This window comes from Roseburia sp. AF22-2LB (assembly GCF_003461125.1).
Lineage (GTDB): Bacteria > Bacillota > Clostridia > Lachnospirales > Lachnospiraceae > Roseburia_C > Roseburia_C amylophila.
On sequence record NZ_QTWM01000002.1, the window covers coordinates 457645 to 515315 of the forward strand.

Below are 57671 nucleotides of genomic sequence, written 5' to 3' on the forward strand. Positions count from 1 at the left end.
CATCTATGAGCCATTCTCCGTCCTGCAAATATAAAACAACTTGCACCTGGTTTTAATACTCTCAACCAATCTTCTGCCCATGATGAGCACCATTGATAATATTCAATTGGGATATTCTTATCTGATTGAGCCCATCCATTTAATGGTTTGCCTCTAGTCTTAAAAATTGTTCCGCTTTTTTCTTGAGCTGGGCTTTTTCCCAATAGCGAACTATTGGTATTATTATGTATAACATCCCATTTATCATAATTTATTCCATATGGAATATCAGACAATATCAAATGCACAGATTCTGTATCTACACTCTTTATTAATTGTATTGAATCTCCCAATTCAACTCTGCCCATCAATATTCACCTACCTGTTTAATTTATCTATATACTGCGAAATAACATTTATTTTTTCCTGTAACTTCTTTGCCTTAATCAATTCTTCTATTGCTTTTTCTTTGGTATATTTCCTTATTTCCTCTATGCAACCAGTCCAATATGCTATTTCTGTTTTTCCCCTATACTTAATTAATCTTTTGTAATCATTTAGCATACTTCTATACTGTGCTTCTGGCAAACCTATTTTCTTTGCAACATAAACATCCATTTTGGGCAAAAAACAACATTTAGCGTTAGCGAAACTTAATGATTTATCTCTTGCTATCATTTGGGAGGCATTCCATAACGATTCCAAAGATAATGATTCTGTTTCTTTCACATTTTCTTCAAGTAAAATAGATATATGCTCCCAAGCCAACAAACATACATTATTATCGAGAGCTTTTGAATATATTTGACTAGTAGATTGTGGATATTGAAAATATGGTGCCACCAAAACAGCATACTCATTCTCCGAGCCACGCCAATCACTCAAGTTACTAACTTTAAAGTCTTTCTGATTCTTTGCCGTTCTACTCAATCTAAAACATTTTGCATCCGCAACTAAACTATATTTATATCCCGAAATACTTTCTGCCAATATATCTGCACTATCTGCTCTTTCATCCAAAGCTCTCGATGCCAATCCTAACAATCTAAAACATCTTGCTAAAACTATATCCGAAGCCTTTGAATATAATTTTTCTTCTGTAGAATCATGTTCAATGTTTTCAGGAATAGTTCCTATCTGCTTTACGATTTCTTTGAAATCTTTCTCTGATATTTCATCAATATATTTTCTTATTTTCTCAGTTGCTTCCTTAAAATCTACTGTAGAAAGTTCTTTAATTTCTTTTATAAGCTTTTCAAACATTTCATATCTCCCTTTTCTATTTCTTAGATTTTCTACATTATCTGATACTGTTTGATTCCATCAAATGTAAATACTACATCTATTCTGTTTTCCAAACACAAGATTTGTATCATTCTTTGCCAAATATCCATTTTTCACAGCTTAAATTGCTATCTTATATGCCTCTTAATTTAACTTTTATATTATATTTGATATATCGAATAATCGCAACGGAACTTGTGTTTGACTCCCTATATTATACCACCGGCAGTGTTCGAACGCAAGTTCTATCATACTCCACCCACAACCTCTTCTGCTCCGCTACAATTCTTTATAAGCAATTTGCGAAGCACTCAACTCAATATCCACACCATGCACCTGTTCCTGTATCTTCTCCAAATGTCCTGTCTCCTAAGCCACCTTAGATTCCACAACTGTCAGAGCACGATTGCATCTTTTTGACTTTCCCTTTATCTGTTCTCCAGCCCAATCATTGACCACTTTATTAGCAACCTTCCTTAGCTCATCCTGCGGCACGCGTAACAGAACTTTTTTAGTAAATACATCTCTCTTTGACACCTGTTTACGAAGTCCCTTTTTGTAACCATCTGCCACAGGAACTCCCCCATTATATATGCGGGCTATCCTCATCAAGATGAACCACTACATTTACAACTACAAATTGCGGAAGTCTCTTTATAAGTTCTCCCAATATTATCTCGTATGATAAGCTTTATATATGGCTTCATATCATCATATTATTTCCAAAACTCCCTATTGCCTATCTGAATGATTATCTCTAACTGCCATACCCTGTTTCTAGCCAACTACATGTTCAAAATAATCATCTATCCGACGTTCTAATCGTATCTGCTTTTTATTATATTCTTCTAATGCCTCATCTACTTCTTTGTGATATCCTGTCTTTACATTATCCATCAGATTTGATATTCCGTAAATAATAAATATATTATCTTTGCTGTAATCTGATGGCCTATATTTTCTCAGAGTATGCTTTGTAACTGTAGCCAGCTTAATTTTCGATGTAATATCACTTTTCTTATTACTGACATGAACTGTATATGAAATATCTTCCATTTGTATCTCCTTATCTGTACTATATTTCTATCGAAGCAGTTCATTTGTCATCTTGGCTCTGCCATAGATGATAACCCCTAGCTATTTTAAACTATTAGTTGAACAATTAAAAATTAACCGCACTCCACACTGCTGCTGACACATCCTCATATCTATGTTAACAGTAGCTGATGTGAATCAGATGATTATCAAAAAAATCGTGAAACATTCCTGTGCTGTGACACTCACCGAGGAAGCCTATATTCTCTTTGATATTAAGAAGTTTGTAGATGCGATTAATAAAGAGTTAACAAAGAAAGAACATTCTTCAGTATCACTACTGAAAAATGTCCTATACATATCAATATATTTGTTGCATTTGATGTAAATTCCAGCACACCTGACAACTTTCCAAAACTTCTTGTATTAATATTTTTCCTTGAAAGCTTAACAAAAATGGGCTTTTTTGATATGTGCGTTCTTGAAATATTATCTTTATTGCTATGATATGCTTTCGATTATACGTTAATCTCGGCTGTCATACCAAGAATCTCTTTGTTGTCATCCAAAATCGGCTGTACCACATTCTTTAAGAAGGCATCTACCTGAATTGGTGCTCTTCCTACATATTTTGCAGGGTCCATATTCTGCTTCAGCTCTTCTAAGGTTGTATGGAATGCAGGTTCTGCTGCAATCAGCTCAAGAAGGTTGTTCTCTTTACCCTCCTGTTTTACATTTTTGCCTGCTTCCATGGAAAGTACACGAATCTTCTCATGTAATTCCTGACGGTCACCACCAGCTTTTACAGCATCCATCATAATATTTTCGGTTGCCATAAATGGAAGCTCGCTCATCATATGTTTGTAAATAACTTTTTCATATACAACAAGTCCGTCTACTACATTTAAGCAAAGGTCTAAGATTCCGTCGATCGCAAGGAAGCCTTCCGGAATGGAAAGACGCTTGTTTGCAGAGTCATCAAGAGTTCTCTCAAACCACTGGGTTGCGGATGTAATTGCCGGGTTTAATGCATCAATCATGACATAGCGGGAAAGGGATGCAATACGTTCACTACGCATTGGATTTCTCTTATATGCCATTGCAGAGGAACCAATCTGGCTCTTCTCAAACGGTTCTTCCACTTCTTTCAGGTGCTGCAGAAGACGGATGTCATTGGACATCTTATGTGCACTTGCTGCGATGCCTGCTAAAATGTTGGCAACTCTGGTATCTACTTTTCTGGAATAAGTCTGTCCGGATACTGCATAGCACTCCTTGAAGCCCATTTTCTGTGCAATCATCGGATCAATCTTATCGATGGTTTCCTGATCTCCGTCAAAAAGCTCCTGAAAGCTTGCCTGTGTTCCTGTGGTTCCCTTGGAACCTAAAAGTTTCAGGCTGCCTAATACATAATCTAAGTCTTCCAAATCCATAATAAATTCCTGGCACCACAGTGTTGCACGTTTTCCAACGGTAGTTGGCTGTGCCGGCTGGAAATGGGTAAATGCCAGTGTCGGCTGATTCTTATATTTATCTGCAAATTTTGCCAGTTCTGCAATGACATTTACTAATTTCTTACGAACCAGTTTTAATGCCTCTGACATAATAATGATATCGGTATTATCTCCAACGTAGCAGGAGGTTGCTCCTAAATGGATGATTCCTTTTGCTTTCGGACACTGTACACCATAAGCATATACATGGGACATAACATCATGACGGACTTCTTTTTCTCTTGCCTTTGCCACATCATAGTTGATGTCATCCTTGTGTGCCTTTAATTCATCAATCTGTTCCTGTGTAATATCAAGTCCAAGTTCTTTCTCGGTTTCTGCCAGTGCAATCCAAAGTCTTCTCCAGGTACGGAATTTCATATCCGGGGAAAAGATGTACTGCATTTCTTTGCTGGCATAACGCTCTGATAATGGGCTGTTATATCTATCGGTACTCATATGTGTGCTCCTTTTTATTTTTTATATTCATAATTTCAGACTCAGCTCCACTCAAAAGTTTCGCTCCACTCGGAAGCTTCGCTTCCTCGTTGTCCGTTGCACCTTCGTGCACCGTACAATCCTTACAACCATACCGGCTGGTTCATGCAAGCATGACAGCCGGTACGGTTATAAGGATTAGCCGCTGTGTCAGTCTGCTTATCGCTCATATTCGCCACGGATATCCTCTTTTGGCGGCTCCATCGGATATTTTCCGGTAAAGCATCCTTTACAGATTGGAAGTCCTCCTACCAGCTGCTCCAGACGCTCTATCTTTAAGTATCCCAAAGAATCTGCACCGATTATTTTCCGGATATCTTCGATGGTTCTGTTATAGGCAATCAACTGTTCCCGCTCCGGAATATCGGTTCCAAAGTAACATGGCCATAAGAATGGCGGGGAACTGATTCTTACATGCACTTCTGTGGCACCGGCTTCTTTTAACATATTTACAATACGGTCAGATGTGGTTCCACGCACGATGGAATCGTCAATCATAATGACACGCTTGCCACGGACTGATTCTGCCAGTACATTTAATTTTACTCTTACGCTGGATTCTCTGCTGCTCTGCTTTGGTTTGATGAAGGTTCGTCCCACATAACCATTTTTTACAAAAGCAGTTCCATATGGAATTCCGGACTGCAGGGCATAACCCTGAGCTGCTGCATTTCCGGACTCCGGTACTCCTACTACCAGGTCTGCATCTACCGGTGAATCCATTGCAAGGAAACGTCCTGCTTGGATACGGGATGCATAAACGCTGACCCCGTCAATATGGCTGTCCGGTCTTGCAAAATATATGTATTCGAAAATACAACGTGCTTCCTGCTCTTTTGGAAGACACATGGTCATATCAGACTGAATACCGCCTTCCGGTGAAATTGTTACCACTTCTCCCGGCAATACATCTCTGACATATTCTGCATCAATAGTCTCCAAGGCACAGGTCTCAGAAGTAATGATATAAGCATTGTCACGTTTTCCTATTACAAGCGGTTTAAAACCATATGGATCTCTTGCACCAATCAGTTTACGAGGGCTGGCTACAACCAGTGCATAAGCTCCCTTTAACTTCTGGCAGGCTCTGCGTACTGCTTCCTCGGCAGTCTTGGAATTCAGACGCTCTCTTGCAATGTGGTAAGCAATTACCTCAGAGTCAATGGTGGTCTGGAAAATTGCTCCGGTGTATTCCAAATCTTTACGAAGCTCCTTCGCATTGATGAGGTTTCCGTTGTGTGCCAATGCCAGCGTACCTTTTACATAATTCAATACCAGCGGCTGTGCATTCTCACGGGTGGAGGAACCTGCGGTGGAATAGCGGACATGACCGACTCCGATATCACCTTTCATTGCTTCTAACTGTTTTCCGGTAAATACTTCGTTTACCAGTCCCATATCTTTATAGGAAGTAACTTTTCCCTTCGGTCCGTTTGTCTCACTTACTGCAATACCACAGCTCTCCTGTCCTCTGTGCTGTAATGCAAACAGACCATAATAAATACTGGAAGCCACATCATTTCCGTCAAAATCATACATGCCGAAGACGCCACATTCTTCATGCAGTCCGTCCCATGGGCTTTCCTTTAATTCATTGTTATTCATAGGGTTCTCCTGACTATATTTTTAAGCAAATTTCTTACCGGTCAGTAATTCAAATGCTTCTTCGTATTTCTCAATTGTCTTCTCGATTACTTCATCCGGAAGGAGATAATCACTGTCTGGATTTGCTTTTAACCAGTCTCTTACAAACTGTTTGTCATAAGAAGGCTGTCCCTGTCCCGGTTTATATCCTTCTAATGGCCAGAAACGGGAGCTGTCCGGTGTCAGCATCTCATCACCTAAAACTACATTTCCATTCTCATCGAGACCAAATTCAAACTTGGTATCTGCAATGATGATTCCTTTGCTTAATGCGTATTCTGCACATTTCTTGTAAAGTGCGATGGTATATTCTTTAATCTTTTCTGCGTACTCAACACCCTTGCCCGGGAATGCTTTCTCTAATACGTCAATACTCTGTTCAAAAGAAATATTCTCGTCATGGTCACCAATCTCAGCTTTGGTACTTGGTGTGTAAATCGGCTCAGGTAATTTATCGGATTCTACAAGTCCTTCCGGTAATTTGATTCCGCAGACGGTCCCGTTCTCTTTGTAGCTTGCCCAGCCACTTCCGGTAATATATCCACGAACAATACATTCGATTGGAATCATTTCCAGTTTCTTGCACATCATGCTGTTGCCATCATATTTCTCATTCTGGAAAAATTCCGGCATATCTTTTACATCAACGGAAAGCATATGGTTTGGCACGATATCCTTTGTAAAATCGAACCAGAATCTGGACATCTGTGTCAGAATTGCGCCCTTATTGGTAACCTTGTTCTTTAAAATATGGTCAAACGCTGAAATTCTGTCTGTTGCAACAATGATAAGGCTTTCTCCATTATCATATACTTCTCTTACTTTTCCTTCTTTAAATGGTTTAAATTCCTGCATACTGCTTTTGTCCTCCATTTTATGCTTTCGCAAATTTTTGTTGTGATAAAAAACACTACTGGAAAATTATAATACAGTGCCTTTTAGAAAGTCAATGAATTTGGGCGAAGTGCGCCTTTTGCCCCATATAGAAAAATGAGCGAAATTTATTAGTTTTTTTGTCTAATATTTTCTATTTATAAGTATTATTAATATATGTGCCGGAAAATACTTATCTATAGCAAAAGATTCTGTACCTTACACTTGAGATACAGAATCTTTTTATTTACGCGAGCAGCGAGATAAATTACATGCTTGCATGCAGATTTGCCAAGCACTGCGATAACTTGAGAAACTCGCAAAGCGTGTTTCTCGTAGTTAGTATTTCGCCCTTACGGTCTTATTTTTTGATTAACAAAGATTTCCCTGTCATTTCTTTTGGCTGTTCCATTCCCATCAGCTCGATTAATGTAGGAGCGATATCTGCAAGACATCCACCCTCTCTTAAACCGTATGCAGGGTCTGCATTTACCAGAATGAATGGTACCGGATTGGTAGTATGTGCTGTAAATGGTTCGCCTGTTTCATAATCGATTAACTGCTCTGCATTTCCGTGGTCTGCGCAGATGAACATCTGTCCGTCAACCTCTTTTAATGCTGCAACAGCTTTGCCTACGCACTCATCAACTGCTTCTACTGCCTTGATTGCTGCAGCCTGAACTCCGGTATGTCCAACCATATCCGGGTTAGCAAAATTGATTATGATTACATCATATTTTTCAGATTTGATGGCATCTACTAATTTATCACATACTTCGTATGCACTCATTTCCGGTTTCAAATCATAGGTTGCTACCTTTGGAGATTTTACCAGAATTCTTTCTTCACCTTTGTTTGGCTCCTCTACACCGCCGTTGAAGAAGAAGGTTACATGAGCATATTTCTCAGTCTCAGCGATTCTTGCCTGAGTCTTGCCATTGTCTGCAAGGAACTGTCCAAATGTATTGGTAAGTTCTACCTTGTGGAATGCAACGGTTTTGTTTGGAATGGTTCCATCGTATTCTGTGAAACATACATAAGCTACGTTCTTTCTTGCGCCTCTGTCAAATCCGTCGAACTCATCTGCACAGAATGCTCTGGTAATCTCTCTTGCACGGTCAGGGCGGAAGTTAAAGAAGATAATGGTATCGTTATCCTGTACGGTTGCAGTTGGAGCACCATTTTTCATAATTACAGTCGGAACTACGAACTCGTCTGTTACATCTTTTGCATAAGATGCATCAATTGCTGCAACAGCGCTGTCTGCTGTCTCGCCAACACCTTCTGTAATTGCTTTATATGCTTTTTCTACACGATCCCAACGGTTGTCACGGTCCATTGCATAGTAACGTCCGTTGATGGTTGCGATTTCACCAACACCGATTTCTTTCATTTTTGCTTCCAGCTCTTCGATAAATCCTTTTCCGGAAGTAGGTGCGGTATCACGGCCGTCTAAGAAGCAGTGTACATATACTTTGTCTAAGCCTTCTTTTTTTGCCATTTCCAGAAGTCCAAACAAATGTGTAATGTGGCTGTGAACTCCACCATCGGATAATAATCCATATAAATGAAGTGCAGAACCGTTGTCTTTTACATTTTTCATGCCGGCAAGCAATACTTCGTTTTTAAAGAAATCTCCATCTTCGATTTCTTTGGTAATTCTGGTTAATTCCTGGTATACAATTCTTCCTGCACCCATGTTCATATGTCCTACTTCGGAGTTACCCATCTGTCCATCCGGAAGTCCTACGGCAAGTCCGCTGGCATTTCCCTTTACCCATGGATAATCTTTCATCAGTGCATCAATGTTTGGCTTGTTTGCCTGGGCTACTGCATTACCCTCAGTTTTGTCATTCAGACCAAAACCATCTAAAATCATCAATACGGTTGGTTTTTTACTCATGTTTTTTCCTCTTTTCTTTAAAATCTTCTATTGAAACGGATTACTCCGTTGCTGTCACATAACCATCATCATCTATGGTAATTCCCACGGAAAGGGATTCCATAAAATCAAAAATACGTCTTTTCTCACTTTCATCTGTCACCAGTGAGGTCTTGTAATTCTTCTGTATACACGGCAGAAACCGAAAATCAATAGTTCCTTCATCCCGGATGATTACCTGGGATAAGCCGGTATCTAATGTTGACGCCGAAAACCAGAAATTGCCAAGACTGTAGATAATCGGCACGCCATCCATATATTCCATGCCCTGCAGGCAATGGGTATGTCCGCCGATAATGACATCCACACCGGCTTCCACAAACTGTTTTGCAAGAGCCACCTGGTCGGAACCAAAATAGTTATTTCCTTCTGTTCCCCAGTGTACAAAAGCAATCACATAATCGCTGTTGTCTCTTGCTTCTTCTATTACTTTCAGAAACTTGTCCGGATTTAAGGTCTTTAACACGCCCGGTGTCGTCTCAGTTGCTTCCTTCGTATAATTTAAAGAGCGTTCAATCTGTGTAGCTGATACAATTGCTATTTTCTTTCCATTTGCCACAAAATATACCGGACGCATGGCATCCTTTAAATCTTTTCCTGCTCCTACATACGGAATTCCTGCCTCTTCCAGTGTATCTATGGTATCAATCAATGCAGCTTCGCCATAGTCATAGACATGATTATTGGCAAGACTGACAATATCTGTTCCAAATGTTTCTAACAAGTAGACACGCTTTGGATCTGCCCGGAAAGTATAATCCTTGCCAGCTAAAGGTTCCCCTCTTGTACTGTAGGTGAACTCATTGTTTATCATCATAATGTCTGCATTATTCATTTCCTGCAATAAATCTTTGGAAAAGCAGTCATTGATTCCATTTGGCTGTCCATCCATGTGTTCCGTTGTGCCCCAGCCTTCTGCAAAATTAATATCGCCGGTAAAATCCAGCACAATCTCATCCTCAGAGCTGCATGTCTTCCAGTAAACCTGCTGCAAATCCTCTTCATTCATGCCGGTGTCCTGACAATAAAGAAGCCACAGCACATGTATGGAATTTCCGGTCTCTTCGTACCAGACATTTACATTCTGGTCTTCCTGAGACTCCTGTGCAATATTTAATACTGCTTCTTTTCCGTAATTGGCATAAACCCAGTTTAAGAAACTTTCGTCAATCCGATAATCCCCGATAAATTCTTTGCTGCAGGAATCCAGCAGTGCTTCGTATGCATCATCCAAATCTTCTATCACCAGCTTCTTCGTCTCTGTAGAGACTTCTTCCGTTTCCGTCACTGCATATTCTATTTTCTCGCTGCTTTCCGGTTCTGCATTTACCTGCGCTTTCCTGTCACATCCACTGCAAACCATTCCAAACAACAATATTCCTATCCCTGCCATCTGCAAAGCTTTTCTTCTCAAATCGGTATCCTCGCTCAACTCCTCTTTCATCTCTTGTGTCCTGCTTTATTGCCGATAACATTATACACTATCTTTCTTTTTCTAACAATCCTTATTTTGCAAGCGTATTCTTTTATATCAAACCTCATCATTTAACATTTCTTCTAAGGTATGCCAGCCTAATACGGCGCACTTTACTCTTGCCGGCATATGGGAAATATCCTTTAATGCCGAAGCTTCTTCCAGCTCGTCAATCTCTTCATCCGAAGCTTCTCCTTTTATCATTTTTAAGAATAATTCTCCTAAATGCAGCGCTTCCTCTTTCTTCTTTCCGACAATCATGCCCAGCATAATATCGGCAGATGCCTGGGAAATAGCACAGCCATCTCCTACAAATGCACCGTCTACGATTTCATCACCATCTAATTTTAATTTTAAAAAGATATCATCTCCGCAGTTTGGATTCACGCCTTCCAACACCAGATCGGCATCCGGAAGGTCATGCTTGAACTCCGGGTGAATATTGTGTTCGGTAAGGATTTCATTATAAAAACTTCTACTCTCCATATCCCATTCTCCTTCTGACTCCTGCCACGCTTTTTACCAGTGCATCGACTTCTTCTTCTGTATTGTAAAACATCAGGCTTGCTCTTGTAGCGGAGCGGACGCCCAGATACTCTAACAGCGGCTGTGCACAATGATGACCTGCACGGACAGCCACACCGTCGGATTCCAATACCGCACTGACATCATGCGGATGCACGTCTTCAATAGTAAATGTCAGGATTCCGGTATGCTCTTCTGCCAGTTCAGAGCCCAGCACATGAACCTTTGGAATTGCTTTCAGTCCTTCCAAGGCTCTTTTCGTAAGTGTAAGTTCCCGCTCCTGCATGGTTTCAAAACCGATTTTGTTAATATAATCAATGGCGGCAGCCAGTCCCACTGCGCCTGCTGCATTGACGGTTCCTGCCTCAAACTTATGCGGAAGCTCTGCATATTTTGCACCGTCTCTTGTTACAGAATCTATCATTTCTCCGCCGGTAAGGAATGGTGGCATTGCCTTTAAAAGTTTTTTCTTTCCATATAAGACACCGATTCCCATCGGTCCCATTAACTTGTGACCGGAAAATGCCAGAAAATCCACATCCAGCTTCTGCACATCAATCGGCATATGTGGGGAGCTCTGGGCGGCATCCAGCACGACTACCGCATTGCTCTTTCTTGCTCTTCGCACAATTTCCTCTACCGGAGTCGGACGTCCCAGCACATTGGACACCTGTGTGATTGCTACCAGTCTTGTTTTATCAGAAAAAGCTTCGTCTAACTTTGCTTCGCTTAAACTACCGTCCTTTTCACATTCCAGATAAATAAGCTTTGCGCCGGTCTGTCTTGCCACCATCTGCCACGGCAGCATATTGCTGTGATGTTCCATAATGGAAACCACAATTTCGTCCTCCGGACAAAGATTATTTAAGCCATAGCTGTACGCTACTAAATTCAGGCCCTCTGTGGTATTTCTGGTAAATATAATTTCTGTCTCAGATGCAGCATGGATAAACTGCTGAACTGTTTTTCTCGCTGCCTCATAGGCATCGGTTGCTTCCAGGCTCAAAGGATAGAATCCACGCATCGGATTGGCATTATGTTTTTCATAAAATTCCTTTTCCGCTTCAATGACGCATGCCGGCTTCTGTGCGGTTGCTGCATTGTCAAGATAGATAACATCCCGGTCTTTAAAAAGAGGAAAATCCTTCTTAAAATTGTACATCCTAAATCACCTCTTCCAGCGCTTCCTTCGCAATTTTTTCTGCTGCTTCATCCTTCATCAAATCACAGATATGCTCCAATTTTGCACCTGTCACAATACGTTCTGCAGCTTCCTTATCAATACCTCTTGCTCCAAAATAGAACATGGTATCTTCATCTAATTCTCCAATGGTTGCTCCGTGATTTCCCTTTACGTCTTCCTGTGCACATAAAATCAGCGGAATGGTCTTATTTTCCACATCATCACCCAGCAGAAGTACGCTTTCCTCTTCCTGTCCTTCTGCGCCGGAGGAACCACGTTTGAAATCAATGGTTCCGCGGAAAACCTTATGTGCCTGTCCGCGAAGAGCTCCGTCAGAATTAATATAGCTCATGGTTTTCTCGCCAAAATGATTGGCTACCATATTATAGTCTAAAATCTGCTGTGCCTGACCAAGATATCCGGTCTCTGTGGCAAAATTACTTTCTTTTCCATTCAAATCCACGCGGCATCCAGAATAGAGATTCCCTTTTCCAAGGAACAACTGGATATATTCCACCTTTGCTCCCTCGCCAATCAGGTCTCCGCCTATGTCACTTAATAAAGTCTCATGTTCCTGCGGCATCTGAACCTGAATTAATCTTACAGATGCACCGCTCTCGACTTTCATTCTGACACGGACTGCCAGAGATGCTTCTGCGGTACTTTCTTCCTCTTTTGTGGCATCCGGAGCCACACGGCTGTCCATCACAACAGTAAGTGTACTGTTTTCTTTTGCAACTATCTCTACACAGCCTGCCGTATGTGCATCTTTTTTGCCGGAAATGTGCAGTCTTACGGTTTTATCCTGTCCTGCATTATCTGCAAGAATCTGATATTTTGCAGTATTTTCTGTTGCAAAGATTGCATCTGCTTCTCTTCCGGCACCGGTTTCAATGTCCGAAAGCTGCTCTGTTTCAGTAGCTACTGCATCTCCCTCTGCTGCAATCTCACAAGGTTCTATCTTATTGCTCCATTTTATTGGAGTTTCATTTACCTTCAGCCAGTTCCAGGTAGGAGAAGGCAATTCATTGATTTTCATACTTACATTTTGTTCCATGCTCTTTCCACATCCCTTCTGCTATCCTATGCTGCCCTTCATCTCAAGGCGAATCAAATTGTTCATTTCCAATGCGTACTCTAAAGGCAGTTCCTTGGAAACATTATCCGCAAATCCGCTGACGATGCAGGCTCTTGCGTCCTCTTCGCTCATGCCTCTTGACATCAGATAAAAAATTGCTTCATCACTGATGCTTCCAATCTGGGCTTCATGTCCCACATTAGCATCCTTGGTACGGATGTCCATTGCCGGAATGGTATCGGAACGGGACTCAGAATCTAACATCAGAGACTGACAGGATACTGCTGACTTCGTGCCTTTCGCTTCCTTCGTTACCACAACGGAACTACGGAAAGTACTGATACCACCATCCTTGGAAATGGAACGGGTATTCATATAGGAGCTGGTGTCCGGTGCGCAGTGTACCACTTTGGCTCCGGTATCAAGGTTCTGTCCTTTTCCTGCAAAAGTTACACCGGTAAATTCCATGCGGGCGCCCTTTCCTTTTAAGACACTCATCGGATACAGATAAGATACATGGGAACCGAAGGAACCGGATACCCATTCAATGGTTCCGCCCTCTTCTACCAGTGCCCGCTTGGTATTTAAGTTATACATATTCTTTGACCAGTTCTCGATGGTGGAATAACGAAGTTTTGCATTCTTGCCAACATACAATTCCACGCATCCTGCATGCAGATTGGCTACGTTATATTTTGGTGCGGAACATCCTTCGATGAAATGAAGGGATGCTCCCTCATCTACGATAATCAGTGTGTGTTCAAACTGTCCGGCACCCTTAGCATTCAGTCTGAAATAGGACTGCAGCGGAATCTCTACGTCCACACCCTTTGGCACATAAACGAAAGAACCACCGGACCAGACTGCACCGTGCAATGCTGCAAATTTGTGGTCATTTGGTTTTACCAGCTTCATAAAGTGCTTCTGTATCATATCTGCATATTCACCATGCATTGCACTTTCCAAATCCGTATAAATAACGCCCTGTGCGGCAACTTCTTCTCTTACATTATGATAAACCAGTTCGGAATCATACTGTGCGCCAACACCTGCCAGTGACTTTCTCTCTGCCTGTGGAATTCCAAGACGTTCAAAGGTATCTTTAATGTCCTTTGGCACCTCAGACCATTTTCCCTTCATCCTTGTGTTTGGGCGGACATAGGTTACGATATGCTCCATATCCAGTCCTTCAATCGATGGTCCCCAGTCTGGCACTCCCATTTCATTGTAAATCTGTAACGACTGTAAACGGAAATTCTGCATCCAGACGGGGTCATTTTTCTCTTTTGATATCTGCTCTACGATTTCAGGAGTAAGACCTTCTTTCAGCTTATAAGCATCCTTCTCATCATCCCGGATATCATATATGCTTCTGTCGATATCTTCTACATAGCTTTTCTCTTCCATTCCTTACACTCCTTACTCGTATTTTGCAAAACCATTCTCGTTTACTTCATCAATCAGGGATGCATCTGCGGTCTTAACAATGTGTCCTTCCACCATGATGTGCGTGAAATCTACGTGTAATGCCTCTAAAATCTTGGTGCTGTGTGTAATAATCAAAAGGCTTCCCTTACTGCTCTTCTGGTATTCTTCGATTCCCTTTGATACGGTTCTTACTGCATCTACATCCAGTCCGGAATCGGTTTCATCCAGAATCGCAAGCTCCGGCTTTAACATCAACATCTGTAAAATTTCAGCTTTCTTTTTTTCGCCGCCGGAAAATCCTACATTCAAATCACGTTCTGCATAAGACGGATCCATCTGTAAAAGTTCCATTTTCTCTGCCAGTTCTTTCTTAAAATCATAGAAACGGACTCTCTTTCCAGTCTTCTGTTCCAATGCACTACGGATAAAGGAACTTAAGGTAACGCCCGGTACTTCCAGTGGGTTCTGGAAAGATAAGAACATGCCGCTCTTTGCGCGTTCATTCACCGGCTCTCCGGTAATATTTTTTCCCTGGAAAAAGATTTCTCCGCTCTCTACCTGATAACGTGGATTACCAACCAGTGTATAACCCAGTGTAGATTTACCGGTTCCGTTTGGTCCCATCAGTACGTGTGTCTCATGTCTTCCTATTTCAAGATTTACGTCATGTAAAATATGTTTTTCTTCTACACTGACATTCAGATTTTTAACCTCTAAAAGTAATTCTTTGCTCATTTTTCTTCCTCCTGCATCTATTGTTTCTTCTTCGCTGCTTTCTTCTCCGCTTCCTGCTTCGACTGCAGAACATCCGCCAGCGTCATTTCATCAAAATATTTATCTATCAAATCTGCCAGTCCCTTCCAGATTGGAAGTGTACAGCAGGAATCTGATTTTTCACATGGCTCCTGGTCTTCTCTTAAGCAGGATACCGGTGCTAGCGTTCCTTCTGTCAGCCGCAGGATATCACCAACCCTGTATTCTTCCGGTTTCCGCTTCAGACGATAACCGCCCTTCTTGCCGCTGACTCCTTCTATCATATGTCCCTTGGAAAGAATGGCCGAAATACTCTCTAAATATTTCTGGGAAATATTCAGTTTCTCGGCAATTCCTTTTAACGGAATATATTCTTCCGCATCATGCTCCGCCAGCTCGACCATAACCTTTAATGCATACCTTCCTTTAGTTGAAATCATGCTCTGCATTCCTCCTTTTCTGGTTCATTCGCATCATATACCCATTCGCCTACTATGTCAATGGGTGAATCAGTTTTCGTTTGTTCTTTTCGGGGAACAAACATACTACGAGAAATACACTTGGCGATTTTCTCGAGTTATCGTAAAAAAAAGAAGCACACCCAATAAAATCTATGGAATACTCCGCAAATTTTATCGGATGTGCTCATTTCATCTTTTCACTCTTTTAATTATTCTATTCTAATTACTCTTTATTCTATTTGCAGATGCTTTGCATATTCAAAAGATATTATATCTTTAAATGTAGTCTTCTCATATGCTTCTTCTTTATGCATAAATGCAACAATTTCTGTCTTCGACATACTTCCTAACTTTTCTATTACCGCATCAAGAATCTTCACATCATCTTCTGTAAGCGTCTTATATGTCGTTGGCTCTGATAAGGAAAAATAATATCCGTTTCCTTCTCCCATGTCTACTTCTTCACATGGCACATCTTTCAAATCAATAATAGCATTATGTCCCACCGGTACTGCTCCCATTGGAAGTGCCTGATACACCAGTCCTGTCATTGCAAAGCCTCTTCTTTTATAAGAAAGAGCGTCCGCATACCATAAAAGCTTCATAAGCTTTACTTTGTAAAGTTTTCTGATTTTTGAGGATGCTGCAAAATAGCGGATAACATCCACCACTTTATCCAATGATAATTCTGTATTTCCATGAAGCATCTTATTTCCAGCATATCCGGCATAATCTGCCTCAATGGCTTTTTTCAAATAAATGTCCTTGTTCTTCTCATATAACCGTGTTGCCGCTTCAAAATATTTCTTATAAGCAGCATCTGATAAATGTTCCTTTGCATCCGCCAACAATACCAGAAACCATTCCGGATCCTGTCCGATTTTTCTTAAAATCGTATCGTGTGCTCGATCCTGCACCTGATGACTTTCATAACGGGTGATTGTCTTAGCTCCCCATCCCAGTAAAACACATAAATCACTCTGGGTGATTCCATATTTCAGGCGGATTGCCACTATCTCTTCCGATGTCAAAAGTCCCTGTTTTCTTCGGTATGCATTTTTTAATCGAATATCATTTTCCTGTATCTGTGATTCTTCCATATACAGTTCCTCTGCATTCTCGCAAAACAGATAGGATGCTTCATAATCAACCTTACTGTTTTTAAATGTAGCCGTCTCCTCTACCAGAACTGTTTTCACTTCATGCTCTTCCATACAACACGGGCATAACCGTTTTTCACTTTTCATAATCTTCATATCCATGAAAACACCTCCTAGCTCTCTTTATATGGAAACATATCTGTAGTAAACGGTTTCTCTGCAAAATGAAATGACACCACAAACGTTGTGGTATTTCCATCTAATCCTAATAGTTCCACTCTTATTTTAATATATACATCCTGCATACCATTATAAACTTTTCCAAATTCCCGCATTTCACTTCTTTTGGGAAATCTAAGATCCTGAACCGTTTTCATATACTCTTCTACAGTCAGCGTTTTTAATTCCCGTTTCAATGCATCCACCGGATTTTCATCCGGAAATAATGTATCTACTGTATACTGATTGGTATATTTTTCATCTCTCTTTTTATCCACTAGCCGTCTCGCCTGAAATGTAATCTGTGCATCATGGTCTAATGCATATTTAAGCTTTTGCAGATAAGTATTCACTTCAAGCTTTGATTCGATTCTGGTCTTTGTATTATCTTTTGAATCTTTCATAACCCCTCCTGTTTATGGTATCAATTGATACCTTAATTATAAATAGTATAACTGCAAAAGTCAACTTGAATTAAAAAAAACGCCACCAAATGCATTTCACCGGTAAATTTTACCAATGCCATAATGCATTTCGTGACGTTTCTTATGAAAATATTCTATTTTCCGAAAAGCTTATTTATTGTAGTTTACAATCTTTCCGAAGTCAGCCTTTAAGGAAGCTCCTCCTACCAGACCACCATCGATATCAGCTTTTGCGAACAGCTCTGCTGCATTTCCTGCATTTACAGATCCACCGTACTGGATACGGATAGACTCAGCTGTTGCTTCATCATATACTTCACGGATGCAGGCACGGATTGCGCCACAAACTTCTTCTGCCTGATCAGAAGTAGCTGTTTCACCGGTTCCGATTGCCCAGATTGGCTCGTAAGCAATAACTGCTGTTGCAGCCTGCTCTGCTGTTACGTTCTGGAATGCAATCTTAATCTGCATACGGATCCAGTCAAGGTAAATACCCTGTTTTCTCTGTGTTAAAGTCTCTCCACAGCAGATGATTGGTGTAATACCATGTTCGAAAGCTTTTAATACTTTCTTATTTACAGTCTCATCTGTCTCTGCGAAGTATTCTCTTCTCTCAGAATGTCCTAATACAACGTATTTTACGCCAGCGTCTGTAAGCATTGCCGGAGAGATTTCTCCTGTGTATGCTCCGCTCTCTTCAAAATACATGTTCTCTGCACCGATGCAGATGTTAGAACCTTTTGCTGCTTCCATTGCTGGAATAATATCAATTGCTGGTACGCAGAATACTACATCTACGTCTTCGTTTGCTACTAATGGTTTTAATTCATTTACCAGTGCAACTGCCTCGCTAGGAGTTTTGTTCATTTTCCAGTTGCCGGCAATAATTTTTTTTCTTGCCATTTTAAAATGTCCTTCTTTCTTAAATATATAAGCTTTTGCCTGCATACAGGCATGTGCTTTGATTACTTATTTATCATTTGCTGCTGCAACGCCTGGAAGCTCTTTACCCTCTAAGAACTCTAAGGATGCTCCACCACCTGTTGAGATGTGGCTCATCTTGTCACCGAATCCAAGCTGGTTAACTGCTGCTGCAGAATCTCCACCACCGATGATGGTTGTTGCATCTGTATCAGCTAAAGCTTTTGCTACAGCGATAGTACCTGCTGCAAGAGTTGGGTTCTCGAATACACCCATAGGTCCGTTCCAAACAACAGTCTTAGCAGTCTTAACAGCATCTGCGAAAAGTGTCTGTGTCTTAGGTCCGATATCACAGCCTTCTCTGTCTGCCGGCATCTTGTCTGCATCATAAGTTTCTACTTCAACTGGAGCATCGATAGGATTTGGGAAATCTTTGATCGTTACAGCATCTACCGGAAGAAGAAGTTTCTTTCCAAGTTTCTCTGCCTTTGCCATCATTTCTTTACAATAATCGATCTTAGTATCATCTACTAAAGAGATTCCGATTTCATATCCTTTTGCTTTTAAGAATGTGTAAGCCATACCACCACCGATGATTAAGGTATCACATTTCTCAAGTAAGTTGTTGATTACATTTAATTTATCAGCAACTTTTGCACCACCAAGGATTGCAACGAATGGTCTTACCGGATTCTCTACTGCATTTCCAAGGAAGTCGATTTCTTTCTGCATTAAGTATCCAACTACTGCAGTGTCAACTAACTGTGCAACACCTACGTTAGAACAATGTGCTCTGTGAGCTGTTCCGAATGCATCATTTACAAATACATCACAGATAGAAGCAAGGTCTTTAGAGAAAGCTTCTCCGTTCTTTGTCTCTTCTGGTCTGAAACGTGTATTCTCAAGTAAGATAACATCGCCATCGTTCATAGCTGCTACTGCTGCTCTTACGTTCTCACCAACAACTTCAGGGTCAACAACGAATTTAACTTCCTGTCCTAATAACTCTGTAAGTCTTGCTGCTACTGGTGCAAGAGTTTTGGTCTGTTTGTCTTCTTCTGTTTTTACTTTTCCTAAATGGGAGCAAAGGATAACCTTTCCACCATCAGCGATTAATTTCTTGATTGTAGGAAGCGCTGCAACCAGACGGTTCTCGTCTGTAATCTTTCCTTCTTTTAATGGTACGTTGAAATCACATCTGCAAAGAACGCGAAGTCCTTTTACATTAATATCATCTATAGATTTTTTATTTAATGACATATTAAGTAGTCTCCTTTAAATTTTATTTCTAATAGCAAGAAAGAGCCCGGTCCTAAAAGACCGGACCCTTTTCCTGAGTCTTATCTGCACTCTGGCAGCCTGTCGCTTAAAAAAGTAGTCTACCGTGCAGTGATTGTTCGTTAAACTACGGGAAACACGCTTTGCGGGTTTCTCTCGTAAATTATGCTAACTCGCTGAAGTATTTGATTGTACGAACCATCTGAGATGTGTAGCTGTTCTCGTTATCATACCAAGAAACAACCTGTACTTCGTACAGATCATCAGATACCTGGTTAACCATGGTCTGTGTTGCATCGAACAGAGAACCGAATCTCATTCCAACGATATCAGAAGATACGATTTCGTCTTCGTTGTATCCGAAGGACTCATTAGCTGCTGCTTTCATAGCTGCATTGATATCTTCTTTTGTAACGCCAGCTTTCTTAACAACTGCTGTTAAGATTGTTGTAGATCCTGTAGGGGTTGGAACACGCTGAGCAGATCCGATTAATTTTCCGTTCAGTTCTGGGATAACAAGTCCGATAGCTTTTGCTGCACCAGTGCTGTTTGGAACGATGTTAACTGCTGCTGCACGAGATCTTCTTAAATCACCTTTTCTCTGTGGTCCATCAAGAGTCATCTGATCACCTGTGTAAGCATGGATTGTTACCATGATACCAGACTGGATTGGAGCATATTTATTTAATGCATCAGCCATAGGTGCTAAGCAGTTTGTTGTACAAGAAGCTGCTGAAATGATTGTATCAGATGCTTTTAATGTCTCATGGTTTGTGTTGTATACGATTGTAGGAAGGTCATTACCTGCTGGAGCAGAAATAACAACTTTACGAGCACCTGCATTGATGTGTGCCTGTGCTTTTTCTTTGCTTGTATAGAAACCTGAACACTCTAATACAACGTCAACTTTTAATTCACCCCATGGGCAGTTGTTTGCATCTGGGAATGCATAGATTTTGATTTCTTTTCCACATACGATGATAGAATCATCTGTGCAGGATACTTCATCAGCATGCTCATATTTACCCTGAGAAGAATCATATTTTAACAAGTGTGCTAACATTTTAGGGCTTGTTAAATCGTTGATTGCTACTACTTCGTATCCTTCAGCACCAAACATCTGTCTGAATGCCAGACGACCAATACGGCCGAATCCATTAATTGCTACTCTTACTGCCATTATTAATTCCTCCTAGAAATTTAATATAAAATATCTTTATTTGGGATTGTACCCAATCTGGTATTATTCTAACCAATTTTTGTCGAAAGTTCAAGTAGTTCCCATCACTTTGTTAATTTTTTCACTATTTTTATTTCTTCTTTCTCATTTTCAAACAAATGTTACAATAGCTTTTCCATTTTTCATACTGTCTTTTGACAGATTGTCAAATTTCTATTATAGTATTCTGTGTATTATATACAAAGATTTTACTATACTTGTGAAAATGTAACATTTTTCTTAGTAGAAATGTGTAAACACTGGGTAAGGTTTGTGCAATATGTAGGGGAAAGGAATAGGAAAGCTTCTTCCCGAAAACACTGGAGCGGTTATGATGTGAGAATCCGCAGCACTTCACGGGCAGTATTTTTCTTGAAATTAGGCTGTCTTTCCGGCTGCTTTGACCGGATACTGCTTTTGTCTGCCAGCAGCGGATACCACACTTTGTCTGAAGGGACTCTAAGAATTCCTGCAAAGATATTTGATTTGCGGCAACCGGCACAAATTCATATCCATATTCAGATTGTGCCTCGCTGGTACATCCATGTACCAGCGTTGCCGGGTTGCAAAAGGAATTCTACGAGTCCCTAACAGACGCTGTTCACGGTATCCGCATGCCGGCAGACAAAATGCAGTATACTGTCAAACATTGGAAAGACTGCTTATTATAAAAGAAAGAAAAATACTGCAGGTTGAAGTGCCGGCTTCTTACATACAAACGTTCCGGTGCTTTTGGGAAGAAGCTTTCTCATCCAGTTCCCCACCTGCACAACCTTACCCGCCATACACCCCACAGAAAGGAGTACACTATGCTTTGGGACACACATATGCACACTGCTTTTTCTACCGACAGTGAGACCTCACCAGAATCCATGATTAAAGCCTCTATCGAACTGGGACTTGGCGGAATCTGCATTACCGACCATATGGATTATGATTATCCAAAAGAACATCCGGAGGATGAACCGGAATTTATCTTAGACACTCCGGTCTACTTCCCAACTATCCAGAAGCTGGGCCAGCAATACAAAGATAAAATAAAAGTGCTGACCGGCATTGAGCTTGGATTGCAGCCTCATCTTGCAGCGAAACATCAGGAACTGATAAGCCGATATGACTTTGATTTTGTCATCGGCTCTTCCCATGTAATCCACGGCAAAGACCCTTACTACTCCCGCTTTTTTGAAGGAAAAACCGAACAGCAGGCTTACCAGGAATATTTTGAATCTATCCTGGAAAATCTTGCGGTATTTGATCATTTTGATGTATATGGACATATCGATTATGTGGTACGCTACGGTCCAAACCGGAACCTTGAATATTCTTATCAGAAATATGCCGATGTCATTGATGCGATTTTAGAAAAGCTCATTGATATGGGAAAAGGAATTGAAATCAATACCGGTGGTTTCAAATATGGTCTGGGACATCCGAATCCAACAGAAGATATTATAAAACGTTATCACGAACTAGGCGGTGAAATCATTACCATCGGTGCCGACGCCCACAAACCGGAGCATGTTGCATTTGATTTTGCAAAAGTACCGGACATTTTAAAGGCAGCGGGCTTTCAGTATTTTACTGTATTCGAAAAGAGAAAACCGGCTTTTCTTCCGTTGTAAACTATGGGAATCACGCTTTACGAATTTCTCTTCTTATTGCGGTGTTCACCAAATCTGTATGCAGGCATGCGATTTTTCCTGTGTATGCAAAAGTAACGGCGCGGTTCGTCAACTGCGGAAACAACATAAATACAGTAAAGGGCACTTATCATGTCTCCTAAGTTGACAAACCACGCCGCCTTTTTCTATCATAAGAAAATTGTTTTTACTTCAAATCCTACCCCAGCAGATGCAGCCGTTCGAATGCATGATACAGTCCGTCTTCATCAATCTTATCTGTAACCATATCCGCATACTGTTTTACTGCCGGAATCGCATTTCCCATTGCCACTCCTGTTCCTGCAAATTGCAGCATTTCCACATCATTTGGTCCATCACCAAAAGCAATGGTATCTTCCCTGCCTATCTTTAACTCATCCATAAGCCGCTGCATTCCGGTTGCCTTGTTGACTCCCATCTTCGTCATTTCACCGGACATCTGACGATCCTTGCCAAAGCTTGCTCCGGTTATCTTGATATAATTTCCGACTTCCTTCTGCATCACATCCACCGGAATATCGGCATCAAAATACATTCCACTTTCAAGAGCCGGCATCTGTTCCGGATGTTCAACAAGCGTCAATCCGTTTAGAGCACCGTCAATATCAAGTCCAAGCCGCATACAGCGTTCTCTCATTTTCTTTGCATTCTCTTCATCCACATAACGTCCGTTGATTCCCTGCAGCATAAAGCATGCACCGTGCTCCTTCAGCACCTCTACCATATCCTGCACCTTATCATTTGCCAGAACGCTATGGTAAATCACCTTATCATTTGCAGACACATAAGCACCTGCCGAAGCCACAATGGCATCAAATCCAAACTCTAAAAGCCATGGATACACATTCGTTACAGTTCTTCCGGTACATAACGAAATCAGATGTCCCCGCTTTCTGGCCATGCTTAATGCTTCCCTGGCAGATTCCGGCATGTGCATGGTGAAATCCACCAGGGTTCCGTCTACATCCAAAAAAATCAGTTTACGGCTCATTATTCTGCATCCCGAATCGCTTTTCGAACCGGAAGAACACAGCCAGGAGAAACAGATAATTCATCTACCCCCATCTCTAAGAAACGCTGGGTCAGAGTTGTATCTGCCCCAAGTTCTCCACATATTCCTGCCCAGATGCCCGCCTTGTGTGCATTTTCCACGGTCATCTGAATCAGCCGGAGCACTGCTTCATGATGCGGATTATAGAAGCTGTCAAGCTTTGCATTCTGACGGTCAATTGCCAGTGTATACTGGGTCAGGTCGTTGGTTCCGATACTGAAGAAATCAACCTCTTTTGCCAGTTCATCACTCATTACTGCTGCTGCAGGAGTTTCAATCATGATACCCTGCTCCACATTTCCAAAAGGAATCCCTTCCTTTGTAAGTTCTTCTTTCACTTCTTCTGAAATTGCTTTAATCTTACGCACTTCATCTACCGAAATAATCATCGGATACATAATTGCAATATTTCCGTAATTGCTTGCGCGGAATAAAGCACGAAGCTGGGTCTTAAAAATTTCCGGCTGGGTCAGGCAGATCCGGATGGCACGATATCCCATTGCCGGATTGTCTTCTTTGTCGAGGTTAAAGTAGTCCACCTGCTTATCGGCTCCGATATCCAGGGTACGGATAATAACCTTCTTTCCTGCCATGGTCTCTGCGACCTGCTTATAAGCCGCAAACTGTTCTTCTTCTGTTGGGAAAGTATCTTTTTCAAGATAAAGAAATTCACTACGGAAAAGTCCGATTCCACCGGCATCATTTTTAAGTACTGCCGCTAAGTCAGAGACATTTCCGATGTTGGCATAAAGATTGATTTTCTGACCACTCTTTGTCACATTTTCCTTTCCCTTTAAAGTCAGCAGTAATTCCTTCTGCTTTGCATCCTCTTCTGCTTTTTTCTTATATTCTGCCAAAGCTACTTCATCCGGTTCAATGATAAGAGTTCCGGTATAGCCATCCACAATTGCCTGTTTTCCGTTCCACTCTTCCTTGATTTCCACACCAATCAGTGCCGGGATGCCCATAGTTCTTGCTAAAATTGCAGTATGTGAATTCGTAGAGCCCAGCTGTGTTACAAATGCCAGCAGCTTACTTTTATCCATCTGTACGGTTTCACTCGGAGCTAAATCCTTTGCTACGATAATAACCGGCTCATCTCCAAGGTCGCTTCCCATATCATTTCCACATAATACATTGATGACACGCTCAGAAATATCCTTCATATCAATGGAACGGGCTTTGAAATACTCGTCATCCATATTTGCAAATACTTCTGCAAAGTTATCTCCGGTAACACCTACCGCATACTCTGCATTTACGCTCTGGCTCTCAATAAGATTGTGAACGGAATCATTATAATCTCCATCCTCTAACATCATGGCATGCACATCAAAAATCTGTGCATTTACTTCACCCACTTCTTTTAATGCTTTCTTGTAAAGCTTGTGGAGCTGTTCAATTGCAGTCTGCTTTGCTGCTTCATAGCGGGCAATCTCTGCTGCCGGGTCTTCTATTCTCTTTCTTACCACCTGATTTTCAGCTTTTAAAAGGAGTTTTACCTTTCCAATTGCAATACCGCTGAATACCTTTTTTCCATTAAACTTTTCCATAGTCCATACCTTCTTTCTTTTATAAGTTTTCTCCATTTGAAGCAATTACTTCTTTATACCAGTCGAAGGATTTTTTCTTTCTTCTTGCAAGAGTTCCGGTTCCATCATCATATTTTTCTACATAGATGAAGCCATATCTCTTTGCCATTTCTCCGGTGGATGCACTTACTAAATCAATGCAGCCCCATGGTGTATATCCCATCAGGTCAACGCCATCTTTTACCGCTTCTTTCATCTCTTTGATATGATCCCGCAGATAATCGATACGGTAATCATCCTGAATGCTTCCATCTTCTTCTAATTTGTCATAAGCGCCAAGGCCATTTTCTACTACCATAACCGGAATCTGATAACGGTCATAAATTTCATTTAAGGAATAATGTAAGCCCTGTGGGTCAATCTGCCAGCCCCAGTCGCTTGCCTTAAGATATGGATTCTTAAGACCGGCAATCAGGTTTCCATCCGTCTGCTCGCCATTTGGATCTTTTGATACACAACTGCTCATATAATAGCTGAGGGTATAGAAATCCACACAGCCTTCCCGCAGAATTTCTTCATCGCCCGGTTCCATTTTAACATGAATATTATTTTCTTCAAAATACCGCTCCATATACGCCGGATATTCTCCTCTTACCTGCACATCGGAACAGAACCAGTTCATAATCCGCATTTCCTTCTGTGTTGCTAACACATCCTCCGGATTGCAGGTAAATGGATACTTGGTCATAAAGACATTCATATCACCGATAAGATATTCCGGATATTTTTCATGTGCTAATTTTACTGCTTTTGCGCTGGCAACAAACTGATGATGCAATGCCTGGAAACGAACCTTCGGGTCATCCGGAATCTCAGTAATTTTTCCCTCATAGCCTTTTACAGTTCCAAGGGAAAGCAGGTTGCCAAGCGGTGTGGTTCCACCATTGATTTCATTGAAGGTCAGCCAGTATTTTACTTTGCCCTGATATCTTTCGAAAATTGCCTTGCAGTAATTCAAGAAATAATCAATACATTCTCTGGCTTCCCAGCCATTGTATTTTTCAATCAGTGCATATGGCATTTCATAATGGGAAATGGTTACCAGCGGCTCAATGCCATATTTTAAACATTCATCAAATACTTTATCGTAGAATGCCAGTCCTGCTTCGTTTGGTTCATTCTCCATTCCGGTCGGGAAAATTCTTGTCCATGCAATGGATAAACGGAATACTTTAAATCCCATTTCTGCAAATAATGCAATATCCTCTTTGTAATGATGATAGAAATCAATTGCTTCGTGGCTCGGATAGAGATATTCCGGATGAATGGTTCTTGTTACCTTTTTCGGCTCGGTATGGGAACCATTCGTACACATATCAGAAACAGATGCTCCTTTTCCATCTACATCCCATGCTCCCTCAAACTGATTGGCTGCGGTTGCACCGCCCCAGAGAAAATCTTTACGAAATGTCTTCATTGCTTTTTCCTCCTGCTTCTTATTATTTTTATTTGTAAAAATTTATAATTTCTGTTTTTATATTTTTCTTTTCTCATTCTGCCCTGCAATAAGGCTTCTGATTTTGTTGGATAGAGCACGAGCCCTTTATCAGAGCCCGCACCCTTAGGTATAAAAAACTATGGAAAACTAATTTATAAAACGGTAATCAATGCGTCCAACGCTGCAACTTTCTTTGCATCTGTCGGAACTACATCTGCGTAATCTGCTGTGTTGCTGATGATAACCGGAGTCAGAACAGAATATCCTGCTCCTGTAATCTTTGCAATATCAAATTCCAATAAAAGGTCACCTTTCTTTACTTTGGCTCCCTGCGCTACCTTCGGTGCAAATCCTTCTCCATCTAATTTCACGGTATCCATGCCCACATGAATCAGGATTTCTGCTCCGCCATCGGATACTATTCCAATGGCATGACCGGTTGGGAAGAAGGTTACTACTTCGCCATCACATGGTGCATATAATTTGCCTTCGGACGGGAGAATAGCAACACCCTGACCTAATGCTCCGCTTGAAAATGCTTCATCTTCTACTTCTTCCAAGGCTTTTACTTCTCCGGTAAGAGGAGATGCAATTACCTGGTTTGCTGCGGTTTTTGTGCCTTTCTTTTCTATTTTTGCTTCATCATTCTGTGGAGCATCATCATGATAGGTAATGTAAGTTGCTACGAATGCAACTACCATAGCTACTGCCATACCGATTAATACCCAGATCAAACTGTAAACGCTCTTTGACTCACCATCGATGAATGCCGGAAGTCCGAAGAATCCAAGACCACCCATCATATAAGTTTTAACTCCGGCAAATCCTATGATTCCACCACCAATAGCGGATGCAATACAGGAAATTACGAATGGTTTTTTCTTTGGAAGTGTAATACCATAAATACATGGCTCTGTTACACCAAAGAGTCCTGAGATAAACGCCGGTAATGCAATATTTCTAAGTTTCTTATCTTTTGTCTTTAATACAATTGCCAGTACAACCATGGACTGCGCAAAAGATGCTGCGAAATATGGAGAAAGGATGAAGTCATATCCTAAAGTTCCATAATTAATCATTGCCAGTGGAACAAGTCCCCAATGTAATCCGAAGATTACCAGTACCTGCCAGAATGCTCCGACTAAGATACCTGCTACAAGACCTCCTACAACCGGAAGGTTATAGATTGCTCCGAAAATAATACCGATAATGTTGCAAAGGAAAGTAGATACCGGTCCGATTACCAGATAGGTAAGTGGAACCATTACTGCCAAAGTTACAACCGGAACGATAAATGTTTTAATAACGTCCGGAATTACTTTCTTTAATCTCTTTTCCAGCCAGGCAGCACAAGCCACTGCAATAACAATTGGTACTACTGAAGAAGTATAACCACTGGATGGCATAATAACAGGAATTCCAAAAAAGGTTGTATAATAATTCATTTCAAAGGAAGTTCCTGCAAACAGGGAACCTATCAGTTCTCCTGAAGTCAGATTAACCAGTGCCGGATAGGTAAGTGATATACCAAGTGCCATTCCGATAAATTCATTCATCTTAAATTTCTTTGCTGCAGTGTATCCTAAGATAATCGGCAGGAAATAAAAGAATCCGTCTCCAATGGAATACCAGAGCTGATATGCTCCGCTTGTGGTAACATCAATTCCTGACTGACTTGCGATAAAAGACCACAGCGCCAAAAGACCTTTGATAATACCTGCTGCACAAAGCACACCAAGGAATGGCTGGAATACACCGGAAATCAAATCAATGAGTCTTGCACCAAGCCCCATCTTCTCTCCGCTGTCTTCTGCATCCTCGAAAACAGCTCCGTTTCCGGCCAGATGTGCATGTTCACAAACCACATCATAGACATCCGGTACATGATTTCCGATTACTATCTGATACTGTCCGCCAGATTTCATTACTGTCACAATTCCTTCCGTTGCTTTTAATACTTCGGTGTTAGCCTTGGACTCGTCTTTTAATTTAAAACGAAGTCTGGTAACACAGTGCGCAAGGCTTATGATATTCTCCCTGCCGCCTACGTTCTGGATAATAATTCTTGCCAGTCCATCATACTTACTTGCCATAACAATCCCTCCATTTTTATTTTTTATAGCATGTTCATTTTTATCTAAAACACTCTTGTGTTTTATTCATTTTGTTAAAAACAACGAATGTGCCTTGGCACATTCTCGCGCCTGCGGCGGTCGCTTGCGACATCTACCTTATACGCCGCAGTGTGCATCCTCGCGGAGCGTTTTTTAATTTACAGGAAAGCAATTTCCTGTAAATTAAAAAAGCCCAAACAAATAAAACTCTTCCTATGAGTCTTATTCGTCTGGGTTTTGCCGTCTTAACGTAACAATCCCTTGCCGAAAGGGTATTTACTTATTCATACTGTGAATCACACGATGAATGTGTACTGCCAGATAGGAAATCTCTACATCCGAGACTTCATAATCAAGCTTCTTCTTCATGTAACTCTTTATCTTCTGTGCACATTCGTAGGAACGCGGGAAACGATCCGCAATCAACTGGTCAAATTCTTCATCATTACGTTCACTGTCTTCCCGACTGATTACCCGCTGTACAAAGAATCTTAAATGCGTTACAAAACGCTCATAGGACAGGCTCTTTTCATCCAATTCCACCTGAAAGGTATATCTGACTATATTGAGTATATCCTTTATCATTGCCGGCATGTTCCTGGACTGATTCATCTGACCGCCCATCTGTGCATTTACCAGATGCATCGCAATAAATCCAGCTTCATCCTCCGGCAGCTCCACGTCTAGTTCCTGTTTTACAATATCTAAGGCTTTCAATCCCACCTGAAATTCTGCATTGTAGAATTTCTTCATCTCCCAGGAAAGCTCATTCGCAACAACGATGCCCTGCTGCTTTCTCTCTATGGCGTATCCCAAGTGGTCTGTTAATGTCACATAAATATTTTTACTTAAATGATAACCTAATGTTTCTCTGGCATATGCGATAACCAGCTCGGCTGTCCGGATATATTCATACGGCATGTCCTTTACCACCTGCATGAACTGGCTGGTACTTTCGTCCGGAAGGGAGAATACTTTTTCTATCTTTGTCTCATCTATTTCTTCTCCGGCTTTCTTTCCGAAGCCTATGCCCTTTCCCATAACGATGATTTCTTTACCTTTATCGTCCTCGGAACTGATTACATTATTGTTAATTACTTTGATAATCTGCATTACGTTTCACCTGTTTATGATATAAAAAAAGCTGCATTACACTCTAAATAATCCGACCTAACAATTATCTTAAAGTGCAATCCAGTCTTGCCTATCTCTAGTAACAATCCGGTTTGCGTCCCTGCTTATTACATTACAAATGTACTATATTTTATCAGAAACGTCAAGTCCGGAATGTAAACTTCGTATATAATATATAATTTTATCATTTCATTTTTGTGCACAATTCACTATTTTCCTATAATGATTCCACCGCCTGCGACAAATTCCCCATCATAAAATACCACCGCCTGACCCGGTGTCACAGCACGGACCGGTTCTTCAAAATGACAGCGGATCCTGCCCTCTCCGATATTTTCCACGGTACACATGGCTCCTGCATGTCCATAACGGATTTTACCTAAGAGACGTCTGCCATCAAAATCGGTAAGTCCCATATAATTGACATGGTCTGCAACCAGTGTATCCGTAAATACATCCTCTGGCGAACCTACCACTACTTCATTGGTTTCCGGTCTGATCTCTGTTACAAAAATCCGTTTGCCATATGGTATATTCAAGCCACGGCGCTGTCCTACGGTATAGTGGGTAATTCCTTTGTGCCGTCCGATAATTTCACCATCTTTTGTCACAAAGTTTCCCTCTCCCGGAACTGCATCTCCAACCTCACGGTCAATAAAACCTGCATAGTCATTATCCGGGATAAAGCAGATTTCCTGACTGTCTCTCTTATGAGCCACCGGAAGTCCCACCTCTTCTGCGATTTTGCGGATTTCATCTTTATGATAAGCACCTACCGGCATCAATGTATGGGATAACTGCTCCTGTGTCAGGTTATATAATGCATAGGTCTGATCCTTGGCTGCTGTTACAGATTTTGCCACTGCGAAACGTCCGTTGTCACATTTTGCAATTCTTGCATAATGTCCGGTTGCAATATAATCTGCTCCGATGCTTAAGCTTCTGGCAAGAAGTGACTCCCATTTCACATAACGGTTACAGGCAATGCATGGATTCGGCGTTCTTCCTGCCAAATATTCTGCCACAAAATAATCCATTACATACTGTTTAAATTCCTGTTTAAAGTTCATCACATAATATGGTATTTCCAACCGGTCAGCCACTCTTCTGGCATCATCCACGGCACTTAGGCCACAGCAGCCACCATTTTCCTGCTGCTGTGTCTCTTCCTCATCCTGCCAGATCTGCATGGTTACACCAATCACATCATAGCCCTGTTCCTTTAAAAGATATGCCGCAATGGAAGAATCCACTCCGCCGGACATTCCAACTACTACTTTTTCCTTCATATATTTAATCCTATCCTACAGGCAAATTTTTAGCTGCACTCACAGTTTACCCACACTGTCAGCATCCGTCAAGTGAATTTTACGGTTTCCTTCTGTCCCCTTAGGATTGTGACATTCTTTTTGATGCAGGCAGTCACATAATCAATCTGCTCTGCCGTAATTTTTTCATTTAAAGTAAGCCGCAATGCTCCCCTTGCAATTTCCGGCGGTACACCGATGGCTGTTAACACATGGGATGGCTCATGTTCTCCGGAAGAACACGCTGAACCTGCCGATGCACAGATTCCATCCATATCCAGCATAACCAAAAGATTCCCACCTTCTAACTCATCAAAACAAAAGTCCACATTATTCGGAAGGCGGTTGTTCCATTCCCCATTCAGCCTTACCTTCGGCACCTGCTTTAATACTGAATAAATCAAGTAATCCCGCATCCTTGTCTCGATTTCCATCCGCTCTTTTAAGCTTTCCATTGCCATGGCTGCCGCTTTTCCCATGCCTACAATTCCCGGCACATTCTCAGTTCCTGCCCGGACACCGCTTTCCTGGCCTCCTCCATGGATAAAAGGAGGTATCCTCTTTTTCTTTCGCACATATAAAAATCCGGTTCCCTTAGGTCCGTTGAATTTATGTGCGCTGGCACTCATCATATCAATATTCATTCTGTTGACATCAATGGGAATATGTCCATATGCCTGTACGGCATCCGTATGAAAACAGATTCCATATCTCCTGGCAAGCATACCGATTCTTGTTATAGGTTCTATGGTGCCAATTTCATTATTTGCCATCATAACAGAAATCAATATGGTATCCGGCCGGATTGCCCGCCGCACCTGCTCCAAGGAAACCGTTCCCTTGTCATCTACCGGAAGGTAAGTAATCTCATAACCATTCTGTTCCAGATATCCGCAGGTTCTTAAAATGGCATGATGCTCTATTTTCGTGGTAATGATATGCCGGCCTCGCATAACCATACTTTCTGCGGTACATTTCAATGCCCAGTTATCAGATTCACTTCCTCCGGCTGTGAAATATATTTCCTCCGGCTGCGCCCCGATGCTCTGCGCAATGATCTGCCGGCTTTCTTCTATGGCATCATGACTTTTTTGCCCCAGATCATACAGGGCAGATGGGTTTCCATAACGACGCTCATAAAAGGGCAGCATTGCTTCGATTACTTCCGGTGCTGTCGGTGTTGTTGCTGCATTATCAAGATAAATCATTTTCTTCATGCTTCTTTCCCTCTGAGAATAGTTCTTTCTGCCTCTGATTTATCATATACTTTTGACAAATCTGCTTTTTCATGGAGGCTCCAATTGAAACCGTTGAAATCCATTTCAAATCCACTGATTGCCGGTACTCTCCTGCTTACTGTGACCGGACTTTCCAGCAGAGTAATCGGTTTCTTCTATAGAATATTCCTCTCCCGCATAATTGGTGCGGAAGGTCTTGGAATTTATCAGCTTATTTTTCCGGTTTTTGCCCTCTGTATTGCCTTCAGTTCCTCAGGCATCCAGACCGCTGTCTCCCGCTTTGTTGCTGCAGCCGACCATAAAAATACCGGCATGAGTTACCTCTATGCCGGTCTGGTTCTTTCTGTGGGAATTGCACTCTCACTTACTGTTATTCTGATTTCTTATTCTGATTTTATTGCCATTCATATTTTAGATGAAGCCCGTTGTGCTCCACTCCTTGTTATTCTTTCCTACTGCCTGATTCCTGCCAGTGTCCATGCCTGTATCAATGGTTATTATTATGGGAAGAAGAAAACTCTGGTGCCATCCGTAAGCCAGCTTATGGAGCAGGTTGTCCGGGTCTTAAGTGTCTATACACTTTATCTTATCTGCCTGGAAAAAAGTTATCCCATCACCCCATCCATTGCTGTCTGGGGTGTTGTCTGCGGTGAACTGGCTTCTTCACTCTTTTCCGTAAGCTGCCTTCATTTCAAAAAGTGCAGCAGGCATATAAAAAGAATTTTTAAGGAGCTTTCCCTCTTTGCGCTACCCCTTACCACCAATCATGTAGCATACCATTTATTTTCCAGTATCGAAGCCATTCTGATTCCCATCTGCTTAAAAAAATATGGCTACAGCAATCAGGATGCCTTGAGCGTCTTCGGCATTTTTACCGGAATGGCAATGCCAATGATTCTTTTTCCCAATGTCCTTGTAAATTCTGTCTCGGTGCTGCTGATGCCTGCTATTTCAGAAGCCTATGCAAGAAAGGATTTTCACTTAATCCGCCTTACTATAAAAAAAACAGTGTTTTATTGTCTGCTTCTTGGCTTTTCCTGTACCTTTGGTTTTCTTCTGACCGGAAAATGGATTGGACAATTCATTTTCCAGAACACATTAGCTGGCAGTTTCATACTCATATTAAGCTGGATCTGCCCTTTCCTCTATCTGTCCACCACCCTTACTTCCGTTCTTCATGGTCTAGGGAAACCGGGGCGTGCGTTCTACATTAATATGAGCGGCTGCACTTTACGCATTTTCTTTATCTATGCACTGATTCCAACATATGGCATCCGCTGCTACCTCTATGGCATGCTTGCAGGCGAACTGCTGACTACTTTTTTATCCTTTCTTGCGCTCCTTCGGTTTGCCAGAAAAAAATCGCAAAAAAACAGTCTGCTTTAGTCTATTGATTTTAAGGATTCTGCCATGTTGATGCGTTCTAATTTGCCTGTCATCATACAGTTTACAATCCATGCAAAGCCCATCGTCAGCAAAACACTAAAGAGATAACTTACTGCATTAATCTGTACATTAAAGGATACCATATCAATCTGTATCTCACCCATTACAAAACGATGGAACCATTTTCCTAAAATCAGTCCCAGTCCGCAGCCGATAGCAGTTAAGACCATATTCTCCCGAAACACATAAGATGCCGTTTCCTTTGGATAGAAGCCTAATACTTTAATGGTAGCTATCTCCCTCACCCGTTCTGTAATATTGATATTATTAAGATTATATAATACGATAAATGCCAGTGCTCCGGCACAGATAATAATGATAATGACAATATAATTCATACAGGACATCATTTGTGAAATCCGGCTTAACATATCGGAATTAACGGTTACTGCCGTCACACCATCTGCTTTCATCAGTACCGCACTCACTTCATGAATATCTGACGCATCCGGCAGTCTCACATACACGTTTTTAAATACCACATCCCCAATCTGTTTTTCATAGGATTCCGGTGCAATGTATACATAATTATAAATATGATTCTCACAGATTCCGGTGACTTTTAAGTGCATCTCATTGTTGTCACTGTCACGCAGCAGAATCGTATCGCCTTTTTTGACTGCATAGGTTTCTGCCACTTTCTTCGAAAGTACTGCTTCTCCTTCTTTTGGATAAGCAATCGGCTCCTGTTTCTTTGTATGCAGCGAAATAAAGTCTCCTACTTCATCCGGATTTTCCACTGCCACCATATGAATCGACTTAGTTCCTTTATCTGTCACCAGGTCAATGGTCTTTTCCATGGCATACATGCCTGCTGCATTTTCCTTTTCCAATGCAGAATCTAAAGATTTAAGGTCGGCCTCTCCCGGCATCTTTCCAGCTTTTAATGTAACTCCGATGTCGTAAAGCTGGATTTCTTCATACTGCTGGTCTGCCACTGCCACTACAGAATCTCTTACACCAAAGCCCATCACCAGCAATGCCGTACAGCCGCTGATTCCGATTACCATCATAAAGAAACGCTTCTTATAGCGGACAATATTTCTTACGGATACCTTCTGCAAGAATTTAAGTCTCTTCCAGATAAATGGTACATGCTCTAAGAATACACGTTTTCCGGCTTTTGGTGCTTTCGGCCGCATCAAATCTGCCGCCACTTCTTTTAACTCTTTATGGCAGGACAGCCAGGTCGTCCCAACGGAGCAAAGTACTGCAACGGTAAGTGAAACCAGTGCCAGTGGCAGGTCAGACACATAATAAATCCCACCCATTTTATAGACAATTCCATAGGCGGTTATGATGACTAACGGGAAGAAATGGATTCCCAGCACATAGCCGATTAACGTTCCGCTGATGGCTGCAGAGCCGGAATAGAAAAGATATTTTCCCATTATCTTTCCTTCACTAAAACCCAGTGCCTTTAATACTCCAATCTGTGTCCGCTGTTCTTCTACCATACGATTCATGGTCGTCATGCAGATTAACGCTGCCACCAGAAAGAAGAATACAGGAAATACATTGGCAATTCCTTTTACTACACCGGAATCATTTTTCAGGCACACATAACCCACATTGGTATTCCGGTCCAGTACATAAGTCTCTGGTTTCTCGATTTCATCTATCTTACTCTGTGCATCTGCTATCTGGTCATCCGCATCCTGCATCTGCTCATCAAATTCACTCTGATTCTCCTGATACTGCAATAAGCCGTCTGCCAGCTCTGTTTCTGCAGCCTCAAGCTGATCTTCTTTTTCTTCTATCTGTTCTTTTGCTGCCGCAAGCTGCTTCTCCCCATCCGTAAGCTCTGCCTCGGCAGCTGCCAGTGCATTTTTTCCATCTTCTATCTGCTGCTTTGCGGCTGCCAGCTGGCTTTCCGCAGAAGAAAGCTGACCTGCGGCTGCTTCTAATTCCGCATTCTTTGCATTTAATTCTGCTTCTGCACCGGCAACCTCCGTTAAACCAGCTTCAATCTGTGCCAGCATCTCTTCATAGCCCGGAGTATTTTCCGTCAACTGTGCTTTTGCAGCCTCAAGGCTGTTTCTCTGATCTGTCACCTGCTGCTTTGCTGCCAAATAAGCATTCAATCCCTGCTCATACTCTGCCTTTTTTGCTGCCAGTGCACTTTCCTGCCCGGAAATCTGCTGCGATGCGCTCTCTAATTCTGCCGCCTTAGAAGACAATGCATCCTTCCCGGACTGCAACTCCGATGCTTTAGCAGAAAGCTCGGTCTTTGCAGAAGCAATCTGATTTTTTCCATCGGAGATCTCTGTTTCTCCATCCGTAAGCTGCTGCTTTGCCGATTCTAATTCCACTTCCGCTTCTGCCCGCTTTTCCTCTAACTCTTCCTTCTTCTCATCCAGTTCGTCCTGTGCGTCTTTTACAATCTTTTCATAACGGATATCTGCCTGTTCCTTTGTATAGGCCTCCCAGTCTGCTTCCTTTGCGTCCATATAGGAATCATACTCATCGGAATAGATGTCATAATCTTCATCAAATTTAATATAGATTTCTGTGTCATAATCTACTGCAAATCCATCTTTTAATATATAGGCAAATCCGCTGATTCTGCCATTTCCAATGGATGTATTGCCACGTTCAAACTGGATATAGCACGGTGACTGTACCAGTCCGGTAATCGTATATTCTTTGTATGCAAATTTATCTAAATCATCTGTTGTATTATTTTCCGAAAGAACCAGCTTGCTTCCAATGGCATCTTCTGAAAAAAGTGCGGAATCTACCACACATTCATCAGCGGACTGCGGCATTTCTCCGGCAATCAGCTTCAGTTTATTGACCTTCTCTGTGATGGAATGCATCTTGATAACGCGCTCATTTTCTCCGGCATCCTTATAAAGAACCTCTGCCGATATGGCACCCTCTGCCGCCCGGACATCTTCTTTTTCTGCCAGTGCTTCTACATTTTCTTCTGTAAAGCCAAGTGTGGATACCAGACGATAATCATAGAATTGCAAATCCTTTAAATAGACATCCGCAGAATGCACCATGACCGACTGGGTAATCTTAAGGCCGGAAAAAAATGCAACACCCAGTGCAATAATGGCAAGGATAGCAAAATATCTTCCAAAGCTTTTCTTTATCTCACGAAATGTATTTCTCTTCATCATGGATTTCATATTTCAAACCCTTTCTTTTCCACATGGACTACCATTCAATCTCATCGACATCCACGATATGTTCATTTTTCTCTATCTTTTGAATGGTTCCGCTCTTTACGGTAATGACACGGTCTGCCATTGCAGTCAGTGCCTGATTATGTGTAATTACAATGACGGTTTTGCCCTGTTTTCTGCAGGTGTTCTGCAGCAGTTTTAAAACGGCTTTTCCGGTATTATAATCCAGTGCGCCTGTCGGTTCATCACAAAGCAGCACCTTCGGATTCTTTGCCAGTGCTCTCGCAATTGCCACTCTCTGCTGTTCTCCACCGGATAGCTGTGCCGGGAAATTGGCTTTCCGTTCACTTAAGCCCACCTCTTCTAAAACTGTTGCTGCATCTAACGGTTCCTTGCAAATCTGTGCTGCAAGTTCAACATTTTCCAATGCTGTAAGATTCTGCACCAGATTATAAAACTGGAATACAAATCCCACATCATATCTCCGGTAACTGGTAAGCTGCCGCTTATTATATGCTGAGACTTCTTCTCCATCCAGATATACTTTTCCGGTGGTCAGATAATCCATTCCTCCCAATATATTTAATATTGTTGTCTTTCCTGCTCCGGACGCTCCTACGATAACGCAGAATTCTCCCTTTTCTATTTCAAAATTCACATCATGTAATGCTTCTATCGTAACTTCTCCGGTTTTATATACTTTACTTACATTCTGAAAGGATACAAATGCCATTTGATAGCTTCCTCCTTTTATTCTGGTTATTCAGGTGATTGTGCAAACGGGATAGCGAACTTTGTTCCAATTATATTACGCTGATGCGCAGGGGATTATCTTCTGCTATGAAATGCCATGGTTCTAAAATACGTGTTTTCCTTGTTGTTATAAAAACCGTCTTTCCAATGTTTGTCAGAAGAGCTACACGGTTCGTCGAAATACAGATGCCTGATAAGGGCTGTTTAGGGACACTTGGAATTTCGTCTGGCAACAGGCAACGCTGGTGCACGGATGCACCAGCGAGGCACTACTGAACAAGGATGTGAATTTGTGCCGGTTGCCAGATGCGATTACATATAATATCGAAATTCCCAGTGTCCCTTGCAGGCATTATGTGGCATCTGCCTTCGACGGACAGTGCAGCTATTCCGCCAAAGCAACCGGAAAGACAGTTTACAAACAAGAAAAACACGCATTCTAAGAACGATCGGCATTTCATATCGAATAAAGATAATCCCTCTGTGCATCCCGTAATATTTTCAGGACAAAATCTATCCCCTTCACAATCACCTGTTACCTGCTTATTGTAATGGTAGCACAATCTTTTCACTTTTTGAAATTAAATTTTTCTAAAGTCAGGAAGTACGCTTTCCAAATTACACCTACAAAACCTGCCACCAGCATTTTCTTATGAATGCCTGACAACGAAAAAATCCACTTTCTTAGAATCACAGTCAGAATCTGCTATTCTAAAAAAGTGGATTATACATTCAAATATCCGAAAAATTTTTTCTTATAACAACGGAGCTATCACTGCATCAAACATACAATTTAAACTTTCTTCATATATCTCCTGATACGTGCGGTGAAAAGTCTCAGTAATTGCCATTGCCTGCTTTGGTACTTCTTCGTAAAGTCCAAATGCCGCCTCATATACTTCCGGATTCTTATCGTAAAATGCTTCTGTCATGGCATTTTCAAATTCAAATCGTGCGCCCTTGGAAAGATGCTCTTTAAAATCCTCTTTCCGTACATTTTTCACATAATCATCCTGAAATATATTTAATCCTTCTGCCTTGACTAATTCCTCTAAGCCTTCTTTTACATCTTCGTAAGTCATGGTCTTGAAATTCTCTACAAAGAATTTGTCAAAGGTCTCCTTATCCGGAAACTGCTTTGTTAAGCTCTCCATCTCTTTTTCCTCCTGTCTTATACCGCATGCAAAATCATGCGTTCCCGATATACCACTTCCATATGGTCTAATACTCTTCTCGCCCGCTGATACTGGTTATAATGTGTGCTGATAACGCAGACTTCCTTCGCCCCATTATAAGCAACTCTCTTATAAAATGGAACTCTCACCCAGTTCTGTGTAAATGGGATCTCATGGCTTACCAGTGTCCGCATCATCTGACTGCTGACTCTGGCATTGGTAGTTCTGCATAATTCCACATCCCGGTCAATATTTTTCCCCATGGTCTTCGGTTTGTTCTTCTTCATAATAATACCCTGTCTCCTTCTATTTGTCCATAATCTGAATCTCTACGGTCTTCCCCAGACAGCCTGCTACCTTCACTAGAAAATCCAGACTTGGATTATATCTTCCGCTCTCCAATCTGGAAATATTGGATTTCTTCGTGCCTGCCCGCTCTGCAAGCACTTCCTGGGTAATATGCTGTTCCTTGCGCACCGCCTTCAACTGACGCACCACATCCGAACGCGTCGACTGCTCCCTGCTCTTATTCTTCTCCATTTCTCACCTCAACAACTGTCTCTATGTTATCATATATGATAACTTATTGTCAACGAAAAAGAGCCTCAAAAAGGCTCTTTTTGAACTATTCTTCTATCTGACGCAGCACCTTGCGGAACTGGAAATAGAACAGTACAGACGTAAAGCTTACCGCCAGCACATCCGCTACCGGCTCTGCCATATAAACTGCCATTGCCTGATTGCCGGTAAAAATGTGCGGCATAATATAAATAAGCGGCAGTAATAATACGAATTTACGCATGACCGCTACAATAATGGAAGATACTGCTTTTCCCAGTGATGTAAATGCCATCTGACACGCCATCTGGATTCCGAATATCATAATTGCCATAAGATAAATCCGGAGTGCATTTCCCGTATATGCAATCAGTGCCTCATCCGAGGTAAACATGGCTGCAAATGCTCTTGGAAATGCCATCACCAATGCCCACAAAACAAAGGAAAATCCAACATCAATTTTCAATAATAAAAAATAGGCTTCTTTTACCCTGTCTGCTCTTTTGGCTCCATAATTATAGCTGATAATCGGCTGCGCTCCCTGACCCAATCCCTGTAACGGAAGTAGTGCAAACTGCATGACACTGGTTAATATGGTCATGGCTCCTACTGCCATATCTCCGCCATATCGTAATAACGAAGAATTAAAGCAGACTGAAATCACGCTCTCGCTTGCCTGCATAATAAACATTGCTGTTCCAAGTGCAATACTCGGCCAAATAATATTTGCCTGCAAAACCATATTTTTTCCTTTCAGGCGAAGATGCGTTTTCTTTCCGCATAAGAAAGCCAGCACCCAGATACAGGAACATGCCTGGGAAAGAACCGTTGCCAGCGCTGCTCCTTTTACACCCATTCCAAATCCAAAGATAAATACCGGATCCAGCACAATGTTAATCACTGCACCAATCAGTACCGACAGCATACTGGTTCTGGCAAATCCCTGCGCCGTAATAAATGCATTCATCCCCAGGGTCAACTGCACAAAAATCGTTCCTATAGCATAAATATTCATATAATCAGCAGCAAAAGAAATTGTATTTTCGCTGGCTCCAAATGCCAGAAGAAAGCCTCTGTTTCCAGCCAGCAGAAATGCAGTCAGTATCAGCGATACAATAATCTGGGTGCAAAAACAGTTCCCCAGCGTTTTTTCCGCCTTGTCCTTCTCTCCTTTTCCCATAAATATGGTTGCCCGTGGAGCACCACCATTGCTAATCAGTGCTGCAAACGCAGATACTACCATAATAAGCGGCATGCATACACCAACTCCGGTTAGTGCCATTGCACCATCCCCCGGAATATGGCCGATGTACATACGATCTACTATGTTATACATCATATTAATCAACTGGGCTGCAACGGTAGGCAATGCCAGTTTTAATAACAGCTTTCCTACCGGTTCTGTTTCTAAAAATGTTCTGTCATTGGTCTGTTCCATGTAATTCTCCTTACCTTCTACTCGCGTAACTACGGGAAACACGCTTAGCGAGTTTCTCGAGTTATCGCGGTGCTCGCCAAATCTGAACAGAAAAGAAGTTCGCCAAAGCGAGCTTGGCTCCTTCTTTTCTCCCAGATTTTTCTCGCTACTCGCGTAAAAAAGAACCGACCAGTAGTCGATTCTTTTCCAAAATTTTAATGCCGGCAGCGGGACTTGAACCCGCACGTGGTTGCCCACAACAGATTTTGAGTCTGCCTCGTCTGCCATTCCGACACGCCGGCATTTATTCGGTTCCGTCGAACCGAACAAATGAAAGTTTATCATATTTTCTAATAGATTGCAAGTTTATTTTTCCGGGTCTTTCATATTTTTCAAAATGTCAAAGCAGTCAAATGTTGCAAAATAATCCTTCGGTGTCTCTGCACGACGGATAAGCTGTACGGAACCATCTTCCTTCAGAAGTAACTCAGCGGATTTTAATTTACCATTGTAGTTATAACCCATGGAATAACCATGTGCTCCGGTATCATGAATTACCAGATAATCGCCCATGTCAATCTTCGGCAGCATACGGTCCACGGCAAATTTATCATTGTTCTCACAAAGAGAACCGGTTACATCATATTTGTGGTCGCATACGCTGTTGTCCTTGCCCAGCACGGTAATGTGATGATATGCACCATACATTGCAGGGCGCATCAGGTTTACTGCACAGGCATCTACACCAATGTATTCCTTGTGTGTATGTTTCTCATGAATTGCCTGCGTCACAAGGCATCCATAAGGTGCTAACATAAAACGGCCCATCTCAGTATAGATAGCTACATCGCCCATACCTGCCGGAACTAAAATTTCATCATAAACCTTGTGTACGCCTTCGCCGATAACACGGATGTCGTTTGGTTCCTGGTCTGGTGTATAGTTCACACCAACTCCACCGGAAAGGTTGATAAAGCTGATATGGCAGCCTACTTCTTCTTTTAATTTAACAGCTACTTCAAAAAGCTGTTTTGCAAGCATCGGATAATACTCGTTGGTTACCGTATTACTTGCCAAAAATGCGTGGATACCAAAATTCTTTGCACCTTTTTCTTTTAAAATCTTAAAGCCTTCAAATAACTGCTCCGTTGTAAATCCGTATTTTGCATCTCCAGGATTATCCATGATACCGTTGCTCATTTTGAACACTCCGCCCGGATTGTATCTGCAGCTTATGGTCTCCGGAATCTTTCCGATTGTCTTCTCTAAGAAGTCGATATGGGTAAAGTCATCCAGGTTGATGATTGCGCCAATCTTGTCTGCAAATTTATATTCATATGCAGGAGTATCATTGGAAGAAAACATAATATGCTTTCCGTCAAAGCCCTGGGAATCAGCTAACATCAGCTCTGTCTGGGATGCACAGTCGCAGCCGCAGTCATACTCTTTTAAAATATCTAAGATAAATGGGTTCGGGGTTGCCTTTACAGCAAAATACTCACGGAATCCCGGATTCCATGCAAACGCCTCTTTTACTGCCTTTGCATTTTCACGGATGCCTTTTTCATCATAAAGGTGAAACGGTGTCGGATATGTTTTTACAATTTCTTCAATCTGTTCTTTTGTCACAAATGGTTCTTTCTTCATAATAGTTAGTCTCCTTCTCGCCTGCAGGCTTCCCGCCGCAGACCTCTTGCCTCAGCTAAGTAGTATTCTAAAATTCCCATTGTGACTTGTCAACCCGTCATTATCATTTTTATATTGTATCTTAAGACTTTTTCTCAATTATGATTCATTTCCCACATGATGTGGAAATGTCAGCGTCACTTTAAAGAAATCCCCATCGATAAGCAGCCCGAACGTTCCATTCATAAGTTCTGTCAGGCTCCGTGCGATAGATAATCCAAGTCCGCTTCCTTCCGTATTTCTTGAGCTGTCTCCCCGGACAAAGCGTTCCTGTAATTCCTCTCCGCTCATATGCAAAGGATTCTTAGAAACATTACGGAATATGATGGAAACATTTTTCTCATCCTGCTCCAGGTCAAGATATACTCTGGTTCCCGGCTGTGCATATTTATAAATATTGCTCAGCAGATTATCAAAAACTCTCCACAGATGTCTTCCATCTGCCAGAACAACAAGCTCTTCCTGCGGATGATGAATCACCAGTTCCAGATTCTTTTGTTCCAGCCGTTCTTCATATTCGCCTGCTGCCTGTGTCAGCAATACCTCCGGTACACATTTCTCCCAGTTCACCTTCAGCACTCCGGATGAAGCTTTGGATGCCTCAATCAGATCTTCAATCAATTTCTTCAGGCGGGCAGACTGTCGTGTCAGCACTTCTAAGTATTCCTGCACCTTCGGATTTTCCACATCCTCTTTGGTCAGCAAATCCACATAATTAATAATAGAAGTAAGCGGTGTTTTAATGTCATGGGATACATTGGTAATCAGCTCTGTTTTAAAATGCTCGCTCTTCATCCGCTCATCCAGTGCTGTCTGCATTCCGCTTCCAATCTGATTCAGATGCTCTGCATAATTTTTAAATTCTCCACGCATATGGCTGGTGTCCATCTGATAATCATAGTCACCCTCTGCAATCTTCTCACCACCCTGCTTCAACTGATTGAGATTTGCCAGTATGATGCAGAATATCAGGAAAAGTGCTGCCTTTTCTACCAGAAATACCAGGAAAATTCCCTCCCAGTTGTAACTGCCTTCCAGTATCAGAATACCGATAAATTCTATAAATATAATGCCCAGTGCAATCACTACACCTTTATAAATAAACGGCATATGCTTTTTAATATAAGACAATGCCTGTTTCAGCCATTTTACAAACCGGCATAACAGCGTGTTGCTCCACAGCGTCTTTGTCTTATGCCTTACTGAGCAGCTCATGAGCAATGCTAAAAGCAGGGTCGCTGTCAATACTGCCAGTATCACAATGGCAGCAAGGGAGCCTATGTTCGTTCCGTAAAATCCCCATATGTTTCCAAAAAATCCTGCCACACCGGCTTCAACAATATAAAGCATCAGTCCATAAAGTTCCAATGGAATCTTATCGATAAAACTTTTCTGTATCCTGCCCTCTTCATCCTTCTTTCCGGCAGTCCGTACCAGCGTAACCAGTAAAATAACTGCTCCAATCGTACTTCCTGCAAGTACCGCAAAGATTGCATAGCGGACCTTATATGCAAAATCAATATATTTCATTTTAAAATACAAATCATCATGATAAGTCAAATCCCCCAGCGGGAAGAATGCCACTGCATAAATATCTCCTCTTGAAAGATTTGCATCCTGTTCTTCTACTTCCGTAAATATCTGCTCCGGACTGTTTAAAACATCTATGGAAATTCCCGGATAGCAATAACTGTCATAATTTCCCACGATTGCCATGTATTCCGGAATGACGCTTGCCAGATTTCCGTTTTCTATGGTACAGATTCGTTCCACGGAAGTATCTACACTCTTTTTAAATACATAAAAATTAAAGTTCGTCTCATCAGCCAGGCTGTATGCAAAAGACCGCGCATCCTCTATATCATAATTTACAAAGTCTGAAAAAATTTCTGCTGCCAGATAGGAGCCAATATGCTCCTGAAAGTCTGCCGCTGTTTCCTCCTGGCTGTTTCGATAGATCTGGCTGTCTATCGTTTCCAGCGTAAATACTGCAGATAAAAATGCAATTGAAGTCAGTAGAATAAATGCAATGACTGCAATTGCTCTTCTGATGCCTCTTTTTTTCTTTTTCATGGCGTGTTTCCTCTTTCCATCTTATAGCCCTGTCCCCACACCACTTTTAAATACCGTGGATTTGCAGGGTCATACTCTAATTTTTCCCGAAGATGGCGAATATGCACTGCCACTGTACTTTCTGAGCCAAACGGCGCATCTTTCCATACTTTGCGATAGATATCCTTTGGAGAAAATACAACTCCGGGCTGTTCCATAAACAGTTTCAAAATATCATACTCTGTAGGGGTAAGACTCACCGCATCTCCATCCAGCGTCACAACCTTGGCACTATCATCTAATTCAATGCCACCGATGGCAAGATTCTTCTTTGTCATGTTTCCACCTCCCAGCTGCATATAACGGCGCAGCTGGGATTTTACTCTTGCCTGAACCTCCACCGGATTAAATGGCTTGGTAATATAATCATCTGCTCCCACCATAAGTCCTAAAACCTTATCGTTGTCTTCACTTTTTGCAGTCAGGAAAATCACAGGGACATTGCTGTTCTCACGAATCTTCACCATGGTCTGGATGCCGTCCATTTCCGGCATCATAATATCCATGAGCACAAGATGTATCTCTGTTTTCTGCATCATTTCAATTGCTTCCCGACCGTTATAAGCCTCGTAAATTCCATAGCCATCCGATGCAAGATAGATTTTTAACGCGGACACGATATCCGGTTCATCATCACATATCAATATGTTATACATTTTCTTTTCCCCTTTCCAAGTACACCATTATTGTATCGAATGAACCTTTAAGAACCAAGGCACCAAGTCTTTAAGATTTCTTTAACATCACGCAAATACTGTCTGTATCAACACCATATAAAGCACGGTTCCCACACCGATGCTCAGTAAATTATTTCTTTTCCACACATGTAAAACGATAACTACGAAAACTGCAATAAATTCTGGCAGACCAAATGGAAACTTCACTACATTTACTGCCTTTAAGCAATAAATAACAAGCATTCCCACAACTGCAGGCGGCAGCACTTTTCCAAGATATTTTACGATTTCCGGGATTTCTTTTTTCCCGCTGAATAATACAAACGGAATTGCCCTTGTTGTAAATACAACCAATCCACAAACCACAATAATTAATAATGACCGTTCCACACTAATCGGCATTTTCCGCTACCTCCTTTTCTTCCATCACCTTACGACCGGATAACAGAATTATCATAATACAAATCATGGATGGCAGAATGAAATTATCACTACCAAAGATAAGCAGGCAGATAAGAGATGCTGCAATTCCGGTCAGCGCCGGCAAATGATTCCTGCTGGTCAGCCACTGCTCCACAAAAATTACGACAAACAATGCTGTCATGGCAAAATCAATACCCGTTGTGTCAAACGGAATCAGCGTTCCGGCAATGGCTCCGATAGCCGAGCCAGTAATCCAGTAAAGCTGGTCTAACAATGCTATGGAGAATAGGAATTTGTGCTCATCCACGCCCTCCGGCACTTTTGTAATAAAGAATAAGGAATAGGTCTCATCTGTCAGGGAAAAAATCATATATAATTTCTTTTTTCCCATATCACGGAATTTTTCTATTAAAGACAGTCCATAAAAGACATGCCGGATATTTACCATAAATTCTAAGAATATAATCTGCAGGAAACTGACTCCCGGTGCAAAGAAATTAACCGCCAGATACTGTCCGCTTCCGGCGTACACCAAGATACTCATCAGGATTGCCCAAAGAAAATTGTAGCCTTTTTCCTGATACATCACGCCAAATGCAATTCCTATAAAAAGATAACCTGTCAATACCGGTATCGTATACGGAAATGCTGCTTTCACTGCTTTGACATAGCCATTTTGTTTCATTCTGTAATCCTTCTTTCTAATTCGCCCTTTCTACATCAAACACAATAACTCTACAATATGAGACTTCAAAAAACAAGTTTTTTATGCTATACTAGAATAAATTGTAATTTTAATACACAGCCTGGAATTCGCATCTTAATGAGAAAGAAGAATTTCAGATTATGAAAGGAGTTCTATCCATGCAGATTGATCCGATTACCGCTGCGCTTGGAAGTACCGCTGCTTCCACAACCTCTGTAAACGGTGTAAATAATTTTGAATCCTATTTAAATAATGCAGGCAACAATTCCCTTGCATCTATCTTTCAAAAAGCCGCCGATACCTATGGTGTCTCTGTTTCTCTTCTGACCGCCATGGCAAAGCAGGAATCCAATTTTCAGGCAAATGCCACTTCCAAATCAGGAGCCATGGGCATCATGCAGCTAATGCCTTCCACTGCTTCTTATTTTGGCTGTACCGACCCTTATGACCCGGAACAGAATATTATGGCAGGTGCCAAATATATCAGCGAGCTTTTAAATAAATACAACGGAGATACCTCCCTTGCTCTTGCCGCCTACAATGCAGGCAGCGGCAACGTAGCAAAATACGGTGGAATTCCTCCATTTAAAGAAACCCAGAATTATGTAGCCAAAATCACCGGCTATATGCAGGAGGGTGTCACTCTTCCGGACGGAACATCCGTTGCTGCAAGTGCAAACAGCAATGCTGCCTACAATGCAGGTGCTATAGATAATTCCCTTTCTGTTGACCAGTGGGATTCCCTTGAGCAGAATGCCCTGCAGGATATTCTTGACCGCTTCTTTAATTATGATGACTATTTACGGTTTTTGAATATGTTTATGAAATTTATGTAAGATGACTGCAAAAATGCAACCCGGATATTTGTTGCTTCCTAAAAGCATAGTTTTAGGGGCATTACAAATATCCGGGTTGTTTTTTTTTTGCGGATTCCTGGAGGAGCTGGGAATTCTGGCTTCGCTGACTCTCGTCAGGGTAAAAGGCTGGCATTTCTGCGGTTTTTTACCCAATTCAAAGATTCTTACAGCTCCTTCATCATTTCCTGTACTAACTTTGCACAATGCTCTGCTGCTTTCTTTTCAAAAGTTGGATAATCCTCCTGTGCAGAGCCATCTGCTTTATCTGAAATTGCACGAATGACTACATATGGGATGTTATTTAAAGTTGCTGCCTGCGCGATGGAGGCTCCCTCCATCTCCGTACAGTCCGGATGAAATTCTGCAATTAATGCATCCTTTATCTCTTTGCTAGAAATAAACTGGTCTCCACTTACTACGCGGCCTTCTGTTACATGAATATCCGGATTTACTTTTTTACATACCTCTACAGCAGTCTTACACAACTTTTCATCTGCCACAAAAGCAAGCTGCTCTAATCCCGGAATCTGTCCTTTTGCATAGCCTAATGGTGTCACATCCATGTCATGTTGAATAGCATCCTTAGATACTAAAATATCTCCGATATCTAATACAGAATTCAAAGAGCCTGCTACACCGGTATTGATAATATGTGTTACATCATATAAATCTGCAAGAATCTGCACGCACATTGCTGCATTTACTTTTCCTACACCGCACTGTACCACTACTACCGGCATTCCTTTTAAATTACCCTCATGAAATTCCATGCCGGCTTTCTTTGTAATCTGGTCTGTATCCATATTTTTCTTTAATGTTGCTACTTCTAATTCCATAGCACCGATAATTCCGATTTTACTCATGTTTTCTTTCCTCTTTCTGCTAATTTCCTACTTATGCATTACGCAATACATTTTTCATATCTGCTTTAAAGCAAATTTTCCAAGTATCCTCTACGCCGGATAATTCAGGTGTGCATCATCAATATGATAGAGCACATTATTTAAATAACGGTCTGCCAGATAGTTTGCCATACCAAGGTTCATATCAAGATAGTTGCCGCAGTCTTTTGGACTTGCGCCCGGTACCTCACCTTTAAAGTCACGGATGAATTCAAACATGCGAATCATCAGTGGCACGATATCTTTGGATGTATAGTCTCCCGCCAGCAATAAATAAAAGCCGGTCCGGCAGCCCATTGGTCCAAAATACACGGTCTTTCTGGCATACTCTGCGTCATTTCTTAAAAAGGTTGCACCAAGATGTTCTATGGTATGCACCTCTGCGGTATTCATAACCGGTTCATCATTTGGTGATGTCATTCTTAAATCAAAGGTTGTTACTGTACTGTCTCCTACTGCATCCTTTCTTGATACATAGACACCCGGCTGCAGTTTAATATGGTCAATTGTAAAGCTTGCGATTTTCTCCATGTGCTTCTTCCTTCTTTCTCTTTTTTCAGAGTAAATTTATCATGCATTTTCTATTGTGTCAAATTTTCTAACAGTCCCCCCAGATTTCTCGCTACTCACCTGCAGAACCTGCCACCGGCAGCTTCTTACGGATGCGTTGCAGCGTAAAAAAGTAAGATGCATACCCAATACCCGCTGTACGCATCTTACTTTTTATCTCCACAATCCTTTATGCGGTAATATTTTTTCCGTTTTCCTGAATGCACTTTGCATACCAGTAATAGCTGTCTTTTGGGATTCGCTTAAAATCTCCGCTGCCATCATCATGTCTGTCCACATAAATGAGTCCGTAACGCTTCTTCATTTCGCCGGTTCCGGCACTGACAAGATCCATGGCTGACCAGATGGTATAGCCGAACAGGTCTACACCGTCCTTGATTGCCTCGCCCATTGCTGCGATATGGTCATTGAGATAGGAAATACGGTAATCATCGTGGATGCTTCCATCTGCATCGACTTCATCCGGTGCCCCAAATCCATTTTCCACTACCATCATCGGAAGATGATATCGGTCCCACAGCTCATTTAGTGTATAACGCAGTCCCTTCGGGTCTATCTGCCAGCCCCATTCACTGGCGGTCAGATACGGATTCCTGGCTCCCTCCAAAAGATTTCCATCGGTCTGCTCTGCTGCGACATCTATCGTAGCGCAGTTTGTCATGTAATAACTGAAGGTGTAGAAGTCCACGCAGCCGGCTTTTAATATTGCATCATCCTCCGGCTCCTTCTGAAGCGTAATTTGATGTTCTTTAAAATAACGGTTCATATAGGACGGATAACTGCCGAACACGGCTACATCTCCGGCAAATTTATTTAATAGCCGGTCTTTGTGCTGGCACTCTAACATATCTTCCGGCCGGCAGGTCAGCGGATACTGCGTAATGTGCCCAACCATACAGCCCACTTTTATTTCCGGACTGATTTTCCTTGCTTCTATCACCGTTTTCGCTCCGGCAACAAACTGGTGATGTAATGCCTGGAATCTTACTTTTTCGTCTACGGTCATGGATTTAAGGGAAATAAATGCTTCCCCGCCGAGATATTTCCCATCAATCAGCCCCAGCGACTTATAAGCACCCATTGGCATTACGCCAAAGTTAATCTCGTTAAATAAAAGCCAGTAATGTACCTCTTCTTTAAAATAATTCATTACACAACAGGCATAACGAACAAAATCATCAATTACTTCCCGGTTTGCAAAACCGCCCTTTTCTTTTACCAGATACCACGGCATTTCAAAGTGGCTTAAGGTCACCACCGGCTCTATGCCAAAGGATTTGCACAGAGTAAAAATATTCTTATAAAAGGAAAGTCCTTCCTGATTTGGCTCCTCTTCGCATCCGGTTGGAAAAATTCTTGCCCAACTGATACTCATGCGATAACATTTGCAGCCCATCTCCGCCAAAAGGCGGATATCTTCCTCATAATGATGATAATGGTCTACCGCATCATGGCTCGGATAGAATGCTCCTTCTTCCATGGTACTGCGAAACATCCGTGGTTTTCCGATTCCGCCACCTTTTATATAGTCCTGTATGGTAAGTCCCTTTCCTCCTTCTAAATATCCTCCTTCGCACTGGTTCGCAGCAGTGGCTACGCCCCATAAGAAATTTTCTTTAAATTCCACTTACACTCCCCCTATCGCTCTATTTTCCTTCCGAGGAATTCACCCAGCCGCTCATCAGAATATATGAGATTTACGGTCTGATAAAAATGCTGATAGCCGTCTCCTGCAAAAGAATGGAATGGTGCATCCTTTTTATAATTCTCCTGCAGTTCCCATTCGAAACAGTCTATCAAATCTGTCAGATAATTTTTCTGAATCGGAATAATGTCATGTGCCGGATAAATTTTATAATCCTCTGTTACTTTTAATGCCAGCTCCTTCAAGCTGTGAAGTGTACTCCGGAAGGGAGCCTGCACATCATTTCCCTGAAAATGCCAGATGTTGTGTGCAGATATCTGGTCTCCGGAAAAGAGCCATTTTTTCTCCTCTTCCAGCAGCATAATATGTCCATAGCTATGTCCCGGCGTATGTAATACCGTAAATTCAATATCTCCCAGTGAAATCCTGTCTCCATGACAGAGAAAATGTGGTTTCGTCTGACTGCTGATTCTCCATTCTGTGAAATCTTCCGGTATCAGTTCTTTCGTCCATGGCATCTTGTTGGTCCGGTAATCCATTGCCTTTTTCCGCATTTCTGTCGTATCATTCCACAGAAGCTTTCCCCAGTCCAAAGGATGTATCCAGACTTCATCAAACCATTTTGTTCCTAATCCATGATCCGGGTCACCGTGGCTTAACACAAGCATAACCGGCAAATCTGTAATTGTACGAACCAGTGGCATAATATTTTCATAGCCATAGCCGATGTCAAAGAGCATTGCCTTATCACTTCCTATAACAAGATAACAATGCACACTCTCTGTCTCCGTAATCACATAAAGCTGATCCGATAATTTTTCCACTACATTCAGACTTTTTTCCATTAAGCTGCTTCCTCTCCATAAATGCTGTCATCAAATCCTAATACCCAGGTTGATACAAAGCTTACTACAATGGTAATTGCTGCTGCAACAATTGCAAAATAGAAGTTACTCATCGTTCCATCTGGATTTAAGAAAATCGGCATTGTAAAGAAGGATGGAGCGCCGAAGCTGTATACTCTTACGCTGAAGATTGCGCAGAAGATTGCGTTTACGATACATGCAATCCAGGTAGCAATCAAAGGTTTCTTCATTCGTACACAGATTCCATAAAGGGTAGGCTCTGTAACTCCTGCCAGGAATGCTGTAATTGCACAGGAAGATGCCAGTGTACGAAGGTTTTTATTTTTAGTTTTTAACATACAAGCTAATGCTACACCGAACTGTGAGAAGTTCATTCCGATAAATGCAACGAATAACATATTATCATATCCAGCTGTTGCAAACATGGACATTACAAGCGGAATCAATGCAAGATGCATTCCGGTTAATACTAAAAGTGGTGCAAGACAGCCAACAATTAATACAGAAGACCAAGGTGCTACATTATTGATTGCGGTCAGTGCTTTGCATAAAAGGTCTCCACAATAGCTTCCGATTGGTCCGGTAATACATAACATAACTGGAATCATGATAATAACAGACAGTAACGGTTTAAATACAAATTTAACTGCTGCTGGAACAATTTTAACTACCAGCTTCTCTACATAGCTGAAGATCCAGATGGTTAAAATAATCGGAATTACGGTAGAACTGTAATTTACTGTTTTCACCGGCAGTCCGAAAAGTGATACAAAGCTTCCCTGCTCTGTTAATCCAATCAATGTCGGACTAATCATAATTGCACCAAGGAAAACACTGGTCATAATATCACAGCCGAATTTCTTGGCAGAAGTATATGCCAGTAATACCGGCAGGAAATATAATGCTGCATTTCCAACCATGCTGATGATGGTATAGGTTGTGCCTTCTGTACTCAGTCCGCACTTGGTTAAAATAATCAATAATGCTGAAATCAATCCACTACACATAATCAGTGGAATTGCCGGTCCTAAAATGGCAGAAAGCACATTGAGAATCTTTGATACAATTCCATTTTTCTCCGGTGCTGCATCTGCTTTTTCAACCATCTTGCCATCACCGCTGTTTTCAATCTTATGCTTTGCTACAATTGCAGCATAAGCGGATGCTACATCATTTCCAATGATAACCTGAACACCGCCAACACTTTCTACTACGCCCATGACATCCGGCAGCTTCTTGATTCCTTCCAGGTCTGCCTTAGACATATCTGCAAGCTGAAAACGAAGTCTTGTAGCACAGTGAAACAGCTTGGTAATATTTTGTTCTCCTCCCAGCCGGGTAATAATTTCATCTCCCAGCTTCTCATAATTTTTTCCCATAAACATTCTCCTTTCATAAATGACCCGCATTTATTTTGTTAAGCTTATTATACCGTGCTTTTATGTTTCAGGAAATTTATACTTTTGCGTCACTAATAGCGAAATCCTCTGCCTAGCTCTGTCCACCTAACAGCTCTTTTACATAGTCAAAGAATTCTATCATATCCCCTTCTCCGCCATAATGTGCTGCAATAACTTCTGTAATCTGCTTACCGCCATAAGAAAATGGCTTTTTAAGATAAATGTGATAAATCTTATTTCTGCCATCCTGCTCATGGTCAATCATAGAAAGACGGCTGCTTCCGATGGTCTCCTTCGACACCTTCTGTTCCTGATATTCATAACCGATTCTTTTCTTTAAATCATCAAAGTCTGCCACTTCTTCTATCAGATACAGACTGTCCTTTGTGCCATATTTTTTCCGGAGCTTTTCTTCCGTTTCCTTCCAGTAGTTATTTTCAAGCTTATCAACATTTCTCCCCAGCCGCATAATCTGCTCATTGTCTGCAAAAAGGTCGAGATAAGTAAAGGAAGCATCCTTTAATACCAGCTCCTTTTCCGATGTAATCCGAAGCTGGTAATTCCGGCAATACCGTTCTTTTCTCTGTTCAAATAAATATTCCGGGATAACTGTTATCTCACTGATTCGCTCCCCTAAGAAGCCTTTTAATTTATTCTGTACATTATAAATGCTGCTGGCACTCTGGTCACTGATAAATAAAATATCCGGCTTTCTTCTGTTACGTTCAATGGCAGATGCAAAATAAAGCACCAGATAGCCCATTTCCGCATCCGGAATCTCTGTATTTAAAACAGGACTTAAACAGGTTCTTAAAAGATGCATTTCCAGCGGATACCGCTTTGCCATTTCTTTGGTATGATTACCGATATTATTACGTCCATTCTGAATCCGGAGTTCCATTCTTGACACATGGTCTGATAAAACCTCTAAAAGGTCCCGCTCCACCTGCAATTTAAGTCCGGTTTCCTCCTGCACCCGCTGGATAAATACTTCTAATTTCTGCAGCATATCCAGTTGAATGTCCGTCTCCTTACAGACCATATTCAATTCCTTTAACCGTGCCTCTACATTCTGCATTTCCATTTCCGGAAAATGATATCCGCAGACTTTCTCTATCTCTTCCACCAGCTCCATTGCCAGTCTGCCCGGACGGTTGATGCTGTCCTCTCCTTCTGTTACTGGAAATCCCATCTGGCTTCGCATCATGCAGACCGCAAGATAACGTGCAAAATCATGATAGGCTTCTCCCGATACGATAAACTGGTTTCTGGTAAATACTTCTGCCAGAACAGCCTGTAACTTTTTCTGATTTTCTGCAAACTGCTCCATCTCTTCTTCCGAAAACAACATATGATAATCCTGTCTGCTCTGCATGGTCTTCATGCACATGATTCTCTTTACATTCTCCGATGCCTGAATCTTAAGTCCATATTGTCCGGATACCAAAAGATCTGCCCCCGGCGTGCGGCTTATAATCCGCTTTACCTGCGGCAGGTCAGAAGTTACAGATGACCGGGAAAGGAATAATCGCTCAGAAATCGTTCCAATACTGGTATACTCCTTTTCAAACAGCAGCAAAGTAATAATCTGCTTGGAATGCACATAGTTCTCCTGTCCGCAACTTTTCTGTTCCTGCTCTAATGCAATCTTATTTTTCAAAAGATACCCCAGCCGGTTATTAGACTGTATCAGAGGCTCTCCTGACTGTTTCTCATTGATTGCCTTAATATCCATCTGCAGTGTCCTGCTGCTCACCCCGATATTTTCCCGCAGAAGGGAACCACTCATCCAGCCATCTGCACTTTTTAAGACCGCTATAATCTTTAACTGTCTGTCTGTATACATTTCATCCTATCTCCTGATTTTCTTCCATTCTTCTATCAGCCGCTCCAGACTCCATGCAGCATTGGCAGGACTGGTGGACGGCAGCTTGCAGATTTCTGCCTTATCCTTACAGGAACAGTATTTCATAAATAATTCGTAGGCTTTTGCGCCATTTAGGAAAACAGCCTCGATGGGAGCCTCCGTTAACAGCCGTTCAATATCATTTGCCACAACATTTGTTATGCTGCTGTCTGAAGATCCTGCTATGTCGCAGGATGCAATAACATCCCAGATAGCAATATGATTTTCGAGAAGAAATGCCTTCTTTTCTTCTATCGTCTCCGGGACCTCACAGCCGCATACTGCCGCCGTTACTTTCCAGAAGCGGTTTCTCGGATGGCCGTAGTAAAACCGGTTCTCTCTCGACTTGACCGACGGGAACGTGCCTAAGATTAATACTCTGGATTTTTTATCGTATACCGGGGCAAAAGTATGCATAACATGTTCTGTCTCCATCTTGTTTTCTCCTTTATAAAATGCTACACTAAAAAAGTTGAATTACCTTTACTATAAAATAGAATGACAAAATAATCAATTTTAAAGGACGATAATCATTATGTATATTCAATTAAATGGTCAGATTCTCTATTATGAAAAATATGGCGAAGGGCAGCCTTTCCTGCTAGTGCATGGAAATGGCGAAACCCACGAAATTTTTGATGTACTGATTCCGGAGCTTGCCGAACATTATACCGTTTATGCCATCGATTCCAGAGGTCACGGTCTTTCTGCTTCTCCAAAAGAACTTCATTACATGGATATGGCAGACGACATGGCAGCTTTTATTGATGCCTTAGAATTAAAGGCCCCTCTCTTTTATGGCTTCAGTGACGGCGGTATCGTCGGACTTCTCTTAGCTTCGAAATACCCGGATAAGCTCTCCAAGCTTATGATCAGCGGTGCAAACCTGACGCCAAAGGACATCAAAGGAAGAGACTACCGCCGCATCCGCAGGGAATGCAAAAAGAATCCGAATCCTTTTTCCACAATGATGCTCAATGAGCCAGATATCCAGCCGGTGGACTTACATAAAATCAAGATTCCAACCCTTGTCTTAGCCGGCGAAAAAGATTTAATCAAGAAAAAGGTTACAAAAAAGATTGCAGAAAATATTGAGCATGCCACTCTGGTTATTGTTCCGGGAGAAGGTCATGGAAGTTATATTGAACACAGTGATAAATTATATCCGCTTCTGTACTCTTTTTTAAACAAATAATCCATTGCAAACTCGAATTGCTGTGCTATAATAATTGCAGACTAAAATGAAAAAGGAGCTATTATGGAACATCTGATTATACCAAAAAATTATCAGTCTCAACTTAACCTGCATGATACACAGATTGCGATTAAAACAGTGAAAGATTTCTTCCAGAATCTGCTTTCCCTGCGTTTAAACCTTTCCCGTGTTTCAGCACCACTTTTCGTTGACCCTGATTCCGGATTAAATGATAACTTAAATGGTGTGGAGCGTCCGGTTACGTTCACCATCAAAGAACAGAATGAGCGTAAAGCAGAAGTTGTTCACTCTCTTGCTAAATGGAAACGTTATGCCTTAAAGCATTATGATTTCAAAGAGGGCGAAGGTCTTTACACCGATATGAATGCTATCCGCCGCGATGAAATCGCAGATAATATCCACTCTATCTTCGTAGACCAGTGGGACTGGGAAAAAGTCATTGCAAAGAAAGACCGCAGCATGGAAACTTTAAAAGATACTGTCCGTACTGTATACAAATGTCTTCGTAAAACAGAAAAATATATGGCTATCCAGTACGATTATATTGAAGAGATTCTTCCGCATGATATCTTCTTCATTACCACTCAGGAATTAGAGGATATGTTCCCTGAAAATACTCCAAAGGAGCGTGAATATTACATAACCAAGGCAAAGGGTGCTGTCTGCATCTTACAGATTGGTGATGTCTTAGAATCCGGCGAGCGTCATGACGGACGTGCCCCGGACTACGATGACTGGTCTTTAAATGCCGACATCTTAGTATACTATCCTGTCCTTGATATTGCACTGGAATTATCTTCCATGGGAATCCGTGTAGACAAGGCTGCACTGCTCTCACAGCTTGATAAAGCAGGCTGCCCGGAACGTGCTAAGCTTCCTTTCCAGAAAGCAATCATTGATGGCAAACTTCCATATACCATCGGTGGAGGAATCGGACAGTCCCGTATCTGTATGTTCTTCCTTCGTAAGGCCCATATCGGAGAAGTCCAGTCTTCTCTCTGGCCGGAAGACATGTGCAAGGCTGCAGCAGATGCAGGTATCCAGTTATTGTAAAACGAACTATGCGTAAATATTAAATCCCCGGTATCATATCTTTTTCGGATATGATACCGGGGATTTCTTATTTTGTAATTATATGCGTGCCCAACTCTACTCTGCACGGATTACATCATGCATATCATACATTCCGGCAGGTTTTCCCTTTAAGAACTTTGCTGCTTCTACAGCTCCTTTCCCAAAGATTGCCTTAGAATATGCCGTATGCTTAAATTCAATCACTTCATCAGTTCCTGCGAAGATTACTTCATGTTCACCAACAATGCTTCCTCCACGGACTGCCTGAATACCGATTTCTTTTGCATCTCTCTTCTTCCGCTCACTGCTCCTGTCTAATTTATAGGAATAGGTATTGTCCATAGCTTCGTTCATGGCATCTGCTAATGCAAGAGCAGTTCCACTCGGCGCATCCAGCTTCTGGTTATGATGTTTCTCTACGATTTCCACATCAAAGCCTGCAGGTGCAAGCTTCTTTATAGCAGTCTGCAATAAATCCATTAAGGTATTGATTCCAAGTGACATATTGGCAGATTTTAAAATTGCAGTCTCTTTGCTGGTCTCAGTAACTTTCGCCAGCTGGTCTTCGGATAAACCGGTGGTGCAAAGTACCAGCGGAAGCTTCTTCTCGCCACAGTAATTTAACAGTTCATCTACTGCCTTCGCATTTGAAAAATCAATCACAACATCTGCTGCAATCTGGCATTCCCGGATGGTCTTATATACCGGATAATCATTTTTCTTTTCATCATAGGTATCAATTCCGGCTACAATTTTCACATCTTCGTCCTGCGCAATCAGGCCGGTTATTACCTGACCCAT

At 41.7% G+C, this 57671-nt stretch carries 51 protein-coding genes and 1 tRNA gene (2 of these 52 only partly in view); 5 read left to right on the forward strand and 47 right to left on the reverse strand.

Features of this window, described 5'->3' with window-relative positions; genetic code table 11:
• The 20 genes from DWX96_RS04945 to gap form a co-directional block, all read right to left on the reverse strand.
• Positions 1-347, reverse strand: partial view of a DNA-methyltransferase gene (locus DWX96_RS04945; RefSeq protein ID WP_118056906.1) — the start only. Its footprint begins 556 nt before the window's first position; only the first 347 of its 903 coding nucleotides appear in the window; it begins with the start codon at positions 345-347; the stop codon falls past the left edge of the window.
• Positions 348-357: 10 nt separating this feature from the next.
• Positions 358-1242, reverse strand: a complete 885-nt coding sequence (locus DWX96_RS04950; protein ID WP_118056907.1) for a HindIII family type II restriction endonuclease — start codon at positions 1240-1242, stop codon at positions 358-360.
• 390 nt (positions 1243-1632) lie between these two features.
• Positions 1633-1836, reverse strand: a complete 204-nt coding sequence (locus DWX96_RS14520; RefSeq protein WP_242988737.1) for a hypothetical protein — start codon at positions 1834-1836, stop codon at positions 1633-1635.
• 204 nt (positions 1837-2040) lie between these two features.
• Positions 2041-2319 (reverse strand): hypothetical protein, encoded by a 279-nt coding sequence (locus DWX96_RS14525; protein WP_242988738.1) that lies wholly within the window; start codon positions 2317-2319, stop codon positions 2041-2043.
• Between the two features lie 497 nt (positions 2320-2816).
• A complete protein-coding gene (gene purB, locus DWX96_RS04965) occupies positions 2817-4250 on the reverse strand; it encodes an adenylosuccinate lyase (protein ID WP_022242392.1) in 1434 nt (477 codons plus the stop codon).
• A gap of 198 nt (positions 4251-4448) precedes the next feature.
• The gene (purF, locus tag DWX96_RS04970) at positions 4449-5894 is read right to left on the reverse strand and encodes an amidophosphoribosyltransferase (RefSeq protein WP_117840787.1); all 1446 of its coding nucleotides are present in this window, start codon (positions 5892-5894) and stop codon (positions 4449-4451) included.
• A gap of 21 nt (positions 5895-5915) precedes the next feature.
• On the reverse strand, positions 5916-6788 hold the full coding sequence (locus DWX96_RS04975; RefSeq protein WP_118056909.1) for a phosphoribosylaminoimidazolesuccinocarboxamide synthase: 873 nt from the start codon (positions 6786-6788) through the stop codon (positions 5916-5918).
• Positions 6789-7167: 379 nt separating this feature from the next.
• Complete coding sequence (gpmI, locus tag DWX96_RS04980; protein WP_118056910.1) at positions 7168-8709, reverse strand: 2,3-bisphosphoglycerate-independent phosphoglycerate mutase; 1542 nt, start codon at positions 8707-8709, stop codon at positions 7168-7170.
• Between the two features lie 40 nt (positions 8710-8749).
• On the reverse strand, positions 8750-10192 hold the full coding sequence (locus DWX96_RS04985; protein ID WP_118056911.1) for a CapA family protein: 1443 nt from the start codon (positions 10190-10192) through the stop codon (positions 8750-8752).
• An 87-nt stretch (positions 10193-10279) separates the two neighbouring features.
• The gene (gene sufU / locus DWX96_RS04990; RefSeq protein WP_022242397.1) at positions 10280-10708 is read right to left on the reverse strand and encodes a Fe-S cluster assembly sulfur transfer protein SufU; all 429 of its coding nucleotides are present in this window, start codon (positions 10706-10708) and stop codon (positions 10280-10282) included.
• Positions 10698-11909: an aminotransferase class V-fold PLP-dependent enzyme gene (locus DWX96_RS04995; RefSeq protein ID WP_117946744.1), complete on the reverse strand. Its 1212-nt coding sequence runs from the start codon at positions 11907-11909 to the stop codon at positions 10698-10700. Before DWX96_RS04995 ends, sufU begins: the two co-directional genes overlap by 11 nt.
• Position 11910: 1 nt before the next feature.
• The gene (locus DWX96_RS05000) at positions 11911-12987 is read right to left on the reverse strand and encodes a SufB/SufD family protein (protein ID WP_118056912.1); all 1077 of its coding nucleotides are present in this window, start codon (positions 12985-12987) and stop codon (positions 11911-11913) included.
• Positions 12988-13008: 21 nt separating this feature from the next.
• Positions 13009-14415, reverse strand: a complete 1407-nt coding sequence (sufB, locus tag DWX96_RS05005; RefSeq protein WP_118056913.1) for a Fe-S cluster assembly protein SufB — start codon at positions 14413-14415, stop codon at positions 13009-13011.
• A gap of 12 nt (positions 14416-14427) precedes the next feature.
• Positions 14428-15171 (reverse strand): Fe-S cluster assembly ATPase SufC, encoded by a 744-nt coding sequence (sufC, locus tag DWX96_RS05010; protein ID WP_117840780.1) that lies wholly within the window; start codon positions 15169-15171, stop codon positions 14428-14430.
• Positions 15172-15188: 17 nt separating this feature from the next.
• Entirely contained in the window at positions 15189-15629 is a 441-nt protein-coding gene (locus DWX96_RS05015) for an RrF2 family transcriptional regulator (protein ID WP_117696912.1), read from the reverse strand.
• 251 nt (positions 15630-15880) lie between these two features.
• Positions 15881-16912, reverse strand: coding sequence for a type II TA system antitoxin MqsA family protein (locus tag DWX96_RS05020; RefSeq protein ID WP_118056914.1), 1032 nt, complete (start codon positions 16910-16912; stop codon positions 15881-15883).
• 11 nt (positions 16913-16923) lie between these two features.
• Positions 16924-17373, reverse strand: coding sequence for a hypothetical protein (locus tag DWX96_RS05025; RefSeq protein ID WP_118056915.1), 450 nt, complete (start codon positions 17371-17373; stop codon positions 16924-16926).
• Positions 17374-17544: 171 nt separating this feature from the next.
• Positions 17545-18297: a triose-phosphate isomerase gene (gene tpiA, locus DWX96_RS14530; RefSeq protein ID WP_022242403.1), complete on the reverse strand. Its 753-nt coding sequence runs from the start codon at positions 18295-18297 to the stop codon at positions 17545-17547.
• A 66-nt stretch (positions 18298-18363) separates the two neighbouring features.
• A complete protein-coding gene (locus tag DWX96_RS14535; protein WP_022242404.1) occupies positions 18364-19575 on the reverse strand; it encodes a phosphoglycerate kinase in 1212 nt (403 codons plus the stop codon).
• A gap of 181 nt (positions 19576-19756) precedes the next feature.
• Positions 19757-20773: a type I glyceraldehyde-3-phosphate dehydrogenase gene (gap, locus tag DWX96_RS05040; RefSeq protein WP_022242405.1), complete on the reverse strand. Its 1017-nt coding sequence runs from the start codon at positions 20771-20773 to the stop codon at positions 19757-19759.
• An 848-nt stretch (positions 20774-21621) separates the two neighbouring features.
• Here gap and DWX96_RS05045 point away from each other — a divergent pair.
• A complete protein-coding gene (locus DWX96_RS05045; protein ID WP_118056916.1) occupies positions 21622-22434 on the forward strand; it encodes a histidinol-phosphatase HisJ family protein in 813 nt (270 codons plus the stop codon).
• A 217-nt stretch (positions 22435-22651) separates the two neighbouring features.
• On the opposite strand, the gene DWX96_RS05050 is transcribed toward DWX96_RS05045, so the two are convergent.
• The 7 genes from DWX96_RS05050 to DWX96_RS05080 form a co-directional block, all read right to left on the reverse strand.
• Positions 22652-23464 carry an HAD family hydrolase gene (locus DWX96_RS05050; RefSeq protein WP_118056917.1) on the reverse strand — a complete coding sequence of 271 codons (813 nt, stop codon included), beginning with the start codon at positions 23462-23464 and terminating at the stop codon, positions 22652-22654.
• Positions 23464-25077, reverse strand: a complete 1614-nt coding sequence (gene ptsP, locus DWX96_RS05055; RefSeq protein ID WP_118056952.1) for a phosphoenolpyruvate--protein phosphotransferase — start codon at positions 25075-25077, stop codon at positions 23464-23466. Before ptsP ends, DWX96_RS05050 begins: the two co-directional genes overlap by 1 nt.
• Positions 25078-25096: 19 nt before the next feature.
• Positions 25097-26533 carry a glycoside hydrolase family 1 protein gene (locus DWX96_RS05060; RefSeq protein ID WP_022242409.1) on the reverse strand — a complete coding sequence of 479 codons (1437 nt, stop codon included), beginning with the start codon at positions 26531-26533 and terminating at the stop codon, positions 25097-25099.
• A gap of 173 nt (positions 26534-26706) precedes the next feature.
• On the reverse strand, positions 26707-28647 hold the full coding sequence (locus DWX96_RS05065) for a beta-glucoside-specific PTS transporter subunit IIABC (protein WP_118056918.1): 1941 nt from the start codon (positions 28645-28647) through the stop codon (positions 26707-26709).
• A 297-nt stretch (positions 28648-28944) separates the two neighbouring features.
• Positions 28945-29781 (reverse strand): BglG family transcription antiterminator LicT, encoded by an 837-nt coding sequence (gene licT / locus DWX96_RS05070; protein ID WP_022242411.1) that lies wholly within the window; start codon positions 29779-29781, stop codon positions 28945-28947.
• Positions 29782-30011: 230 nt separating this feature from the next.
• Positions 30012-31091 (reverse strand): tRNA 2-thiouridine(34) synthase MnmA, encoded by a 1080-nt coding sequence (mnmA, locus tag DWX96_RS05075; RefSeq protein ID WP_118056919.1) that lies wholly within the window; start codon positions 31089-31091, stop codon positions 30012-30014.
• A 68-nt stretch (positions 31092-31159) separates the two neighbouring features.
• The gene (locus DWX96_RS05080) at positions 31160-32326 is read right to left on the reverse strand and encodes a cysteine desulfurase family protein (protein WP_118056920.1); all 1167 of its coding nucleotides are present in this window, start codon (positions 32324-32326) and stop codon (positions 31160-31162) included.
• Positions 32327-32410: 84 nt separating this feature from the next.
• On the opposite strand from DWX96_RS05080, the gene DWX96_RS05085 reads away from it, so the two are divergent.
• The gene (locus DWX96_RS05085; protein WP_118056921.1) at positions 32411-33733 is read left to right on the forward strand and encodes a polysaccharide biosynthesis protein; all 1323 of its coding nucleotides are present in this window, start codon (positions 32411-32413) and stop codon (positions 33731-33733) included.
• Here DWX96_RS05085 and DWX96_RS05090 read toward each other — a convergent pair.
• From DWX96_RS05090 to DWX96_RS05145, 12 genes are all read right to left on the reverse strand, one after another.
• Positions 33730-36930 (reverse strand): ABC transporter permease, encoded by a 3201-nt coding sequence (locus DWX96_RS05090; protein WP_242988739.1) that lies wholly within the window; start codon positions 36928-36930, stop codon positions 33730-33732. The two genes, DWX96_RS05085 and DWX96_RS05090, sit on opposite strands and share 4 nt — an antisense overlap.
• Positions 36931-36958: 28 nt before the next feature.
• Positions 36959-37660, reverse strand: coding sequence for an ABC transporter ATP-binding protein (locus tag DWX96_RS05095; RefSeq protein ID WP_118056922.1), 702 nt, complete (start codon positions 37658-37660; stop codon positions 36959-36961).
• Positions 37661-38435: 775 nt separating this feature from the next.
• The gene (locus DWX96_RS05100; protein WP_022242417.1) at positions 38436-38834 is read right to left on the reverse strand and encodes a hypothetical protein; all 399 of its coding nucleotides are present in this window, start codon (positions 38832-38834) and stop codon (positions 38436-38438) included.
• A gap of 17 nt (positions 38835-38851) precedes the next feature.
• Positions 38852-39142: a hypothetical protein gene (locus DWX96_RS05105; protein WP_022242418.1), complete on the reverse strand. Its 291-nt coding sequence runs from the start codon at positions 39140-39142 to the stop codon at positions 38852-38854.
• A gap of 19 nt (positions 39143-39161) precedes the next feature.
• Positions 39162-39395 (reverse strand): helix-turn-helix domain-containing protein, encoded by a 234-nt coding sequence (locus DWX96_RS05110; protein WP_022242419.1) that lies wholly within the window; start codon positions 39393-39395, stop codon positions 39162-39164.
• A gap of 85 nt (positions 39396-39480) precedes the next feature.
• The gene (locus DWX96_RS05115) at positions 39481-40851 is read right to left on the reverse strand and encodes an MATE family efflux transporter (RefSeq protein ID WP_117696893.1); all 1371 of its coding nucleotides are present in this window, start codon (positions 40849-40851) and stop codon (positions 39481-39483) included.
• Between the two features lie 198 nt (positions 40852-41049).
• Positions 41050-41132, reverse strand: a tRNA-Leu gene (locus DWX96_RS05120).
• A gap of 64 nt (positions 41133-41196) precedes the next feature.
• Positions 41197-42477 (reverse strand): diaminopimelate decarboxylase, encoded by a 1281-nt coding sequence (locus DWX96_RS05125; protein ID WP_117696774.1) that lies wholly within the window; start codon positions 42475-42477, stop codon positions 41197-41199.
• A 138-nt stretch (positions 42478-42615) separates the two neighbouring features.
• On the reverse strand, positions 42616-44589 hold the full coding sequence (locus DWX96_RS05130; protein WP_117696772.1) for a sensor histidine kinase: 1974 nt from the start codon (positions 44587-44589) through the stop codon (positions 42616-42618).
• Positions 44586-45284 carry a response regulator transcription factor gene (locus tag DWX96_RS05135; protein WP_022242694.1) on the reverse strand — a complete coding sequence of 233 codons (699 nt, stop codon included), beginning with the start codon at positions 45282-45284 and terminating at the stop codon, positions 44586-44588. Before DWX96_RS05135 ends, DWX96_RS05130 begins: the two co-directional genes overlap by 4 nt.
• 87 nt (positions 45285-45371) lie before the next feature.
• The gene (locus tag DWX96_RS05140; protein ID WP_022242693.1) at positions 45372-45707 is read right to left on the reverse strand and encodes a branched-chain amino acid transporter permease; all 336 of its coding nucleotides are present in this window, start codon (positions 45705-45707) and stop codon (positions 45372-45374) included.
• Entirely contained in the window at positions 45697-46413 is a 717-nt protein-coding gene (locus DWX96_RS05145; protein WP_118056923.1) for an AzlC family ABC transporter permease, read from the reverse strand. The genes DWX96_RS05140 and DWX96_RS05145 overlap by 11 nt, the downstream gene beginning before the upstream one ends.
• Positions 46414-46574: 161 nt before the next feature.
• Between DWX96_RS05145 and DWX96_RS14735 the strand changes: the two genes are divergently transcribed.
• Positions 46575-47270, forward strand: coding sequence for a lytic transglycosylase domain-containing protein (locus DWX96_RS14735; protein WP_118056924.1), 696 nt, complete (start codon positions 46575-46577; stop codon positions 47268-47270).
• Between the two features lie 185 nt (positions 47271-47455).
• On the opposite strand, the gene DWX96_RS05155 is transcribed toward DWX96_RS14735, so the two are convergent.
• From DWX96_RS05155 to DWX96_RS05185, 7 genes are all read right to left on the reverse strand, one after another.
• The gene (locus DWX96_RS05155) at positions 47456-48154 is read right to left on the reverse strand and encodes a 5'-methylthioadenosine/adenosylhomocysteine nucleosidase (RefSeq protein WP_117840768.1); all 699 of its coding nucleotides are present in this window, start codon (positions 48152-48154) and stop codon (positions 47456-47458) included.
• A gap of 90 nt (positions 48155-48244) precedes the next feature.
• A complete protein-coding gene (locus DWX96_RS05160; protein ID WP_117696767.1) occupies positions 48245-48724 on the reverse strand; it encodes an S-ribosylhomocysteine lyase in 480 nt (159 codons plus the stop codon).
• 208 nt (positions 48725-48932) lie between these two features.
• On the reverse strand, positions 48933-50390 hold the full coding sequence (locus tag DWX96_RS05165; RefSeq protein WP_118056925.1) for a glycoside hydrolase family 1 protein: 1458 nt from the start codon (positions 50388-50390) through the stop codon (positions 48933-48935).
• An 11-nt stretch (positions 50391-50401) separates the two neighbouring features.
• Complete coding sequence (locus tag DWX96_RS05170; RefSeq protein ID WP_118056926.1) at positions 50402-51253, reverse strand: MBL fold metallo-hydrolase; 852 nt, start codon at positions 51251-51253, stop codon at positions 50402-50404.
• Complete coding sequence (locus DWX96_RS05175) at positions 51253-52653, reverse strand: PTS transporter subunit EIIC (protein ID WP_158561485.1); 1401 nt, start codon at positions 52651-52653, stop codon at positions 51253-51255. Before DWX96_RS05175 ends, DWX96_RS05170 begins: the two co-directional genes overlap by 1 nt.
• A 112-nt stretch (positions 52654-52765) precedes the next feature.
• Positions 52766-54520: a BglG family transcription antiterminator gene (locus tag DWX96_RS05180; protein WP_118056928.1), complete on the reverse strand. Its 1755-nt coding sequence runs from the start codon at positions 54518-54520 to the stop codon at positions 52766-52768.
• Positions 54521-54526: 6 nt separating this feature from the next.
• On the reverse strand, positions 54527-55015 hold the full coding sequence (locus tag DWX96_RS05185) for a DNA-deoxyinosine glycosylase (protein WP_117696752.1): 489 nt from the start codon (positions 55013-55015) through the stop codon (positions 54527-54529).
• 100 nt (positions 55016-55115) lie between these two features.
• Here DWX96_RS05185 and DWX96_RS05190 point away from each other — a divergent pair, with 100 nt between their 5' ends.
• Positions 55116-55775, forward strand: coding sequence for an alpha/beta fold hydrolase (locus DWX96_RS05190; RefSeq protein ID WP_022242683.1), 660 nt, complete (start codon positions 55116-55118; stop codon positions 55773-55775).
• A 63-nt stretch (positions 55776-55838) separates the two neighbouring features.
• Entirely contained in the window at positions 55839-56849 is a 1011-nt protein-coding gene (asnA, locus tag DWX96_RS05195) for an aspartate--ammonia ligase (RefSeq protein ID WP_022242682.1), read from the forward strand.
• Positions 56850-56945: 96 nt separating this feature from the next.
• Here asnA and dapB read toward each other — a convergent pair whose 3' ends face one another.
• Positions 56946-57671: the 3' portion of a 4-hydroxy-tetrahydrodipicolinate reductase gene (gene dapB / locus DWX96_RS05200; RefSeq protein WP_022242681.1), read on the reverse strand. The gene runs 36 nt beyond the window's last position; the window shows 726 of its 762 coding nt (coding positions 37-762); the start codon falls outside the window, past its right edge; the stop codon is at positions 56946-56948.

What these genes read in the sequence shown, in the direction of transcription:
- DWX96_RS04950 (WP_118056907.1), bottom strand. Translation starts at nt 1,242, where the DNA reads ATGTTTGAAAAGCTTATAAAAGAAATTAAAGAACTTTCTACAGTAGAT.
- DWX96_RS14525 (WP_242988738.1), bottom strand. Translation starts at nt 2,319, where the DNA reads ATGGAAGATATTTCATATACAGTTCATGTCAGTAATAAGAAAAGTGAT.
- purB (WP_022242392.1), bottom strand. Translation starts at nt 4,250, where the DNA reads ATGAGTACCGATAGATATAACAGCCCATTATCAGAGCGTTATGCCAGC.
- purF (WP_117840787.1), bottom strand. Translation starts at nt 5,894, where the DNA reads ATGAATAACAATGAATTAAAGGAAAGCCCATGGGACGGACTGCATGAA.
- DWX96_RS04975 (WP_118056909.1), bottom strand. Translation starts at nt 6,788, where the DNA reads ATGCAGGAATTTAAACCATTTAAAGAAGGAAAAGTAAGAGAAGTATAT.
- gpmI (WP_118056910.1), bottom strand. Translation starts at nt 8,709, where the DNA reads ATGAGTAAAAAACCAACCGTATTGATGATTTTAGATGGTTTTGGTCTG.
- DWX96_RS04985 (WP_118056911.1), bottom strand. Translation starts at nt 10,192, where the DNA reads ATGAAAGAGGAGTTGAGCGAGGATACCGATTTGAGAAGAAAAGCTTTG.
- sufU (WP_022242397.1), bottom strand. Translation starts at nt 10,708, where the DNA reads ATGGAGAGTAGAAGTTTTTATAATGAAATCCTTACCGAACACAATATT.
- DWX96_RS04995 (WP_117946744.1), bottom strand. Translation starts at nt 11,909, where the DNA reads ATGTACAATTTTAAGAAGGATTTTCCTCTTTTTAAAGACCGGGATGTT.
- DWX96_RS05000 (WP_118056912.1), bottom strand. Translation starts at nt 12,987, where the DNA reads ATGGAACAAAATGTAAGTATGAAAATCAATGAATTGCCTTCTCCTACC.
- sufB (WP_118056913.1), bottom strand. Translation starts at nt 14,415, where the DNA reads ATGGAAGAGAAAAGCTATGTAGAAGATATCGACAGAAGCATATATGAT.
- sufC (WP_117840780.1), bottom strand. Translation starts at nt 15,171, where the DNA reads ATGAGCAAAGAATTACTTTTAGAGGTTAAAAATCTGAATGTCAGTGTA.
- DWX96_RS05015 (WP_117696912.1), bottom strand. Translation starts at nt 15,629, where the DNA reads ATGATTTCAACTAAAGGAAGGTATGCATTAAAGGTTATGGTCGAGCTG.
- DWX96_RS05020 (WP_118056914.1), bottom strand. Translation starts at nt 16,912, where the DNA reads ATGGATATGAAGATTATGAAAAGTGAAAAACGGTTATGCCCGTGTTGT.
- DWX96_RS05025 (WP_118056915.1), bottom strand. Translation starts at nt 17,373, where the DNA reads ATGAAAGATTCAAAAGATAATACAAAGACCAGAATCGAATCAAAGCTT.
- tpiA (WP_022242403.1), bottom strand. Translation starts at nt 18,297, where the DNA reads ATGGCAAGAAAAAAAATTATTGCCGGCAACTGGAAAATGAACAAAACT.
- DWX96_RS14535 (WP_022242404.1), bottom strand. Translation starts at nt 19,575, where the DNA reads ATGTCATTAAATAAAAAATCTATAGATGATATTAATGTAAAAGGACTT.
- gap (WP_022242405.1), bottom strand. Translation starts at nt 20,773, where the DNA reads ATGGCAGTAAGAGTAGCAATTAATGGATTCGGCCGTATTGGTCGTCTG.
- DWX96_RS05045 (WP_118056916.1), top strand. Translation starts at nt 21,622, where the DNA reads ATGCTTTGGGACACACATATGCACACTGCTTTTTCTACCGACAGTGAG.
- DWX96_RS05050 (WP_118056917.1), bottom strand. Translation starts at nt 23,464, where the DNA reads ATGAGCCGTAAACTGATTTTTTTGGATGTAGACGGAACCCTGGTGGAT.
- ptsP (WP_118056952.1), bottom strand. Translation starts at nt 25,077, where the DNA reads ATGGAAAAGTTTAATGGAAAAAAGGTATTCAGCGGTATTGCAATTGGA.
- DWX96_RS05060 (WP_022242409.1), bottom strand. Translation starts at nt 26,533, where the DNA reads ATGAAGACATTTCGTAAAGATTTTCTCTGGGGCGGTGCAACCGCAGCC.
- DWX96_RS05065 (WP_118056918.1), bottom strand. Translation starts at nt 28,647, where the DNA reads ATGGCAAGTAAGTATGATGGACTGGCAAGAATTATTATCCAGAACGTA.
- licT (WP_022242411.1), bottom strand. Translation starts at nt 29,781, where the DNA reads ATGCAGATTATCAAAGTAATTAACAATAATGTAATCAGTTCCGAGGAC.
- mnmA (WP_118056919.1), bottom strand. Translation starts at nt 31,091, where the DNA reads ATGAAGGAAAAAGTAGTAGTTGGAATGTCCGGCGGAGTGGATTCTTCC.
- DWX96_RS05080 (WP_118056920.1), bottom strand. Translation starts at nt 32,326, where the DNA reads ATGAAGAAAATGATTTATCTTGATAATGCAGCAACAACACCGACAGCA.
- DWX96_RS05090 (WP_242988739.1), bottom strand. Translation starts at nt 36,930, where the DNA reads ATGAAATCCATGATGAAGAGAAATACATTTCGTGAGATAAAGAAAAGC.
- DWX96_RS05095 (WP_118056922.1), bottom strand. Translation starts at nt 37,660, where the DNA reads ATGGCATTTGTATCCTTTCAGAATGTAAGTAAAGTATATAAAACCGGA.
- DWX96_RS05100 (WP_022242417.1), bottom strand. Translation starts at nt 38,834, where the DNA reads ATGGAGAGCTTAACAAAGCAGTTTCCGGATAAGGAGACCTTTGACAAA.
- DWX96_RS05105 (WP_022242418.1), bottom strand. Translation starts at nt 39,142, where the DNA reads ATGAAGAAGAACAAACCGAAGACCATGGGGAAAAATATTGACCGGGAT.
- DWX96_RS05110 (WP_022242419.1), bottom strand. Translation starts at nt 39,395, where the DNA reads ATGGAGAAGAATAAGAGCAGGGAGCAGTCGACGCGTTCGGATGTGGTG.
- DWX96_RS05115 (WP_117696893.1), bottom strand. Translation starts at nt 40,851, where the DNA reads ATGGAACAGACCAATGACAGAACATTTTTAGAAACAGAACCGGTAGGA.
- DWX96_RS05125 (WP_117696774.1), bottom strand. Translation starts at nt 42,477, where the DNA reads ATGAAGAAAGAACCATTTGTGACAAAAGAACAGATTGAAGAAATTGTA.
- DWX96_RS05130 (WP_117696772.1), bottom strand. Translation starts at nt 44,589, where the DNA reads ATGAAAAAGAAAAAAAGAGGCATCAGAAGAGCAATTGCAGTCATTGCA.
- DWX96_RS05135 (WP_022242694.1), bottom strand. Translation starts at nt 45,284, where the DNA reads ATGTATAACATATTGATATGTGATGATGAACCGGATATCGTGTCCGCG.
- DWX96_RS05140 (WP_022242693.1), bottom strand. Translation starts at nt 45,707, where the DNA reads ATGCCGATTAGTGTGGAACGGTCATTATTAATTATTGTGGTTTGTGGA.
- DWX96_RS05145 (WP_118056923.1), bottom strand. Translation starts at nt 46,413, where the DNA reads ATGAAACAAAATGGCTATGTCAAAGCAGTGAAAGCAGCATTTCCGTAT.
- DWX96_RS14735 (WP_118056924.1), top strand. Translation starts at nt 46,575, where the DNA reads ATGAAAGGAGTTCTATCCATGCAGATTGATCCGATTACCGCTGCGCTT.
- DWX96_RS05155 (WP_117840768.1), bottom strand. Translation starts at nt 48,154, where the DNA reads ATGAGTAAAATCGGAATTATCGGTGCTATGGAATTAGAAGTAGCAACA.
- DWX96_RS05160 (WP_117696767.1), bottom strand. Translation starts at nt 48,724, where the DNA reads ATGGAGAAAATCGCAAGCTTTACAATTGACCATATTAAACTGCAGCCG.
- DWX96_RS05170 (WP_118056926.1), bottom strand. Translation starts at nt 51,253, where the DNA reads ATGGAAAAAAGTCTGAATGTAGTGGAAAAATTATCGGATCAGCTTTAT.
- DWX96_RS05175 (WP_158561485.1), bottom strand. Translation starts at nt 52,653, where the DNA reads ATGGGAAAAAATTATGAGAAGCTGGGAGATGAAATTATTACCCGGCTG.
- DWX96_RS05180 (WP_118056928.1), bottom strand. Translation starts at nt 54,520, where the DNA reads ATGTATACAGACAGACAGTTAAAGATTATAGCGGTCTTAAAAAGTGCA.
- DWX96_RS05185 (WP_117696752.1), bottom strand. Translation starts at nt 55,015, where the DNA reads ATGGAGACAGAACATGTTATGCATACTTTTGCCCCGGTATACGATAAA.
- DWX96_RS05190 (WP_022242683.1), top strand. Translation starts at nt 55,116, where the DNA reads ATGTATATTCAATTAAATGGTCAGATTCTCTATTATGAAAAATATGGC.
- asnA (WP_022242682.1), top strand. Translation starts at nt 55,839, where the DNA reads ATGGAACATCTGATTATACCAAAAAATTATCAGTCTCAACTTAACCTG.